Origin of the sequence: Micromonospora cabrerizensis (assembly GCF_022230955.1) — a bacterium.
Taxonomy (GTDB): domain Bacteria; phylum Actinomycetota; class Actinomycetes; order Mycobacteriales; family Micromonosporaceae; genus Micromonospora; species Micromonospora cabrerizensis.
Genome location: NZ_JAKKFI010000054.1, coordinates 1 through 57,671, shown reverse-complemented (window position 1 = coordinate 57,671; position 57,671 = coordinate 1). Strand labels below are relative to the sequence as shown.

The following is a 57,671-nucleotide window of genomic DNA, read 5'->3' as shown; positions in this document are numbered from 1 at the left end:
CTCACACGACCGACCGCACCGCGCGTGAGTAGCCATGCTCAGAGCGGGTCAGTCTCCGCGGGACCCGGCGGTCTCGACGGTCGTGACCGGAGAGCCCAGCTCGACGGTACGGGAGACCGTGCAGAGTCGATCGTGCGACTGTTGCAGCGAGCGGGGCAGCGCCTCGCGTGCCCGGTCGCCGTCCGCGCCCTCCGGGAACGTCACGGTGAACTCGACTCGGATGTTCTGCATCCGGTTGCCTCCGGTCTCGTCCCGGATCTTGTCGCCGGTGACCTCGACGGAGAACTGGGTCGGCTCGGCGCGGCGGCTGGTGATGTAATCCACGTCGACCGCGGTGCAGCCGGCGATGGCGGCCAGCAGCAACTCCACCGGCGTGAAGCTGGTGTCCTCGCCCGTGCCCAACGCCATCGACCCCCCGCGGACGTTGCGCGCGACGTAGTTTCCCACGCTGGTGCGCTCGATCTGCACCGAGCGGAAGCTGTCCTCACTCATGACAGGAAAACTACCCAGGCCTTCCCGGGGGCGTACACCGGATCCGGATCGACGCTGAGACGGCCGCCCGGTCGGTGCGGCGATGCCACCCGGCCGCCAACTGTGCATCGGCTATCGTTCGCAGGTGTCGACGATCGAGCCGTATCGCATCTCCGTCGCAACCGAAGTGCTTGTTGACCTGCGTGAGCGCATCGGTCGCACGCGTTGGCCGCAGGCACCGCTGGAGCCGGGATGGGAGTCCGGCACCGAGCCGGGTTACCTGCGCGAGCTGCTGAGCCAGTGGCAGGATTTCGATTGGCCGGCCTTCGAGAAGACGCTCAACGAGCTGCCGCACTACCGGTTCGAGGGTACGCATTTCGTCCACGTCCGCGGCCGGGGGCCAGACCCGCTACCTATCGTGCTCACCCACGGCTGGCCCGGCAGTTTCCTGGAATACCGCGACCTCATCCCGCTGCTCACCGAGCCCGACGACCCGGCCGACGCTTTCGACGTGGTGGTGCCGTCACTGCCGGGGTTCGGGTTCTCCGACTGGCCGGCATCCCCGGGCGTGGTCAACGCCGTCGTCGCGGACCGCTGGCATCGGCTGATGACCGAGGGGCTCGGCTACCGCACGTTCGCCGCCCACGGCAGCGACCTCGGCGCGGGCGTCACCACGCAGCTCGCCAAGCTGCATCCGAGGAGCGTCACCGGCATCCTCCTGAGCGCCACGGCGATGCCGCGGCCGCAGCAGCCGTGGAGCGACGCGGAGCAGCGGTACCTCGCATGGATGGACGAGTGGCAAGCCGCCGAGGGCGCTTATGCACACCAACACGCGACGAAACCCCAGACCCTGGGGTACGGGTTGACCGACTCCCCGGCCGGGCTGGCCGGCTGGATCGTCGAGAAGTACCGCGACTGGTCGGACAGTCACGGCGACGTCGACGCACGGATCGGCCGTGCGCACCTCCTCGCGACGCTCACGCTCTACTGGGTCACGGGGACCATGACGCCGTCGATCCGGATGTACTACGAGCACCGCCGGCACTCCACGCCGGTGACCGAGCGAATCCCGGTGCCGGCCGGCTTCGCGCTCTTCCCCAACGAGTTCGTACCGCTGCCTACGCCGCCGCGTGAGCTGGCCGAGCGTTTCTACCAGGTCGAACGCTGGACCGAGCTGCCGCGCGGCGGACATTTCCCGGCCATCGAGGAGCCGCGGCTGCTCGCCGAGGAGCTGCGAGCGTTCTTCCGCCCGCTGCGCGCGCGGTAGGGCGCGTTCGTCCCGGTCCCCGAGTGGCCGGATCAGGCGTCGGCTTCGAGGGCGAGGGTGTTGCCGTCCGGATCCTGGAACCAGGCGATGCGGCCACCACCGGCCCGAGGCGTGATCCCCCTGGGGTCGTGTTCCACCCGCTCGTAGCGGATGAAATCGACACCGGAGGCAACGAGTGCGCCTTCGTGGAACCCGACGGCACGCTCGATGTCCGAGACGGCGATCGAGGCTCGGAGGTGATACCTGCTCAGGGGCATGGACCACTGTGGCACGCCGCCGCGTCGCCGGTCATCGCCGACACGACCCGAGGGCTCGGTCAGCCACCCCGTCCGCACACGGCACAGTCCCGACGCACTAGCATTGCCGCCGTCCACGACGGCTCTGCTGAAACGAGGCGACATGCGTTGGCTCCGGCTGTTGCTGGGCGGTAGGCGGGTCCAGCTTGATCCGGGACGACAGCAGGCGCTGCTCCGCGACGTCCAGTCCCGGTACGGCACGCACGCACAGGTCCGGTTCCCCGAGCAGGTCGAGGCGCTGACCGCGGCGCTCGACAGCGACGACGGCCTGGTGGTGGCGGCCCGGATCGTCAGTCAGGTCGCCGACGAGGCCCACGTGGACCTCCAGGCCCAGGCCCAGGAGATCCACCGCCGGACGGGCCGGCGACTGCTGGTGCACCGCCGCAACTACCGTCCGCTGTGGATGGAGGCCGGACACGCCCTGCGGTGGCCGCTGTTCGCCTTGCCGTGCGGGTTCCACCCGTACGCGCAGGTGGCCGCCGCTGTCGCGGTGGTCGGCAGCCGGGCGCCCCGCCTGGACCGGGTGACCGACCCGAACCCGCTGCTGACCCGGGTGTTCGAGGTGCTCGACCTCACCACGGCGGCCTGGGAGTACGGAAGGGTGCGGGTGGACACCGACGCGGCGGCCCTGGCCGACCGACTGATCCTGAGCGCCGGGCAGGTCATCGCGGCCATGGACGACCCGCCCCGGCTGCCGCCCGCGGTCCGTGAGCTGATGCGGCGCAACAACACCGTCAGCGTGCACGACCCGGCCGGTCCCCGCGCGGTGGGTGGCATCAACCTGGGCGCGAGGATGCGAGAGAACTTCCTGGTCTGAACGCCCGTGGACGCTACCGCTCGGTGCGCCGACGCGCGAGGTGCACGACGATGTCGGCGGAGAGCTCGACCGTCCCGGGCAGGATCTGCATGATCTGGCCGAAGACCTGCTCCTGCTCCGAGGTCGGCAGCTCCAGATACGCCGAGATCGTCGACAGGTGCCCGACGTAGTCGCGCGCGCTCATCGTCAGACGACGCTCGAGCACGGTCTGCCGGACGTCGACGAACCACTCGGACCGTTGGAGTTCAGTGCCCGGCCACTGCATCCCACGCCCCGGGGGCGTGCCATCGGGCGACGGCACCTCGTCGCTCTCCAGGAAGGGTGCCCGGGCGGCACGGACCGCATCGGCCACCGCCGGGTCGGCCAGTTGGGTCGGCCCGCCGAACGAGGCGAACACGCCGCCTGGTTCCAGCAGCGCGGCCATGCTCGACCATCGACCCTCCGGTTTCGTCCAGTGCAGTGCCGCCGCCGCGTACACCAGGTCGTAGGTCTCGCCCGGCCGCAGGTCCTCGAATGCGGCCTGCCTGGTGCGGACGTCTGCTGGCACATGCTTGCGCAGCTCGGCGAGCATGGCCCCGTCCGGTTCGGTCGCGGTGACCGTGACCTCCCGCCCGGTGAACAGACGAGTCGCCTTGCCTGTCCCGGCGCCGATCTCCAGGGCTGTTCGAATCGGTCGACCCGAATACGTGAGCACCAGGTCGAGAAGCTCGACGGGGTAACCCGGTCGGTACCGCTCGTATTGTTCCGCCACCATCCCGAAGCTCAGTGCGCGAGCAGACATGCCGACAATCCTGTCACGACTCGCGTCGGCGATGCTCGATCTTCTGCGCCCAAACTGGTCGGCAGCGCGCTGCGGCGCGCCGGGTGACGACAACTGCGCGCAACCGCTTGCCCACCCGCCGCACACCGCTCGACCATGTGCTGATGGGGCCGGAGCGTCGTGTCATCCTCGGGGTCGACGTGGGCACCACTGCCGTGCGGGCGGGCGCGTTCGCGCTGGACGGCACCGCACGGCACGTGCGGGCGCGGGAGTACCCGCTGCTCCAGCCGGTGCCCGGCTGGCAGGTGCAGGACCCGGACGTGCTCGTGGCGGCCACCCTGGCGGTGATGTCCGCGTGTGTCGCCGACACCGCCGGCGCGGAGGTCGTCGCCCTCGCGGTCAGTTCCGCCAGGTACGGCCTGATCGGGCTGGACGCGACGCTGAGGCCGGTGACGCCGCTGCTGACCCGGCGCGACACGCGCTCCGCCGAGGTGGCCCGCGACCTGCGGGTCTCCGGCCAGAGCCGGGAGCTGCACCGCATGAGCGGTACGCCCGTGCACCCGGGAAGCCCGCTCTGCAAGCTCATCTGGTTCGCCCGCCACGAGCCGTACCTCTGCGCCACGACGCGGTGGTGGATCGGCCTCAAGGACTACGTGGTCCATCGGCTGACCGGGACGTTGGTGACCGAGCTGTCCTCGGCGTCCGGCACCGGGATGTTCGACGTGCACCGACGGGTGTGGAGCGCGGGCGTCCTCGACCTCGTCGGGGTGTCCGACGGTCAGCTTCCCCCGGTCCTACCCACGACGGGTGTGTTGCGACTCTCGGCGGCGGCCGGCCGGTCGGTCGGGCTGCCGTCCGGCACGCCGGTCGTCGTGGGCGCGGGCGACGGCCCGTCGAGCAGCCTGGGCATGGCGGCGATCGACGGCACGGTCGGTGGTCTGACGCTCGCGGCCACCGGGGCCCTGCGGACGGTCGTCGCGGCCCCGCTCGTCGACCCGGCGGAGACCTTCTCCTGCGCCGCGTTGACCGAGGACGCGTGGGTTGTCGGCGCGACGGTCGGCAACGGCGGCAACGTGGTGGGGTGGGCCGGTCACGCCCTCGCGCCCGACCTTCGCCCGGCGTCCGGTGACGAGCGGGCCGTACCCGCGTTCCTGGGTCTCGCCGAACGGGTCGCGCCGGGAAGCGACGGCCTGGTGATGCTGCCCTATCTGCTGGCCGAGCGGGCCCCGGAGGGGGAGTCCGGTCCCCCGGGCGCGTACCTGGGCCTGCGCGGCGAGCACTCTCGCGGCCACCTGGTACGGGCCGCCGTGGAGGGTGTCTGCCTCCAGCTCGGCGACGTCCGTGACCGCCTGGCGCGGCTGACACCGGTCAGCAGCGTTCGCCTGGCCGGCGGGGCGTTCCGATCTCCGCTGTGGCGTGCGGTGATGGCCGCCATCCTGGACTGCCCGGTGCGGGTGTCGGATGCGGCCGACGACGACGCCGCCCTCGGCGCGGCCGCGCTCGGGCTCTTCGCGATCGGCCTGGCCCCCGATCTGCGGGGGGCCATCACCCAGCTCGACCCCGGGAGCGCCCGCGCCGAGCCGATCGCGGTCGACCCAGCCCTCGCCGCGGCGTACCGGGGCCTGCGGACGAAGCTGCCCGCACTCGTCGCGGTCGTGGGCCGGATCGGTGAGATCCTCGACGAGGTGGCCGCCGGCCCGCGCGTCCACTGGCCGGCCGACGCGATGCCTCGGGGTGCCGTGGGCCGGTGACCGGACCGGTCGCGACACGGTGGCGGCCTCAGTGCTCCGGCTCGTCCTTGACCCGTGCCACCAACTGGGTCGGGTTGACGTAGCGCAGTGCGACGACGAGCAGGACGAGCATCATCGAGGTGTAGATGACCGCCATGGCGTCGACCGACTGCTGGGCCCTGATCCCGGACGCGGACATCGAGTAGTAGAGCGCCACCACGAGGGTCTGCGAGTCCGGGCCGGCGGTCAGGAAGGTGAGCTCGAACATGCCCACGGTCCGCACCAGGACGAGGATCGCGGAGGCGAGAATGCCCGGCACGAGCAACGGCGTGAGGACCCGGAGGAACACCGTGCGCAGGCCGGCGCCGCACATGCGCGCGGCACTCTCCATCCGCGGGTCGATCTGCTCGATGAACGGGGTCATGGTCAGGATGACGAAGGGCACCGATGGTACGAGGTTGGCGAGCACCACCCCGGACATGTTCCCGGCCAGGCCGAACTTGTAGAGGACGGTCGCCAGCGGGATGCCGTACGTGATCGGGGGCATGAGGATGGGCAGCAGGAACACGAGGAAGATCACCCGTTTGCCGGGAAACGACCGCCGCGCGAGGACGTAGGCCGCCGGCACGCCGATCAGCAACGACAGGCCCACCACGAGTACGGAGACCTGCAGTGTCACGGTGATGACCTGTAGGAGCGCGAACTCGTCCCAGGCCCGCCCGTACCACCTCGTGGTGTAGCCGTCCGGGAGCCAGGTGTCGAACCATCGCTGACCGAACGAGCTGACCAGCACGGACGCCACGACGCCCAGCAGGTTGAGGAAGAAGAAGATGACGACGCCCCACACGATCCAGGCGGCCGGCCGCGCGGTGATGCGCCGCCGCCGCTCGGTGGTGGTGGAGGGCCGGGTCGGTGGTGCCTCGGTGGTCGTTGCCATCAGCCCTTGCCTCCGGTGGAGCCGGTGTAGAAACGGCTGCGAGCGGCCAGCACCACCGCGATGATGACCAGCTCGACGAAACCCATGATCATCGCAATGGCCGAGGCGTACGGGTAGTCGTACTGCTCGTACGCGGCCTGGTACGCGGCGAGGGAGATGACCCGGGTCTCCCCAGCCGGGTTGCCGACCAGGACGGCCGACGGGAACACGCTGAACGCCAGCACGAACGTCAGGCAGAAGGTCGTGGCCAGACCGGGCATCAGCAGCGGGAGGGTGATCTGGGTGAACCGGCGACGCCAGTCCGCCCCCAGCGTCGCGGCCGCCCGCTCCAGGGTGGGGTCGATGCCGGACAGATAGGAGAGCACCAGCAGGAACGCGAACGGGAAACCGGTGATCACCAACGAGAAGAAGACACCCCAGTAGTTGTGGGTCAGCCGCACCGGCTCGTCGACGAGGCTCGTGGCCAGCAGGATCCGGTTGAACCAACCGGTCGGGCCGAGGAAGTTCAGCAGCCCCTGGGCGGTGAGCACCGTGCCGAGCGTGATCGGCACGACCAGCAGTGTGGTGACCAGCCGCTTGCCCCGGAACCGGCCGCGCATCCGGTAGGCGATCGGCACGGCGGCGAGGACGTTCAGCAGGGCCGCGGGCAGGGCGATCCGCAGCGTGATCCAGATCGTGCCGCGCTCGTAGGCGTCGGAGAAGAACCGGGCGTAGTCGCTGAACGGCCCGCCGTTGGTCGGCTGGAACGAGAGCGTCAGCCCGTAGAAGAACGGGTAGAGGAACAGGGCGACGACGAAGATCAGGGCCGGGACCAGCAACCAGAGCTGACGATCGACGCCCCGTTCGGCGAGACGGTGCTGCCAGTGCGCCAGCGGCCGACCGGGCCCGGCGTCGCTCACCGCGCCGCCTCCGACCCGCTGGCAGGGAGGTCGGTCCGCCGCGCCGCGTCGGCGGGATAGACCAGGAGCCGCTGCGGGTCGATGGCGAGCTTGACCTGGTCGCCCGGCGCGATGCGCTGCTCGGTCCGCAGGTGCAGCAGCATCCCGGTGTCGGTACGGGCCTCGGCCGCCAACTCGCGACCCTGGTACTCGACCACCTCGATGATCGCCGACATGGCGTTGGGGGTCTCGCCGGGCCCGTCGACACGGATGTCCTCGGGGCGTACGGCGACCATCGTGTCCGCGCCGGTCCGGAGGTCGCCCACCGCCTCGCCGAGAAGTCGTTGACCGGACGACTCGATGGTGGCCCTGTTGCCGTCGAGCCGGTCGACCCGGCCCCGCCACAGGTTGCGGTAGCCCATGAAGTCGGCGACGTGCCAGTTCGCCGGTCGGTTGTGCAGCTCGCGCGGTGACCCGATCTGCTGCACCCGCCCCTCCCGCAGCACCACCAGCCGGTCGGCCAGGGAGAGCGCCTCCTCCTGGTCGTGGGTGACGTAGACGGTGGTGAGCCCCAGCGACTGGTGCAACCGACGGATCTCGGTACGCATCTCCAGGCGCAGTTTGGCGTCGAGGTTGCTCAGCGGCTCGTCCATCAGGACGAGGGACGGCTCGAACACGACGGCGCGGGCGATGGCCACGCGCTGCTGTTGACCACCCGAGAGCTGGCCGGGCAGCTTGTCGACGTGGTCCTCCAGTCGTACCAGCCGCACCGCCTCCTCCGTACGCCGGCGGGTCTCCTCCCTCGGCAGGCGCCGCATGCGCAGTCCGAAGGCGATGTTCGCCCGGACCGTCAGGTGCGGAAAGAGCGCGTAGCTCTGGAACACCATCCCGAAGCCGCGACGTTCCGGTGGCAGAGTGTCGATCCGGCGCTCGTCCTGCCAGATGCTGCCCTGCGTCAACGGCAGAAGCCCGGCCAGGCAGTTCAACGCCGTGGACTTGCCGCAGCCGGACGGGCCGAGCAGCGCGATGAACTCGCCCGACTCGATCGTCAGGTCCAGCTCGGTGAGCGCGGCCTGCCCGCCGAACCGGCGGGACACCCCGTCCAACCGGAGCCGGGAGAAGGCGCTCATCCCTGCTTGACCTTCCCGCCGCCGATCTCGCGATCCCAGCGGCTGAACGCCGCCACCAGACTCTTCGCGTCCAGTGGGACCTCGGTCGGGTTCCCGGCGATGAGCGCGTCGTACTCGGGGCGGCCGAACTCGCGGATCGCGTCCTGGCTCTTCTGTGGCGCCGAGGCGAGCTGGACGTCCTTCACCGCCGGCCCCGGGTAGAAGTACCCCTCGTCGTACGCCTTCGCCTGCTGTTGCGGGGTGAGCATGAACGCGAGCAGGGCCAGCACGGCGGCCTGGGTGTCCGTGGACACGCCCTTGGGCAGGACGGCGTAGTGCGCGTCGGTGACCCAGTGGAAGCCGTCGATCGTGGCGATCCTGGCCTCCTTGGGCACCGTGCCCAGCACCCGGGGGTTGATGTCCCAGCCGGTGGTGCTGACGATCAGGTGGGCGGTGCCGTTGGCGAGGTTCTTCATCGTCTCGGTGGTGCCGGACGGGTAGTAGTCGACGTACTGGCCCAACTCCTTCAGGAAGGCCCACGTCCGGTCCCACCCCGCGGTGGGGTCCTTGGGGTTCGCGTCGCCCAGGACGTAGGGCAGACCCATCAGGAACGTGCGGCCCGGCCCGGAGTTGGCCGGCCGCGCGTACTGGAATTTCCTGGGGTTGGCCCTGGCCCAGGCGAGCAGGGCCTGCGCGTTGGTCGGCGGCGTCGCAAGCCGGGACGGCAGATATTCGAGCAGCGGCCCGGACGGGTAGTAGGTGACGGTCACGCCCGCGTTGCCGGCGAGCTGCTGCATCGCGGCGGCCGGCTCCAGATAGGTGCGCATACCGCCGAGGCGGTCCTGGAACGTCGGCAGCACGTCGAGCCAGAGCCCCTGCTCGATCCCGGCGGCCAGGCCGTCGACGCCGGTCAACACGAGGCCGATGTCCACCCGGTCAGCGCCCTGCTGGGCCTTGATCTTCCCGGCCAGCTCGGGCGCCGGCGCCTTCGAATAGGTCACCCGGGAGATCACATCGGGGTTCTTCGCGACGAACTCGTCGATCATCGCCTGGGTCAGTTGGAGGTTACCCGCCACGTCGAGGACGTTGAGGGTGACGGGCTTAGCGGGCCGCTGGGGCACCTCACCCGTGGAGTCACCCTTGGTGCCGCCGGGAGCCTCGGGCGCACCACACCCGACCGCGCCCACCAGAAGCGACGATGCCGTGACCATGAGGGCGCCGCGCCGCGTCATACCCATGAGCCGTTCCCTTCGTCGGCTACCCGGCTGCCCAGGTAGGTGCACGCTCTGCTCCGGTGGGGTCGCCCGTGGGGCCGCCCGTGAAGCATTCAGGCAGCCGCCGTGCCGCAACGGCAACGGGTTGCCATGTATTGCCTCGCGCGAATGTGTTCGGGCGAACGGAATGGTGCCGGAGCATTGCCGGGCAGACGCCGGCGTCATAGCATGATCACGGCGCGTAGCCGGGGGGAGCATGCCAATGCCCGACCACACCAGGCCGCCAGACAAGAGGGCCACGATCTACGACGTCGCGGCCGAAGCCGACGTCTCACCGTCCACGGTGTCCCGGGCCTTCTCCCGACCGAGCCGCGTCAACTCGGAGACCGCCGAACGGATCCGGCGGGTCGCCGAGCGGCTGGGCTACCGGACCAACCCGCTCGCCCGTGCCCTCACCACGTCCCGGACGCACATGATCGCGCTGGTCATCGCCGACATCACCAATCCGGTGTACGCCGAGATCGTCCGTGGGGCGCAGGCGACGGCGATGAACGACGAATACACCACACTGCTGATCGACGCGCAGGAGTCCGACCGACTGGAGCGGACGGCGATCGAACGCACGATGCCGACAGTCGACGGCATCGTGCTGGCCAGCAGCCGGATCTCGGACTCGGCCATCCGGATGTTCGCCAAGCAGCGGCCGGTGGTGGTCCTCAACCGCGCCATCGCCGACGTGCCCTGCGTCGTGACGGACAACCCCCGTGGGGTCCGGCGGGCCGCCGAGCACCTCGGGGAGCTGGGGCACGACCACATCACCTACGTCGCGGGTCCGCAGGCGTCCTGGCCCAACGGCATCCGCTGGCGGTCACTGCTCGAGGCGGGCATGGAGCTGGAGATCAAGGTACGTCAGATCGGCCCGTTCAGCCCGACCATCGAGGGCGGTGAGCGGGCCGCCGAGGAGCTGCGGTCCCGTCCCGCGACGGCCGTGCTCGCCTTCAACGACCAGATGGCGATCGGTCTCATCCGCGGCCTCACCCGGATGGGCGTCGACGTACCGGGCGACGTGAGCATCGTCGGCTTCGACAACATCCTCGCCGCCGACATCGTCACACCCGGGCTGACCACGGTCGCGGCGCCGCTCTACGCGGAGGGCTCGGCGGCGACCCGGCACCTGCTCTCGATGATCGAGGGCGCTCCCGGGCACACCGGTCGGCCGATGGTCCTGCCGGTACGGCTCGTGGTCCGCCACTCGACGGCCGTCCGCAACCTGCGCCCTGGTCGGGCCCGACCGCCAGGGGTACGACAGCGGCCCACGACGACGCCGGCGGTCCACCTGTCCTGAGCGGCCCGCGTGGCCCCGCGACAAGAAACGACAACTCGTTGCCGCGGTGCGGAGCGGCCGGACAGGATCGGCGGGTCCCCAGCCATCCACGTCGCTGCGCTCGCCTGCCGAGCCGATCGACGTCTTCAGTGGACGGAGCAGAAGATGGCGACGATCCGAAAGCCGGCTCCCGGGCTACGGCGGGTTCTCCTCGTGCTGGGAACCGCGCTCACCACGGTGGCGGCCACCCTCGCGGTCGCCACGACACCCGTCGCCGCGGCCCAGTCGCCGGACGACTACAGCGGCTCCGACCTGTGGCTGCGGTACGTGCCGGTCAGCGACTCGAAGCTGCTGCGCGACTACCGCCGCACGGCCACGGCGATCGTGGTCGAGAACGCCGACGCCGCGCCGGTGCACCGGCACACGGCCGACCTCGCCATGGCACCGGGCTCCGGCGAGAAGCTGGTCGACACCACGCTCGGCGCCGCCCGGGACGAGCTGGTACGCGGGCTGGGTGGGTTGCTCGGCCGGCCGACACCCGTGACGGCGATCGACGGCGACCAGGTCCCGGACGGCGCGGTCGTGGTCGGCACACCGGCGAGCTCACCCCTGGTGGGCCGGGCCATCCCGAGCCGCGACCTGGCCCGGGTCGGCGACGAGGGCTACCTCGTGCGCTCGGTGTCCACCGGAAAGACGCGGTTCACCGTCATCGCCGGCAACACCGACCTGGGCGCGCTGTACGGGACCTACGCCTTCCTTCGGCTCCTGCAGACGCAGAAGCCCATCGACCACCTCCGCGTCGCCGAGTCGCCGAAGATCAGGCATCGGCTGCTGAACAACTGGGAGACCGAGCGGCTCTACGCCGGCAACAACGCCTCCGGCCTGGGCGGGTTGAACGGTGAGAACGGTGCGATCTTCAACTTTGCCGCGACCGGGGCCAGCGCCGGCCGGAACCTGCCCGTCATCCTCGACCGCTACATCGTGATGGCCCGCGCGCTGGCGTCCCTGGGGATCAACGGCATCACCATCAACAACGTCAACGCCGACAACGCGTACCTGACCAGCGCCCGCATCGCCCAGGAGGCGGCCCTCGCCGACGCGCTGCGCCCGTACGGCATCAAGCTGGGTCTGTCGATCCGCTACACCGCGCCCACGGACAGCCGGTTCGCGCCGGACACGCTGACCAACAGCCAGCTCGACCCGTACGGCGCCGACTTCCGGGGTTGGTGGAACCGGCGCGCCCAGCAGATCCAGGCCGCCATTCCCGACTTCATGGGGCTCACCGTGAAGGCCAACTCGGAGGGCCAGCCGGGGCCACAGGATTTCGGGTACGACCACGGTGACGGTGCCAACGCGATCGCCGCCGCGGTGGCGCCGCTGGGCATGACCGTGCACTGGCGGACGTTCGTCTACAACGCCGAGGTCGACAACGACCGACTCAAGCGGGCCTACCTGGAGTTCGGCCCGATCGACGACGAGGTCCAGCCGGACGGCACCCGGGGGCGTTTCGCCGACAACGTGTTCCTCCAGACCAAGAACGGGCCGCTGGACTTCCAGGCCCGGGAGCCCATCCACCCGATGTTCGGTCGGATGGAGAACACCAACCAGGCCCTGGAGCTCCAGGTCACGCAGGAATACACCGGCCAGAACTGGATGCTGGCCTACCTCGGCCCGATGTACGAGGAGATCCTCAAGACCGACACGTACGCGACCGACGAGAACGGGAAGCTGCTGAGGAAGCGCCTGGTCGGCAACATCGTCGACGGGTCCGCCCAGCACCACCCGGACACCGCCATCGTCGGTGTCGCCAACCTCGGCAACGCCGACAACCTGACCGGGCACCACTTCTCCCAGGCGAACCTGTTCGCCTTCGGCCGCCAGGCCTGGGACTGGACCCTCGACTCCACGGACATCGCGACCGACTGGGTGCGGATGACCTGGAGCAACGACAGGCGCGTCGTCGACACCATCCGGAAGATGATGATGGGCTCCTGGGAGTCCCTGGTCAGCTATCAGACGCCGCTGGGCATCGGCCACCAGTTCGCCGAGGGCGCCCACTACCGTCCCGACCCGGCCGACTGGGCGGGGCGGGACGACTGGAGCCCGGTCTACTACAACAAGGCCGACACCGTCGGGCTCGGCTTCGACCGCTCCCCCACCGGCAGCAACCTGGCCGCCCAGTACTTCCCCCGACTGGAGCAGCGCTACGGGGACATCGACTCGGTCCCGGAGAACCTGATGATGTGGTTCCACCATGTGCCGTGGGGCCATCGCATGGACAGCGGGCGGACGTTCTGGGCCGAGCTGGTCCACCGCTACCAGATGGGCGTCCAGTACGTGACCTGGATGCGGGAGTCCTGGGACGCGCTCCAGCCCGACATCGACGCGCGCCGCTTCACCGAGGTACGCGCCAAGCTGGCCGTCCACGAGGCGGACGCCGCCGACTGGCGGGACACCTCGGTGAACTACTGGAAGGAGTTCAGCGGGCGCGACGTCCCGGTCGACGACGCGCCGCTGTCCGCGAAGATCGTCGTCAACGGCACGGAGTTCGGCGGCTTCAACCTGTCGGACACCTCGTACACCATCCCGCTGCCGGCCGGGGCGTCGCCGACCATCACGAAGGTGCGCACCGCCGACCGGAAGGCTCGCCACGAGATCATCTCCCAGGCGGCCGGCGTACCCGGTCAGGCGGTCGTCAAGGTCACGACGGAGAGCTTCTTCGGCCCCCTGGTGAAGAACTACGTCTTCAACCTCGTCCCCGACACGACGGTGACCAGCCTGCGCGTCGACGGCGAGCGCCTGGCGTCCTTCGCGCCGACGGTGCTCCACTACAACGTCCTCACGCCGGCCGGCACCACGACCGTGCCGACGGTCAGCGCCGGTGCCGCCGACCCTGCCGCCTCGGTCGCCGTCGAGCAGGCGACCAGCGCCACCGGGCAGGCCCGGGTCACCGTCACCAACGGCGGAGCCTCGTCGGTCTACACCGTGGACTTCAACACCACCGTCACCGGCAGCGACGAGTTCGACTCGACCCCGCTCGGCCCGCAGTGGCAGTGGGTCCGGCCGGACGACAGCAGGTGGCGTCTGGCCGACGGCGCGCTGGTCGTCACCGCTCAGCAGGGCGACCTCCAGGGCAACACCAACACGGCGAGGAACCTGGCCCTCCAGGCCGTCGACGGCGACTGGACAGCGGAGTCCCGGATCGTCTTCTCCCGTCCACTCGCCGCGAACAACGAACAGGGTGGTGTGCTCGCGTACGCGGACGACGACAACTATGTGAAGCTCGCCTGGGAGATGGGCAACGCGACCGCGGCCGTCAACAAGGCCCGGATCGTGTTCCTGCGCGAGCAGAACGGCACGGCGTCGACCCTGGAGATCACCGGTGCCGACGCCCAGCGGATCGTCGGGACCGACGGCGCCATCTGGCTGCGACTGACCAAGACCGGCGACCGCTACCGCGCCTACTACTCCAGCGACGGGGGCGTCTACCGCTACCTCGGCTCCCAGACGCTGAACGTCGAGCCGACGAGGGCCGGGCTGCTGGCCTTCAACCGGGCCGGCACCTCCACCGACCTCGACGTCGCCTTCGACCACTTCCGGATCGAGAGCCGCGGCGAGCGCATCCGCTAACGCTCAGGTCCTGGCCCGCCACGTCGATGTGCTGTTGGACGGTATACCTCAGAGTCATATTCATACCTCTGAGGTATACCGATCGACGCCGCGTCTGCCCCGACGGAGGCGGCCGAGGGTCGCCGGCCGGGTGCGCGCCGGCCGGCGTTCGGGGTACACCGCAGCATCGGAAGCCACGACCGGGCCCGTCCCACGGTGGGACGGGCCCGGTCACGCTCCCCCGAGCAGGATCCGTTGCCGTCAGCCGCCGATCGCGATGGCGAAGACGTGCATGGTCGGGACGTTGACCGCCGCTCGGGCGCTGATGTTGGGCAACACGACCGAGGCCACCGCCTTGTTCTGCACCGTCACCCCCACGTAGTAGATGCAGGCCGCCGTGGCTTGGCGGCCGTTGTTGGGCCGGTTCTGGTACGCGGACACGATCGCCGCTGTTCCTCCGGAGTGCGGCCCGCCGTACCAGTCGGGCGTGCTCAGGGTGAACGTCTGACGGGTGCCGTCGGCGTAGACCACCGTGCCGGTCCCCGACACCGCGCCGTACGTGCCGGTCAGCAGGAAGCCGAGGGTGCTGCCGGTGCCGGTCACGCCGATGGTCTGACCCGAGGCGATGGCGTTGTCGGCGGCCCCGGAGCTGACGTTGGGCCAGCGGAAGGTGACCCCGTTGCGGCTCACCGTGCCACCCGGGCTGGCACCGGCCTGCGCCAGGGCCTGCGCGGAGAGCGATGCCCCGCCGCCGTCGAAGTTCCCGACGTTCGTGTTGCTGTCGCTGGTGATGCCGACGTTGCTGAAGCTCTGCTCCAGCGTGGGCGTGGCGACGCCGGAACTGGTGACCCGGTAGGTGCGCCCCGCCTGCACGGTGACCTCGACCAGGTCGGACTCGATCCGGGTGACGCGGGCCGCCGTACCGTCGGCGGTGTCGACCACGGTGACGGTGCCGGTGAGGATCCGGGCGCGCAGTCGGACGGTGCCGGCGCGGTCCGGTCGGACGAGGATCTCGGTTGCCTGACCGCTGCTCCACGTGATGCCGACCGTGTGCCCGCCCCGACCCCGCAGGCCGGAGACCCGCCCGCTCGGCCAGGCCGGCGGCAGTGCGGGCAGGATGTGCAACTCCCCGACGTGGCTCTGCAACAGCATCTCGGCGATGCCGGCGGTGGCGCCGAAGTTGCCGTCGATCTGGAACGGCGGGTGCAGGTCGAACATGTTGGGGGCGAGCCGGGCGGTGGTGGCGAGGTAGCGGATCAGGTCGTGGGCCCGCTTGCCCTCCTCCATCCGCGCCCAGAAGTTGATTTTCCAGGCCAGCGACCAGCCCGTGCCGTCGTCGCCGCGCAGGGCCAGAGTCCGACGGGCCGCCTCGAACAACTGTGGTGTGCCCCGCCTGGTGATCTGGTTGCTGGGGGCCAACCCGTACAGGTGCGAGATGTGCCGGTGGTTGGGCTCGGTCTCCACCCAGTCGTAGAGCCACTCCATGATGTTGCCGCGCGAGCCGACCTTCATTGGTGGGAGCCGGTCGCGGGTGGCCCGGACCTGCGCCCGGAAGGTGCTGTCCACGTTGAGGATCTCGCTGGCCCGCGCGCACCCGTCGAAGAGGTCCCGCAGGATCTGGTTGTCCATGGTGGGGCCGGCGCACACGCTGGCGTTCGCGTGGTGGCTGAGCTCCGGCGAGTTCGACGGGTTGGTCACCAGGTAACCGAGGGTCGGCTCGGTCACCAGGGTGTTGAGGAAGAACTGGGCCGCGCCCTTCATGGCCGGGTAGTTCGCCCGCAGGAACTCGATGTCGCCGTTGAACAGGTAGTGGTCCCAGATCAACGTGGACAGCCACGCGCCGCCGGTCTGCCACATGCCCCAGAACGCGCCGTCCACCACGGCGGTGGCCCGCCACGCGTCGGTGTTGTGGTGGGTGACCCAACCACTGGCGGCTCCGTACTGCACCTGGGCGGTCCGCGCCCCGGCCACGGCGAGATCCCTGACCATGTCGAAGACCGGACCGTGGCACTCGGCCAGGTTGGTGGTGTTGGCCGGCCAGTAGTTCATCGGCAGGTTGGCGTTGATCGTGTACTTCGAGTCCCATGCCGGGGCCAGCGAGTCGTTCCAGATGCCCTGGAGGTTGGCCGGCTGGGTGCCGGGCCGCGACGACGAGATCAGCAGGTAGCGGCCGTACTGGAACAGCAGCGTGGAGAACTGCGGGTCGTTGACGCTGTTGTGCTGGGCGATCCGGACGTCGGTCGTCTGGTCGGCGGCGGACGTGCGCCCCAGGTCCAGGCTGACCCGGTTGAACAGCGCCTGGTAGTCGGCCACGTGCCGGCTGCGCAGCTGGTCGTAGCTGTTGGCCCGCGCGGCGCTGAGGCGCTGCCGTGCGATGCCCCCGTAGTCGCCACCGACGTTGCGGTAGTTGACGTAGCTGGAACCGATGGAGAGCAGCAGGACCACGCTGGTGGCGTTCGTGACCCGCAGGGTGCCGCCGGAGCTGGACACCGAGCCGCCGGTGACGGTGGCGTTGGCCAGGGCGAGGAAGCGGACCGCGCCGGTGATGCCCTCCATGGTGCCGGAGACACCGTCGAGACCGATCGTGGCGCCGTCCGGGCTGGACACCGTCGTGCGCTGCGGGCTGTCGAAGGTGGCGGTGAAGCTGATCGAGCCGCTGCGATCGGCGGTCAGCCGCATCGCGATGACCTGGTCCGGTGCGCTGGCGAAGACCTCGCGCTGGTATCGGATGCCGTTCAGCACGTACGTCGTGGTGACGGTGGCCGTGGTGAGGTCGAGCGTGCGGTCGTACTGCGACGCCCCGGTGGCGGATCCGAAGGCGAGCCGGAGGTTGCCGACGGTCTGGTAGGCCAACTGACCGCCGGGGTTGCCCATCATGGTCTGGTTGATCAGATCCTGGGCCTGGGTCCACTGGTTCGCGTTGACCAGCCGCCGGATCTCCGCCAGCGCCCCCGCGCCCCTGGGGTTGCTGGGGTCGTGGGGCCCACCGGCCCAGACGGTGTCCTCGTTGAGCTGGAGTCGTTCCGTGTCGACGTTGCCGAAGACCATGGCGCCGAGCCGCCCGTTGCCGATCGGCAGCGCCCGGAGCCAGTCGGTGCCGGCACCCTCGTCGTACCAGAGCGCGAGGTCCCCGGCGGCCAGGACCTGCGGCGGCGCGGCCGAGTCTGCTCGGGCCACGGCGGTCCAGGGCAACGGCAGGAGAGCGCCACCCGCGCCGGCTGCGCCGACTTTGAGGGCCTGCCGTCGGGTCAGGTCGGACATCGATCCTCCAAACGGTGACCAGCCCGGCCACCCGAAGCGTGACAACTGTGAGAGCCGACTCGGGATCCGCTCGGTGGCGCCGACCGCGACCCGCTGAGCAGGCCGAAGTCAACCCCTGAGACAGTCAGACATCCGATGTGTTTCGGGAAGGTTACTCCGGGGCAACTGAATAGGCAATGGTCGATCGATAGGTGGAACCGCAGCTTCTGCACCTATCGGAGTGGCGGCCCCGCAGGCCGGGCAGAGCGGCCCGCCCCGCGCGGCAGGGGCGATCCGCCAGGAAAGACCACTTCAGAGACACATACATCAGATGTACGACCAGCGCGCGGCACGAATTCACGATGGGCAGGACGAGCGCCACGCGCTGAGGAGGTCACCCCGACCTCCGGCACCGCGCCCCCACGGAAGTCGCCGGCTACCGCAGGATGTAGACAGTCGAGGACCGGCGGCGGGGGCCGCCGGTCGACGTACACGGGGGCTTCTGGTCATGGGTTTCGACGTCGACGTGGCCGCGCTGCGCGGCCTTCCACCGCTGTTCGACCGTCTCTTGGAGGACGCCCGCTCCGGGCTGACCTACTTCCACGCCAACACCGCACTGGAGTACGGGCCCGGTTTCATCAACCGGATCAACGGCAAGCACGAGGAGGCCATGCTGGCCATCCGCGACCTCGTCGAGGACATCGCCAGGTACACGGCGGCCGGCACCGGGAACGCGTTGCGGCAGTCCCTCGACTACTACGAACGCACCGACGCCGCGGCGGCCGAGAAACTGGACCAGGCGTTCCAGCGCACCTGGATGCTGGACCGTTCCGAGTTCGCGGGCCTCTATCGGGAAACCGGCCTGCCGGCGCCGTTCGCCGACCGGGCCGACCCGCAGCAGCTCCTGCGCCCGGTGCCCGACTACAACAAGGACGACGCGTTCCAGTTCGAGCCGCAGATGTGGGACCTGGCCAGCCCCACGTCGCTGACCCGGGACGCGATCTGGGGTGCCACCTGGCTCGCCGCCCAGCTGGGCATCTGCGAGCGCGCCTACGACCCGTACGAGTCGTTGATCAAACCGGTCGCCGGCGACTGGGCCGGGGTGCGGGGCTGCGCGGACGTCTTCGACAGCCTCGCCACCGCGCTGGCCGGCATGGCCGACAACCTCCGGTGGGGTGCCCTCGGCTCCGAGCAGCACTGGCAGGGCAAGGCCGCCACCGCCTTCCAGTCACACCTGCTCGACTCGGCGAGAAAACTCGACATCGCCGGCGGGCCGCTGCTCGCGCTCGGCGTCGAATACCGCAGGACGGCCGAGGCGATGTTCGAGATCGGCAAGCTGCTCGGCTCGCTGCTGTCCGACCTCGCCGACGCGGCCATGATCTTCACGGTGGCCGCCAGCTCGGCCGCCGCCACCTCACCGACCGTCATCGGTGGCATCGTGATCGGCGCGGCGGCGCTCTACGAGGGCTACAAGATGTGGGACATCCTGAAGGAGGCGCTTGACCTGGTGGGCCGCGCCGACTCGCTGACCAGTGCCTTCACCGCCACCGTCGGCAACTTCGGGATGGCGGCCACCGTGCAGGAGATGCCCGTGCTCGCACCGCCGCCCAACGAGCTGCCCCGCTGAGCCCACGTCGGAAAGGATGGTCCACGTGAACGACACCCCCAGCACCCGCCCGGAGGACGTCCTCGCCGCCGTCGACCGCACCCCGTACGGTGCTGTCGTGCGCGACGAGGCCCGACGACGGCAGATGGTCTACGAATCGTTGATCTCCGGCCCCGACCCGGTCGGCCGGGAGATCGGCCAGCAGTTGCGCGACGGCAACCTCAGCCCGCGCGAGCTGCTCACCGTCGGCGACTACCAGCCCTTCCTCAGCCGGGCCCGCGCCCAGGCCGAGCGCCTCGACCTGGCCGACCTGGCCGCCGCCGCGCGTCGCGCCGCGGCCGACGACCTCCCGTCCGACTCCGACGACGAGCGGCTCGACGTCGACCGAGGTTGGGCCGGCTACGGCGACGAGTCGTCCGGGGAGCGCTCATGGCAGTGAGGTCGCTGTCGAAGCGGGCCAACACCCTGCTGGGCCGAGGGCTCGTCGCACTCGGCTGCGTGGTCGCCACGCTGTGCCTGGCGCTGATGGGCTACGCCCGCACCGGTCCCGTCGAGGCGGGCCACACCTGGGCCGGCACCGGCCCCGCCTACCTCACCAGCGCCGTCCGCGGCGGCACGCACACCTGCACCGTCACTCCGGAGAGCGGCGAGGAGCGGGCTGTCGACGTCCCGTCCTGGCCCAGCCGGGGCCCCCACGTCGACGGACGCCGGCTCGACCCGTGGTTCTCCGGGCCGGCCCAGGTGGCCTGCACCGACGACGTGACGGTGACGCAGGGGTGGGTCGTCCGGCTCTACCCGTTGGTCGAGCAGTGGTTGGTGCTGCTGGCCGGCATCGTCCTGGCCCTGCTGGGTCTGGACCGACTCGGCCTGTTCCGCCACACCTCCCGCTACCCGTGACCATCGGGCCGACCGGGTGCCGGGCACGCCTGCTCGGCACCGCCCGTGCCCACCTCCGCCGCCGCGTCGCCGACCGGCGGCGGTGCGCCGACCGGCAGCGCGTCCCCCGCGACACCCACCGCATCGACCCGAAGCACATCAACTGCGCACGTCGCTGGGCGACGGCCGGAGTGATCGCTGTCTACCCGGCCATGCAGGGCGACGGCGTGCTGGTGTTCGAGTACTCGAACGGTGGGTGGAAGAAGCTGGGCGAGGGCAGCGCCCTCGAATGCAGCCCGTTCGGCATCCCGACCGAGCTCGGCGACCAGCTCGGCTGCCGGGACCGGTGAGCGTCAGGCCGGTCCGACGCGCCGCGCGAACCGGAGATGGCCCGAGGCGGCGCGACTAGACTCGGCACCGGCGTCGATCGGGGGAGCGTGCGCAGGTGAGTTCGTCCCAGCTTCTCGTCGCGTTGGACCGCGACAGTTCGGTGCCGTTGCAGCAGCAGCTCTGCGACCAGATCAGCGGGTCCGTCCGGACCGGTCGGCTGCGTCCCGGCGACCCGGTGCCGCCGAGCCGTGAGCTGGCGCACCAGCTCAGGGTCTCCCGGACCGTGGTGACCCGGGCGTACGAGCTGCTGCGAGCCAACGGAGTGCTCACCTCACGGCGCGGATCCGGCACGCGGGTCAGTGGCGCGCCGACCGACATGCCGCCGCCCGCCCGGCGGGCCGCCCGCGCGCACCTGTGGCCCGAGCCACCGCTGCCCACCGACGCCGGCAGCCCGCTGTGGAAGCCCTGGGAACCAGCGCCGATGCACCGTCCGGACGGCACGTACGACTTCCGGCACGGCACCCCGGCGTTGGCCAGCTTTCCGGTGACCCGGTGGCGACAGTCGCTCACCGAGGCGGTGAGCCGGGCCGACGCGGTGGCGCTGGGCTACGGCCCGGCCGAGGGCTCCCCGTCGCTGCGTACCCAGATCAGCGCGCTGCTGCGGCGCAGCCGGGCACTCGACGCCCCCCGCGAACACACGGTGGTGACCAGCGGCGCCACCCAGGCCATGGACATCCTGGTCCGGTTGCTCGTCGGCCCCGACGACGTGGTGATCATCGAGGATCCGAGCCACACCGTGCTGCGGCAGATCTTCGGCTACTCGCGGGCCGCGGTGGTGCCGGTCGGTGTCGACGAGGAGGGCCTACGGGTCGACGAGATCGACCCCCAGGTCCGCGCACACGGCCTCGACCCGGCCCGGGTACGCCTGATCTACGTCACCCCGTCGCACCAGTTCCCGACCGGGTTCATCATGTCCGAGCGGCGGCGACGAGCGCTGCTGCGCTGGGCCCGCGCACACGGGGCCACGGTGCTGGAGGACGACTACCACAACGAGTTCACCTTCGCCGAGGAGCGGCTTGCGTCGCTGGCCGCCGACCCGCAGGACGCGGACGTGGTCTACGTCGGCAGCTTCAGCAAGACCCTCTTCCCCTCGCTGCGCATCGGGTACGCGGTGCTGCCGCCGCACCTCGTCCGACCCTTCCTCGGCGTCAAGTGGATCACCGACCGGCTGACCCCGACGCTGACCCAGGAGGCACTGGCCGAGTTCATCTCCTCCGGCGCGTACGCCCGGCACATCGGCCGGATGGACCGCCTCTACCGGCAGCGACGCGCCCGGCTGCTGGAGGCGCTCTACGAACACTTCGGCGCGGGGGTGCGGATCTCCGGCACGGCGGCCGGACTGCACGTGCTGGTGACCCTGGGCGGCGCGCCCGACGCCGACGAGGCGGCGATCGTGCGCGCCGCCGCCGCCCGGGACGTCCGGGTCTACCCGGCGTCGGGCTACTTCGTCAGCCGGCCACCAACCGAGCCGACCTTCCTGATCGGGTACGCGGCGTTGCCCACCGCCCGGATCACCGAGGGCGTGGCGCTGCTGGCCGCCGCGGTGCGGGATGTGACGGCTCGGTGAAGCGGGGCCGCTGGAACCGGGCGCTCTGGGCGTACGGCACGGTGCAGTCGAAGACCGCCTTCGCCGTGCGCCCGTCGGCCGAGAGCGACGGGGAGTAGCCGGTGTGCTGGCTCGGGTCGAGGGGAAAACCCTCCCGGTCCGGCAGCACGTGCAGGTCCTGGTCGGCCTGGAAGCGGGTGACCATCGCCCACCACAGGTCCTGGTCGGACTCGATGTCGACGTCGTCGCCCACGCACAGCACCAGCTTGGCCATCCGGAACTGCTCCAGCACCGCCTCGGCGGCGACGCGTACCGCCACGTCGTCCTCCGGGCCGCGCTTCGGCGGCCACTGGAGCACCACCATGAGCTGACCGCCACCCGCGGTGTGACAGTGCGCGGCCAGCGCCGGCGTGCCCCGACGGCGCAGCAGGTCCAGCACCGCGGCCTCCATCCCGAAGCCGAGCAGCACCGACTGCTCGTGCCCGGGGCCGGACACCGACTGCAGGATCGGGCTCTCCCGGGCGGTGATCGCGGTGACCCGGATCAGCGGCAACGAGGGGTGCGCGCGGCCCTGGTAGCCGAGGAACTCGGGTGTGGCGACCGTGCCGTGCCGGCTCTCCGGGGCCCGGTCGGCCAGCAGCTCCCCCTCGATGACGTACTCGGCGTGCGCGATGAACTCGGTGTCCACCGTGCGGCAGGGCAGCAGCTCCACCGGCTGCCCGGCGAGGGCACCGGCCACCGCCAGCTCGTCGACGTCGGGTGGCACCAGCGACGTCGGGCAGCAGGAGGAGAGGAGCACCGCCGGGCACAGGCCGAGGTGGATGGCCACCGGCAACGGGTTCCCCCGACGCAGCGCGGCCTGGTGCGCGAGCTCCAGATCCCGGCCGGGCACCATCCAGATGGTCAGCGTGTCCGGGCCCTGCACGCACATCCGGTGCACGGACAGGTTGCGGACCCCGGTGTCCGGGTCGGTGGCGAGCACCGCGCCGAGGGTCAGGTAGGGGCCGGCGTCCTCGTCGGTGAGCACCGGCACCGGCAGCGCGGTCAGGTCCAGCGGCAGCGTCTCGCGAGGCCAGCGGGCCGGGTCGGGTGCGGGCACCGGCGGGCGGGGCGCGGCCACCGCGTCGAGCAGCCGGTGCGGCAACTCGGCCGGGGTGCAGCCGAGCAGGCCGGCGGCGCGTCGACGGGTGCCGTACAGGCCCATCAGCACCGCTCGGGTCGGGCCGTGGTCGGGGCGTACCCGGTCGAAGAGCACCGCCGGGCCGGCGCCGGTGGGCGGGGCGGCGGGCGCACCGGCCCACCGGGCGTAGTGAGCGGAGACGCCGTAGCGGGCCGGCAGCTCCGTGGCGACCCGGACCAGCTCGCCGGGCAGCGGGTCGAGAGTGGCCAGCGCGTGCCGCAGGTCGACCGGCGGGCGGCTCATCGCTCGTCCACCAGCGGCGCTGCGGCACGGCGGGCGGCCAGCATGTCGAGCTGCATCCGGGTCAGCTCGTCGATGAGGGCGCGGTAGGTGCCGACCGCCACCTCGGGCGGCATGCCGTGTCGGCTGGCCAGGTCGTGCACCCGGCCGAGCACCTGCCGCACCCGGTCGGGTGAGCGGACGGTCGCCTCGTCGGTCTTGTGCGCGGTCAGTTCCTGCACCACCCGGGTGCGCTCGGCCAGCAGGGCGATGATCCGCTGGTCGAGCCCGTCGATGGCACCGCGCAGCTCGGCGATCCGGGCCGGGCCGTCGGCGGCGCCGGCCGGCGGGGAGCCGGCCGGCGCGGGAAGCCGGTGCTGGTCGCTCACGGCTGCGGAACCTGGTCGACCACGAAGACGACGGTGGGCTCGGCGTCGCTGCCCTGCGACCGGTGCTCCTCGTCGTCGGGGATGACGAAACCCATGCCGGGGCGGCACGGCACCGACCGGTCCCGGAAGTGGATGGTGAACTCGCCCCGCAGGACGTAGCCGGTGTGCCCCCGCAGGCACCAGTGATGCTCGTCGAAGCCGGGCGGCAGCTCCAGCAGGCGCAGACGCTGCCCACCGACGTACGAGATCTTGACGCGCCCCTCGGCCCCCGGCTTGTCCCACCTCTCCCACTCGGTGGCCGGGAAGTCGATGCCGACCGGCGCGGCAACCTGCTCAGTGGACATTCTCGATATCTCCTCTGGTCTGGGCGGATTCGGTGCGGCGGGGCCGCGGAACGCGTTCGTTACGGTCCCGGCGCGGAAGCACCGGGTCGCCGTCGACCCGCTGGTGTTGCTTGAGCAGCTGCACCATGTCGAGCATCCGGTGCACCATCCGCTCCAACGCGTCGATGCCCTCGGGGTCGGTCAGGCCGGGCGTGCCGGTGGTGTTGCGCAGCAGGACGGGGAACCCGCTGCCCACCAGGATCATCCGGTTGAGCAGCAGATTGTTGACGATCTGGTTGTGGACGGAGGAGTCGCTGTAGCGCCGCCCGGTGACGATGATGCCGCCCACCTTGTCCGCCAGAGGACGGGTGAACCGCAGGTAGCCGACGCCGGCGCGCTCGATGAAGACCTGCATGAGGTGGGCCAGGCCGAAGCCGTGCACCGGGGCCGCGTAGATCAGCCCGTCGGCGTTGGTCATCTGCTCCACCAGGGCGGGGACGTCGTCGTCCAGCTGGCAGGGCACCGTACGGCTGTTGCAGTCGCCGCACGGGCTGCACGGCGAGATGCGGTGCTCACGTAGTTGGATGGTGCGCAGGACCGCCCCCCGCTCGGCGATCAGCCGACCCGCGTACGCGATGGCGTGGTCGGTGTTGCCACCGACCCGTTCCGATCCGTTGATGGCGAGGATGGTCCCTGCTTCGCTGTGCACTTTCACCCCCGGGTGCGAGGCAGGGGGTGGGCGCCGCACGACGCCCACCCCCTGCGAGGTCAGTCCGTCAGCTTGCCGGCGAAGTAGTCGATGTAGGCCTGCATGTCGAAGTGGCCGTGCCCGGACAGGGAGAAGACGATCGCCTTCGACTCGCCCGTCTCCCGGCAGTGGATCGCCTCGTCCACCGCCACCCGGACCGCGTGGGTGGACTCCGGCGCCGGCACGATCCCCTCGCTGCGGGCGAACAGCACGCCCGCCTCGAAGCAGGCGGTCTGTGGCACCGCCCGTGCCTCGATCAGGTCGATCTCCCGCAGCGCGCTCACGATCGGCGCCATGCCGTGGTAGCGCAGCCCGCCGGCGTGGATCGCCGGCGGGTGGAAGTCGTGGCCCAGGGTGTGCATCTTGGTCAGTGGGGTCAGCCCGGCGGTGTCGCCGAAGTCGTAGTCGTAACTGCCCTGGGTCAGCGACGGGCAGGAGGCCGGCTCCGCCGCGATGAACCGCACCGTCGGGCCGCCGCCCCACTGTCGGCGCAGGATCGGCAGGGCCAGCCCGGCGAAGTTGGACCCGCCGCCGGCCGCGCCGATGACGATGTCCGGGTAGTCGTCGGCCATCGCCAACTGGAGCAGCGCCTCCTGGCCGATGATCGTCTGGTGCATCAGCACCAGGTTGAGCACCGAACCGAGGGCGTACTTGGCGGCGCCGCCGCTGTGCATGGCCGCCTCCACCGCCTCGGAGATGGCCAGGCCGAGGCTGCCGCTGGACTCCGGGTCGGCGGCGAGGGCCGCCCGTCCCGCCCCGGTGCGGTCGCTCGGGCTCGCGGTGACCGACGCCCCGAACGTCTCCATCAGACCCCGCCGGTACGGCTTCTGGTCGTAGCTGACCCGCACCATGAAGACCTCACAGTCGAGGCCGAAGTATGCGCAGGCCATCGACAGCGAGCTGCCCCACTGGCCGGCGCCGGTCTCCGTGGTCAGCCGCCGCACGCCGTCCTGCTTGCTGTAGTACGCCTGCGGAACGGCGGTGTTCGGTTTGTGGCTGCCGGCCGGGCTGACCCCCTCGTACTTGAAGTAGATCCGGGCCGGCGTGCCGAGGGCCTGCTCCAGGCGGCGGGCCCGCACGAGCGGGCTGGGCCGCCACTGCCGGTAGATGTCGAGCACCGGCCCGGGGATGTCCACCTCCCGCTCGGTGGAGAACTCCTGCTCGATCATGCCGCTGGCGAAGAGCGGTTCGAGGTCGGCTGGCGTGATCGGTTCGCGGGTGCCGGGGTGGAGCATCGGGGGCAGGCCCTTGGGCAGATCGGGGACCACGTTGTACCAGGTCGTCGGGATCTCACTGTCGGGCAGCACGAACTTCGTGGCGGTCATGGCCTCTTCCAGGGGTGGGTGTCAGGGACTGGCGGTGGCCGGCTCGGCGGGTGTCGGCACGGGCCGGGCAGCCGGTCGGATCCGCAACACTGCGAACGCGACCACGCCGACCACCGGGGTCAGAAGGAGCAGGAGGAGGACGGGGCGGTGCCCACCGGCCTGCCAGACGAAGCCGAGACCCATCGGCACGACCAGGCGGGCGGAGCTGAGCACGAAACCGTTCAGCGCCATGAAGCTGCCGACCCGGTGCTCCTGGACGTGGTCGGCGATGTAGGTCGGAATCACCACCGAGGCGATGATCTCCCCGAGGGTCCAGACCACTGTGGAGAGCAGCACGGCGGGCAGCGAGAACGCGAACACCAGGATGGCCATCCCGGTCGACCAGAGCAGGCCCGCCGTGATCAGCAGGGCCCGGGTCGAGTACGCCTTCATCCGCTTCTCGATCAGCAGGCTGGCACTGACCACGACCACGCTGTTGATGGTGTAGACGGCACCGACCACCGCCACCGACGAGTGCAGCACCGTGGTGACCGCGAGGGGCAGCGTGTATTCCAGGCCGATCAGCGGCGCGACGAAACAGATCGAGACCACCACCAGCACCGCCACGTCGAGGTCCCGCAGCAGGCTGGCCCGACGGGTGGTGCCGGCCGGCCGGGCCGCCGGCACCCGCCGGGTGTCCGCCGGCACGAAGAGCCAGATGGTGGCCGCCGCCAGCAGACCGAGCAGGATGTTGCCGGCGAACATCAGCTGGTAGGAGTAGGCCGCCGCGAACCCGCCGAGCAGCGGGCCGACGCCCATGCCGAGATTGTTGGCGAGGTAGCTGACCGTGTACGCGAAGGGGCGCTGCTCGGGTTGGGTCAGGTCGGCGATCAGCGTGTTCGCCGCCGGGGCGAACATCCCCATCCCGACCAGCGCGACGAAGAGCAGCACCGCGTACGTCCAGGTCGGGCCGTTGAGCAGGGCGAGGCCCAGGTAGCCGACCGCGTTGAGCAGCAGGCTCGTCACCAGCGCGGCGCGCCGGCCGGCCCGGGCGCAGACCGGGCCGCTGAGCAGGCTGCCGGCCAGCAGGCCGGTGCTGCCCACCGAGATCAGCACACCCGCCTCGCCGGTGCTGAGGTGCCGGCTCTGCACCAGGTAGACCGCGAGCAGCGGGAAGACGAACATCCCGGCCCGGTTGATGAAGGAGGCGTAGACCAGCATCCGCAGGGGTCGCGGCAGGGCCCGGAACCGGCTCAGCCACATGACGGGTCACCGGCTGGCTCGGTGAGCACCTCGAAGGCGTCCCGGATGACCTTGAACCGGGCGCGGACGTCGTCGAAGTCGCGGCCCTCGCAGACGTACCAGCCGAGCACGTCGTTGGAGGCGGTCGGCTCGGCGAGCACGTCCCCCACGGTCTTCCACACGTCCGCGTCGAGCACCGAGTCGAGCGCCCGCAGCTCCTGGGCGGTGGTGATCGCGGTGATCCGGCCGTACCGGTCGGAGCACAGGTACTCGGTGCCGATTTCCGGGCCGAGGCTGGCCGCCGGGACGTGCCCCGGGTCCAGCTCCAGCCGGCACCACTCCCCCGCCAGGTTGATGCCCCGCCCGGCCTGGATGGCGGGGACGATCGAGCCGCCGCCGGCCCGGGCGGCCGCCTCGCCGAAGATCAGCTCGCCGTCGTCGCGGAGGAAGAACTCCACGTGCGCCACCCCGGTACGCATCCCGAAGCCGCGCAGCACGGTGGCGCTGGCGGTCAGGATGCGCCGCTCCGCCGGGGTCAGGTCGTGCTTGCGGGAGACCGTCCCGCCGGGCTCGTCGCGGAACTCCAGCACCGAGTACGTGTAGCGGGACAGCTGCTCGAAGACCACCTCGCCGTCGCGCAGCAGCGAGTCGACGTGGTACTCGGCGCCCCGGACGTACTCCTCCACCCGGTAGTCGTGCCGGTCGTCGGCGATCAGCGGCCAGACCCGGGTCAGGTCCTCGGCGGAGTCCACCCGGTGGGTGTCGCCGCAGGCCCAGCCGGCGTACGGCTTGACGACCACCGGCCAGCCCACCTCGGCGGCGAACTCGGCGACCGCGCCCACCGTCTCGGGGCGGCACGAGCGGGCCACCGGCACGCCCAGCTCGACGGCCCGGCGGTGCATCACGTTCTTGTCCCGGAAGGCCAGCGCCTCCTCCGGGTCCAGCCCTGCGATGCCGTGGTCGCGGCGGCAGCGCGCGGCGGTGAGCACGTCGCCCTCGAAGAGCGGGAAGATGCGCTGCACCGGGTGCGCGGCGAGGATCGTCGTGACCGCCGAGCGGACGGCCTCGGAGTCGTCGAGGTCGGCGTGGTAGCAGGGCAGACCGGCGGCTTCGGCGGCCGGTTGCCCGGTCGGCAGCAGCACGACGGTGGCCACGCCCAGCTCGGTGGCGGCGGCGAGCACGCTGCGGAACTGGGCCGCGTACCGGCCGGCCGCCGGTCGGTAGATCACCAGGATCGCGCGGTTCACGAGCGGCTCCCATGGTCGCTGCCGACCGGGCCCGCAACACGCAGGACGGCGCTGGTCGTCGTGGCGTCGAGCACCGCCTCCTGCCGCGGGGCGGCGGACAGCTCGTCGAGGGCGGCGGCGAGCCGGGCCAGCGCGGCCGTCACGTCGACCCGGCCGCCGGGGTGGGCCGACTCGACGGTGAGCAGCAGGCGGTGCCGGCCCAAATCGGTGCGGACCAGGTGGCCCTGCCGCCAGTTCCAGCGCCGCGAGTGGGCCCGCCCGTCGGCGTCGGCGTAGACGACCTCGCCCGGCTCGGGCTGTTCCGGCGCCTCGGGCGCGCCGAGCGGCAGGTAGATCTCGGTGCCGTCGGCCGGCCGGACGACGAGGTCGGCGAGGCCGTCGACCGCGCACGAGGCCACCGGCAGCGCCGCACCGAGCGACACCGCGTTGCAGAGGTCCACCAGGGCGTTGATCCGGGGCAGTCGGTCACCCTTGGCGACCCGCCGGGCGATGGACTCGGCGGCGCACGGGAACCGGTTGGGGTTGACCCCCACCGCGCGGTACGCCTCCCGCCACGCGGCGATGCCCGGCAGTTCCGCCACCGCTGCCTTGTCCAGGGCTGCCTCGTGCAGCGCGTCCTCGGCGGCGGTCAGCAGCGCCGACACGGCGGGCGGCGCCGGGGCGACCTCGACCGCCGGTATGGCGATCACGCCGAGCACGTAGTTCGGCACTGCGGTCAGCACCCGGTCGTCGATGCGTACGGTGAGGGTGTCCACACCGTCGCTGAGCTGGGTCATCGTGATCCTCGCGTGGTTCGGGTCCGATTGTCGGACCGACCGTACGCAGCCTCACGACCACCGGGTGTGGCCAATCCGGGGTGATCCGGTGAGGCCAATCCGGCGCTCGGTGCCTGGTCGGCGCGACGCTCGGCACGATCCCGGGCACCGAGCAGCGTGGTGCCCAGGGCCAGCAGGCAGAGTGCCGCGCCGACCGGCCCGAGCAGGTCGAGGGCGTCCGTGCCGCCGTGTCGCAGCAGCCGGTTGCCGAGGAAGCCGCCGAGGGCGATGCCCACGAACGTGGCCGACGAGTTGAGGGAGAGCAGCAACGGCCCGGAACTGGGCGCGACCGTGAAGAGCCGGTGCTGCTGGGCGGGCTGGGTGGCCATCGCGGTGACGCCCCAGGCGGCCATGGCCAGCGCGGCCGGCAGCAGCGCCTGCCGGGTCAGCGGCAGCGTGACCAGCACCAGGGCCAGCCCGGTGACCGAGACCAGCAGCACCGGCACGCCGCCCCACCGGTCGGTGGCCCGTCCGCCGAGCACGGTGCCGGCGACCGCCGGCACACCGAAGACCAGCAACAGCACCGCCAGCAGGGTTCCGTCGCCCTCGGTGGCCGGGGCGAGCAGCGCCCCGACGTACGTCAGCGCGAGGTAGCCGCCGGTCATGAAGAGCGCGGTGGTGAGCACGGCCAACCCGACCCGGCGGTCACGTGCCGGGGCGAGCCGGATGGCCAGCGACGGGCCGGGCGGCAGGGCCAGCCTCGGCAGGCCGACGGTCACCGCGACCGCGCAGGCGGCGCCGATGGCGGCCAGCAGCCAGAAGGTGGCGCGCCACTGGAGGTCGGCGGCGAGCCAGGTGCCGAACGGCACCCCGGCCACGGTGGCCGCGGAGAGGCCGCCGAGCACGACCGCCATGGCCCGGCCGCGTCGTTCCGGCGGGGCCATGGCGGCCGCCGAGGCGGTGGCGGCGGGGATGTAGAGCGCGGCGCTGACCGCCGTGAGGACACGGGCCGCCAGCAGCAGCGGCAGGTCGGGCGCCAGCGCGGAGGCGACGTTGCCCACGGTGAACCCAACCAGCGAGACCACCAGCACGGTACGCCGCTCCAGCCGGCCGGTCAGGGCGCCGAGCACCGGGGCGGCCACCGCGTACGCCAGGGCGAAGACGGCGCTCACCCAGCCGGCGGAGGCGACGCTGACGCGCAGCGTACGGGCCACCTCGGGGAGCACACCGGCAACGACGAAGGTGTCGGTGCCGATGGCGAAGGCGCCCACGGCCAGCAGCGGGACGACCGGCACGCTGCGGCGCATCACGCCACTCCCGCCGGCTGCCCGGCACGGTAACGGCTGGCGTCCCCGGCGACCACCCGACCGCCGAGCAGCACCAGCTCGATCGCCTCCGGTCGGCCCAGCACGGTGATGTCCTCGGCCGGGTCCCCGTCGGTGACCACCAGGTCGGCCAGCCGCCCCGGCTGCACCGTGCCCGCGTCGTCGCCCCGACCGGCCAACCGCGCGCCGTTGGCGGTGGCCCAGGTCAGCACCACCGGGGCGGGAATGCCGGCCATGGTCACGTACGTCTCCAGCTCCTCGGCGTAGCGGCCGTGCGGGGTCCACGCGAAGCCGAAGTCGTCGCCGGCAACGATCGGGATGCCCATCTGCACCATCAGCGGCAGGATGCGCAGGGTGTTCTCGACCTCGGCCTGGAATTCGAGGGTCTCCAGGTATTCCGGGGTCTTGCCGTACCGGGTGCCGGTGGTCAGCAGCCGGTGCGGCTGGTGCAGGCTCGGCACCACGAAGATGCCCCGCTCGGCGATCGCCTCCAGGGCCGCGTCGTCGGCGTACGTGGCGTGGTCGATCACGTCGACGCCGGCGGCGATGGCGTTGCGGATGCCGCCCAGCCCCCGCGAGTGCGCCCGGATCCGGACGCCCCGCTCGTGCGCCGCCCGGGCCGCGATCACCAGCTCCTCGGCGGTGAAGAGCAGCTCGTGCGATCGACCGTTGGGGAAGGTGTCATCGCCGGTGGAGAAGACCTTGATGATCTCCGCGCCCTGCGCGACCTCGGTGTCGACGTACTCGATCAGCTCTTCCGGGGTGTCGGCCAGCCGCATCAGGTCGCTCGGGATGCGTTGCTTGACGGCCGGGTTGCGGCGCTCCGGCGGGCCGGACACCATCAGGTCCCGGCTGCACGGGGTGATCCGGGGGCCGGGCAGCCGACCGGCGTCGATCGCCCGGCGCAGGGCCATGTCGATGCCGGAGACCGAGCCGGCCCCGACGAAGGCGGTGTAGCCCAGCCGGAGCATGTCGGCGGCGTTGGCGGCGGCGCCGAGGGTGACCTCCGGGATCGTGTACTTGAAGAGCATCTCCCGACCGTCGAGCACGTTCAGGTACGCGATGTGGGTGTGGCCCAGCGTCATGCCCGGCATGACCGTCCGGCCGTCGAGGTCGAGGACGTCCACGTCCGGGTCGTGCAGCGGGGCCTGCGCCTCGGGCAGGACCGCGACGATCCGCTCGCCGTCGAGCAGGACGCTGTGGCGCGCTCGGGAGGCCACCCCCAGTCCTTCCTGGACCGTGGCGCGGTGCAGCAACGTTCGTCGGGACACGACGATCACTCCGGTTCTCTCGGTGTCGGGGCAGGAGAGCCGACGGTGGCTCAGCGGCGGCCGAACAGGGTCCACACGATCTCGGCGCCCGGGCGGCGGGCCACCCACCGCAACGCGTGGCGGTGGACCCCGGGCGCGTTGGTCACCGCCAGGTCGGCGCCGCCGGCGGCGACGATCTCGGCGGCGTGCTGGGTGGAGTCGGCGTCGACCCACCGCATCGGGCGGTCCCGCAGGGCGGGTGGCGCCAGGTCGGCGAAGAGCCGCCGGACCTCCCAGAGCGCGGCCACCGCGAGCTGACCGGCGGCCGGCTCGCGGTCCGGGTCGGCCGCGATGCCGTACTCCGGGGTGGCCTGCGCGAAGTACGCGTCCAGCCGCAGGTCGCGGTGCCAGTGGAAGCGCGTGAGCCCCTGGTAGGCGCTCGGCACGAGGGCCTGGTCGACCCGGCGGTCCACCAACGCCGCGAGCACCGCGTCGAAGGTGTCGGACAGCTCCACGCGCAGCCCGTGCCGCTCGGCGAGGAAGGCCGCCGTCAGGTGGCTGGACGTCCCGGCCGGGCCGAGGGTGGCCAACGTGGTGCCGGGCCGGCTCGCCCACCGGTCCACCACGGCGCGCCACCGCTGCCCGTACGCCTCGGCGAGCGGGCCGGGCAGCGCCGGCACCCACTCGTCGGCGGCCGTCTCAGGTGGTGTAGCCACGGTTGCCCGCCATCCGCTGCGCCACCCGGGTCTCGTGGTCGACCTCGACCCGCCGGTCGACGATCCGGGCGGCCTTCCAACTCACGAAGGCGCCGGTGCTCACGATCGGGTCGAGCCCGTCGGTCAGCTCCACCTCGACCGGTACGCCGAGCGCGGCGGCGGCCCGTTGCCGGACCCCGTCGGCAACCCCGGCGGGGTCGTCGACGAGGTCCTTGAGCAGTTCCAGGCGGACCGTCAGCCGGTCGCCGCCGCTGCCCGGGTCGTGGTCGATCACCACCTGGTACCCGCCCGAGCCGACGACCCCGGCCAGGACGGCCATCTCGATCTGCCCGGCGGTGAGGCGTCGACCGCCCAGCTCGATCCGGTCCAGGGTGCGGCCGACGATCTGCACCAGGTCGCCGGGCATCTCGCAGTCGCAGTCCGACGACTCGATGATCACCGCGTCGCCCGTGCGGTAACGGACCAGCGGCTTCACCCCGTCGACCAGCATGGTGACGGTGAGTTCCCCGCTGCCGCGCGAGCCGTGTGACACCCCGGTCTCCGGGTCCACCACCTCGACGAGGTAGTTGGTCTGGGAGAGGTGCATCCGCTTGTTGCGGCAGGCGGTGGCGATGACGAACGCCTCCTGCGAGCCGTACAGGATGTTGTAGACGTCCGCGCCCCAGACGGACTCCAGGTTTCGGGCCAGCGCCGGGGTGCACATCTCGCCGGTGACGAAGAGCAGCTTGACGGCGAAGTCCTCGCGCAGCCGGTAGCCGTAGTGCTCGGCCGCCTTGGCGAGCATCATGGCCACGCCCGGCGTGCAGCAGACGACCTCCAGCTCAAGGTCCTTCATGAGTTGCAACGCCTTGGCGAACCCGATCACCGGCGAGTACGGCCAGATCTTCGCGTTCAGCGAGCCGACGTTGCGCGCGACGTCACCGAGGGTGTCGCCGAAGGAGTGCACCTCGGTCGGCCCCATCAGACCGATCCGGGGCGCGTGGTCGCCGAAGTGGTGCCGGAAGATCGACGCCCAGGACTCGGTGACGTGGGCGTTGCTGGCCACCACCTCCCGGCCGTCGCGGGGGCACGGGGTCGCCCGGCCGGTCGTGCCGGTCGTCTCGTAGAAGAAGACCCCCTCGGTCAGCGGCCGGCTCAGCACGTCGAGCATCTCCTGGCGCAGGTGCGTCTTCGTGGTGAAGGGCAGCCGGTCGAGGGTCGCCGGGGTGATCGTGGCGAGGTCGACGTCGGCCAGGTGACGGGCGTAGAACGGCGAGCCGGTGGACACCTGGTCGAGCACCGTGCGCAACTGTCGTGCCCGCCAGGCCTCCAGGTCGGCGTGATCGAGGGTGCGGTCGTAGAAGGCCTGGTGCAGGGCCAGGTAGTCGGCGGCGAAGTCCGCCGCCGGGCCGGTGGTCGGAAGCCACATGGTCGGATCCTCTCCAGGGGTGAGCCGGCTGCGGTGCTGTCGCGGTCGGCCGTGGCGCAGGTCAGTGCAGGCCACCGTTGACGTCCAGTACCGAGGCGGTGACGTAGCTGCTCTCCGGGCCCGCCAACCAGGCGACGGCCGCGGCGATCTCGGCCGGCGAGCCGAACCGGCCGACCGGGATCCGGGCCCGGTAGTCGTCCCGGCGCTCGACCGGGATCCGGGCGGCCATCGGGGTGTCGACCAGGCCGGGAGCGACCGCGTTGACCCGGATGCGGTGCTCGGCGAGCGCCCGGCCGAGGCTGCGGGTGAGCGCGATGCACGCACCCTTCGACGCCCCGTACGCCGCGTCCGGGCTGCCGGACTGCCCGCTGATCGAGGCCACGTTGACCACCGTGCCGGGCCGGCCGGCGTCGACCAGGGCACGGGCGAACGCCTGGGTGCAGAAGAACGCGGCGCCCAGGTTGACGTCGAGCACCTGCGCGTACGTCTTCGGGTCGTAGTCGAGGAAGTCCCGGGCGTGGTAGACGCCGGCGTTGTTCACCAGCACCGTGGGCAGCCCGTGTCGCTCGTGGATCCGCGCGAAGAGCTGCTCCACCTGCTCCGGCACGGCCACGTCGGCGACCAGCGAGGCGTACGCCGCCGGGTCGCCGGCCGGGTCGACGTCGACGCCGAGCACCCGGTGCCCGGACGCGGTCAGCGCGACGGTCACGGCCCGGCCGATGCCGCCCGCCGCGCCGGTGACCACGGCGAGCGGGATGGACTGGTCGGTCATGGCGATCCCACCGCCCCGGCACCGGCGGTCGGCAGTGCCACCGACGCGCGGCCCAGGAAGTTGTCGAACAGGCGCAGCCCGTCCTCGGTGAGGACGCTCTCCGGGTGGAACTGCACCCCCTCCACCGGCAGGGTGAGGTGTCGTACCCCCATCACGTAGCCGTCGTCGGACGAGCGCGCGGTGATCTCCAGAGCCGGCGGGGCCGGCTCGGCGACGATGAGCGAGTGGTAGCGGGTGACGGTGAGCGGGGCGGGCGCGCCGGCGAAGACACCTCGGCCGTCGTGGGTGACCACGCTGGTCTTGCCGTGCATCAGGTGCCGGGCGACGGCGATCGTGCCGCCGTAGGCGAGGCCGATCGCCTGGTGGCCGAGGCAGACGCCGAGCAGCGGCACCTGGCCGGCGAAGGCGTGCACCAGCTCCACGTGCCCGGACTCGGCGGGGTGCCCCGGCCCGGGGCCGAGCACCACCGCGTCGGGCCGCAGGGCGGCGAGCTGCTGGCTGGACCGCGACCGGGAACGGACCACCACGGTCCGCGCGCCGAGGGTCCGCAGGTACTGGTCGATGATGTGGGTGAAACTGTCGTACGCGTCGACGAGCAGGACCTTCACGGCAGCAGCTCCGTACCGGTCAGGGCCCAGAAGGTGGCGCTCATCTTGGCCAGCGTCTCCCGCCACTCGGCGCCGGGTGTGGAGTCGGCCACGACCCCGGCGGAGGCCTGGGTGCGGTAGCGGCGACCGTCGTGCACGGCGGTGCGGATGCAGAGCGCCAGCACCGCGTACCCGCGGACGTCGACCAGGCCGATCGAGCCGGCGTAGACGCCCCGGGGCTCGTCCTCCAACCCGTCGATGATCTCCATGGACCGCAGCTTCGGCGCGCCGGTCATGGTGCCGGCCGGGAAGGCGGCGCAGATCGCCGCCCAGACGTCGGCGTCGTCGGCGAGCTGCCCGGAGACGGTGGACACCAGGTGGTGCACGTACGCGAACGGCTCGACGTCGAACATCGCGTCCACGCTGAGCGTGCCCGGCACGCAGACCCGACCGATGTCGTTGCGGCAGAGGTCGACCAGCATGACGTGCTCGGCCCGTTCCTTCTCGCTGGCCGTCAGCTCGGCCACCAGCCGGCGGTCGGTCTCCGGGTCGGCGCTGCGGGCGGCGGTGCCCGCGATGGGGCGCATGGACAGCCGGCCCTGCTCGACGCGGAGGAACAGCTCGGGGCTCGCCCCGATGACGGTGCCGCCGGCCCAGGGCGTCAGGTACATGTACGGCGACGGGTTGCGGTGCCGCAGCCGCCGGTAGACCTCCAGCGGGGTGAGAGCCGTCTCCACGTCGATCCGGTGGCCGATCTGGATCTGGTAGCTGTCCCCCACCTCGATGTGCCGCAGGCACTGCTTGACCCGGGCGGCGAACGTCTCCTCGTCGACGTTGTCCCGCACCAGGCTGGGCGGTGGGGCGACCGGCACCGCGGCGTGGTCGTCGGGCAGGCCGGCGAGAAGCTCCGGCAGCCGGGGCGCGCCGCTGTCCGGAGGCAGGTGCGGGCCGCCGGCGGTCAGCTGCCGCACGGTGCCGGCGCGCAGGTCCCACCAGACGGTGTGCCGGAACAGCACGAGGGTGCAGCGCGGGATGTCGTCGACCACCCGGTCGACGGAGAGCTCGTCCATGTCCCGCGCGGCCTCGTACGCCAGGGTGGTGAGGAAGCCGAAGGCGAAGCTGTCGGCGGGGGCGGTGGTCCGCACCGCGAACGCCCGCTGCACGGCCCGGACCGCCGACCACACCTCGGGTGGCCCGGAGACCGTCCAGACCCGCTCCGGCGCGCGGTGCCGGACCGGTTCGCCCAGGACCGCGGTGAGCACGGCCGCCAGGGCGTCGCCCAGCGGACCGTCGCAGATCACCTCAAGCCGGTCGGCGATGAACCGCAACTCGGCGAGGGCGTCCCAGCCGACTGCCGCCGCATAGCGGTCCTGAGCCGGGCCGTCTAGGCTTTCGAAGAGATACAGATCGTCGTGCGGACGACATTCGGAGAGTGCCGTGTAGAGCGACAACGGATCGATTGCCGACAGTGTGACGGACGTCACTTCTATTGGAATTGAGTTGGCCAGTGGCGTAGGTCGCATCGCCACAGAATGCGACCGAATGGGCCACGTGGCGGTCTTGGTTGACAATGAGGACACTGCGAAACCCCCTCTGAGCAGCCCGATTTCCGCGCCACCGTTGGCGCTGACCCCACCGCGTGACACGGCAGATCGGACTTTCCCCCCCGCACAAAAGGACTCACACGACCGCCCTCGCGCCGGCACCAGGGACGTTAGTGAGGTCCATATTGGACAACTCGGAACGTACACCCTGATTTGCCGACCGCTGGGCGGTTGCGCGCCCGGCCAACACTTTCCTCAAGCACAGATCGCGCTGTCCATACCACTTCGACTACGCCGGAGCGGACCACTTGTTGTTGAATCTAAACCTGTCAATAGATGGTGAGTCGCGGGAAACGCTGGCGGTGCAGCTCCGTAACGCATTTCGTACGCAGATCGAGGAGGGCGCACTGCGTCCCGGCACCCGGCTGCCGTCGAGCCGGCAGCTCGCCGCCGACCTCGGCGTGTCCCGCAGTGTGGTCGTCGAGGCGTACGAGCAGCTCTGCGCCGAGGGCTACTTCGTCTCCCAGCACGGCTCGGGCACCTCGGTGGCGGCGGCGGCACGCGACGACATCGGCTCGGCGCTCACGCCGGGCGACCGCGCACCGACGGCGGCGCTCTGGGACCTGCGCACCGGCGGCCTGCACGCCTCCACCTTTCCCGGCCAGGACTGGATCCGGGCGGTCAGCGCGGTGGTCACCTCGGCCGGCCTCCGCGAGCTGGGCTACGCCCCGCCGTCCGGCCTGCCGGTCGTCCGGCACACCCTCGCCGGCTACCTCGGCCGGGTGCGCGGCGTGCGCACCCGACCCGACCACCTCATGATCACGTCCGGCTTCGCCCAGGGGCTCGCGCTGCTCTGCCGGGAGCTGCGCGACCGGGGCCACGACACGGTCGGCGTGGAGGACCCGGGTCACCCGGGCGAGTGGGAGTTCATCGCGGACGCCGGCCTGCGTCCGGTGGGCCTCCCGGTCGACGCCGACGGCATCCGGGTCGACGCGCTGGCCGCGAGCGGGGTCCGTGCCGTGCTCGTCACCCCGGCCAGCCAGTTCCCGACCGGGGCCCCACTCAGCGCGCAACGCCGGGAGCAGCTCGTCGCCTGGGCCGAGTCGGTCGACGGCTACATCGTCGAGGACGACTTCGACGCCGCCTTCGTCGCCCCGGCGCAGCGGATGCCGGCGTTGCAGAGCCTCGCCCCGAACCGGGTGATCTACGCCGGCAGCGCCAGCAAGGTGCTCGCCCCGGCGCTCCGCCTCGGGTGGCTGGCCACCCCGCCCACACTGACCGCGCCGATCGAGCGCCTGCGCGCCGGCTGGGACCTCGGCTGCTCCGGCCTGGAGCAGCTCGCCTTCGCCCGGCTCATCGACACCGGGGCGTTCGACCGGCACCTGCGGCGACTCACCGCCGACATCCAGAAACGCCGTCAGGTGGTCCACCAGTTCGCCGCCCGCGAGCTGCCCGGCGCCACCCTGCTGAGCGGGCACGGCGGGTTGCAGGCGTACCTGGAACTACCCGCGCGGTGCGCCGAGGAGGCGCTGGTGCAGGCCGCCCGACGCCGCTCGGTCCTGGTCCGGGGTGGCCGCTTCTACGCCCTGCGAGCCGACGACCGACCGCCGGCACTGGTCGTCGGCTACGCCGGGTTGCGCGGCACCGAGCTGGGCCGCGCACTGGCCGGGATCGCCGGGGCGTACCGGGAGACGATGGGCCGCACCGGGCCCAGAGCCCTCCGGGTGACTCCGACGGCCGAACCGAGCGGCACGGGGGTCCGCGGTGGACGGTGAGCGCGTCCGGTGACCCCTGTCGTGCCGGCGGCGTCACCCTGGGCGGGCTCGCGTCCCAGGCCAAGCTAGGGGTGTCGGCTGCTCCCACGGGCGCGTTACGGTCCGGCCGTGCCCGTACCGCGATGCGCGCGCGGGTCACTTGAGAATCGTCGTCTGTCGAAGCGTCAGGCGTCGGGGGAGGGGTCGACCGGTGTTCAGGCGTATCGCGATCATCAATCGGGGAGAAGCCGCGATGCGGCTGATCCATGCCGTACGGGATCTGTCGGCGGAGTCGGGTGACCACGTCGAGACGGTCGCCCTGTTCACCGACGAGGACCGGACGGCGACATTCGTCCGGGCGGCCGACCTGACGTATCCACTGGGCGCCGCGGCCACCCGCCCCTACCTCAACCACGAGCTGCTGGAACGCGCCCTTGTCGAGACCGGCGCCGACGCGGCCTGGGTCGGCTGGGGATTCGTCGCCGAGGATCCGGCGTTCGCCGAGCTGTGCGAGCGGATCGGGGTCGCGTTCGTGGGGCCGAGCGCGGAGGCCATGCGCCAGCTCGGCGACAAGATCGGCTCGAAGCTGATCGCCGAGGAGGTCGGTGTCCCGGTCGCCCCGTGGAGCCGGGGCGAGGTGGCAACCCTTCCGGACGCTCTCCGCGCCGGCGACCAGATCGGCTACCCGCTGATGCTCAAGGCGACCGCCGGCGGTGGTGGGCGTGGCATCCGGCGGGTCGACTCGCCGGCGGACCTCACCGACGCCTACGAGCGCACCAGCCAGGAGGCGCTGCGCGCCTTCGGCTCCGGCGTCGTCTTCCTGGAACGCCTGGTGACCGGCGCCCGGCACGTCGAGGTGCAGATGATCGCCGACGGGCAGGGTGGCGCCTGGGCGCTCGGGGTGCGGGACTGCTCGGTCCAGCGCCGCAACCAGAAGATCATCGAGGAGTCCGCGTCGCCGGTGCTGACGGCGGAACAGGTCGCCGAGGTGAAGGGCGCCGCGGTGCGACTCGCACTGGCGGTCGGTTACCGGGGCGCCGGCACTGTCGAGTTCCTGTACCACCCGGCCCAGAAGCTGTTCGCGTTCCTGGAGGTCAACACGCGGCTCCAGGTCGAGCACCCGATCACCGAGATCACCACCGGCACCGACCTGGTCAAACTCCAACTGCACGTGGCCGGCGGTGGCCGCCTCGACGGCCCCGCGCCGGTGGAGGCGGGTCACGCGGTGGAGGCCCGACTCAACGCCGAGGACCCGGACCGCGACTTCGCGCCCTCCCCCGGCCGGATCGTCCGGCTCGCGCTGCCGGCCGGCCCGGGCATCCGGGTCGACACCGGTGTCAGTGAGGGCGACAGCATCCCGGCGGCCTTCGACTCGATGATCGCCAAGATCATCGCCTACGGTCGGGACCGCGACGAGGCGCTCGGTCGCCTGCGTCGGGCCATGGCCGAGACCACGGTCATCATCGAGGGTGGCACCACCAACAAGAGCTTCGTGCTGGACCTGCTCGACCAGTCCGAGGTGATCGACGGCTCCGCCGACACCGGCTGGATCGACCGGGTTCGCTCCGAGGGTCGCCTCGTCACCCACCGGCACTCCGCGATCGCCCTCGCCGCGGCCGCCATCGAGGCCTACCAGGACGAGGAGGAGATCAGCCGGCAGCGCCTGTTCACCACCGCGCACGGCGGCCGCCCCCAGGTGCGCCACGAGACCGGCCGCCCGCTCGACCTGAAACTGCGCGGCGTCTCCTACCGGGTGGCCGTGTCCCGCGTGAGCCGCCGGTGTTTCCGGATCGGCCTGTCGGCCGGTGGCGACGTCCACCGCGTGGACGTGGAGATGGAACGGTTCGACGCGCACCGCGGGCAGATGCTGGTCAACGGGCACCGCTTCCGGTTGGTGACCGCGACCCACGGTCCGATCCACACGATCGAGGTCGACGGCGTCACCCACCGGGTCAGCCGGGACGAGGGCGGCGTGGTCCGCTCCCCCGCGCCGGCCCTCGTCGTCGCGACTCCCCTCGCCGTCGGCGACGAGGTCGAGGCCGGCGCGCCGATCCTGGTGCTGGAGAGCATGAAGATGGAGAACGTGCTCCGGGCCCCGTTCCGAGCCCGCGTGCGCGAGTGCCCCGTCGCGGTCGGCAGCCAGGTCGAGACCGGCAGCCCCCTGATGCGCCTCGAGCCCCTGGCCGACACCACCGCCGAGGAGACGCCGAGTTCGACCGAGGGCGTCGAGATCGACCTGCCGGTGGCACCGGCCGGGCCGTCGGCGGAGCAGGCCCTGGACGATCTGCGCGCGCTGCTGCTCGGCTACGACGTCGCCCCGGGCGAAGTCGGGCGCTGCCCAGCCGTGCGTACCGGGTCGCCCGCCGGTCACCTCGACCTTCTGACGATCTTCGCGAACCTGGCGGAGCTGGCCCGCAACAAGCCGCGTCGGACCGCCGACGCCCAGCCGGGCAGCGCCGTGCACACACCGCGCGAGTTCCTCCACAGCTACCTGCAGAGCCTCGACGCCGAACGGGCCGGCGTCTCCCCCGGGTTCGTGGCACGCCTGGAACGGGTCCTCGCCCACTACGGCGTGACCGGGCTCGACCGCACACCGCACCTGGAGGACGCCGTCTTCCGGATCTTCCTGGCCCAGCAACGGATGGCCGCCGCGACGCCGGTCGTCTCCGAGGTGCTGCGCCAACTGCTCGCCGGGCCGGCACCCGTCGGCGACCTGCGCGAACCCGCCGGTGTCGTCCTGGAGCGCCTGATCGAGGCGACCCAGGTCCGCTTCCCGGTGATCGCCGATCTGGCGCGCGGCCTGGTCTTCCGCTGGTACGCCCAACCCCTGCTGCGCCGCACCCGCGCCGAGGTCTACGCCGAGGTCCGCGCCGACCTGCGCCACCTCGATGCGCACCCGGACGCCCCGGACCGGGCCGACCGCATCCAGCGCATGGTCTCCTGCCGACAACCCCTCGTGCGGATCATCGGCCAGCGCATCCGACGCCCCGGCCACACCGAGCACGGGCCCCTGCTGGAGGTGCTCACCCGCCGCTACTACGGCAACCGGGGCCTGACCGCGGTGACCGCACGGGACGGGTTCGTCACCGCCGAGCACGGCACGACCCACATCGTGGCGGGCGCCACCGACATCGTCCGACTCGCCGGCACCCTCACCGCGCTCGCGGAGCTGGCCGCCGACGCCCCGGCCCCGCTGGTCGCCGACCTCTACGTCGCCGTGCAGGACCAGCCCGACGACGACGCCGTCGCGGAACGGCTCGGTGAGCTGTTCGCGGCACACCCGCTGCCGTCGACCGTCCAGCGGGTCACCGCGACCGTCGCCAGCTCCAGCGGCGGGGTCATGCACCACTACTTCACCTTCCGGCCCGGCGAGGCGGGCTTCACCGAGGACCGGCTGATCCGTGGGCTGCACCCGCAGATCGCCCAGCGCCTGCAACTGGAACGCCTACGCGAGTTCGACCTGACCCGGCTGGCCTCGGCCGACGAGGAGATCTACCTCTTCAAGGCCGTGGCGCGCAGCAACCCCGCCGACGAGCGGCTCATCGCCATGGGCCAGATCCGCGACCTGACCCCGCTGCGGGAGACCGACGGGCGACTGGTCGCGCTGCCCGCCCTGGAGGAGGCCACCACCCTGGCCCTGGACGCGATCCGCGACATCCAGGCCCGGCGACCGCAGGACAAGCGGTTCGACACCAACCGGATCCTGATGTACGTCTGGCCGCCCACCAACCTGTCGCTCGACGAGCTGAACGCGCTGGTCCAGAGGATCCTGCCCACCTCGGCCGGCGCGGGCCTGGAAGAGGTGCAGTTCATCGCCCGGCAGCCGCACTCGGCCGGGGACGTGGCGGTGACGATCAGCCTGGACCCGGGCAACGACGCCCGCCTGAACGTGGGCGCGCCGTCCACCGAGCTGGTACGACCACTCGACGACTACCGGCAGAAGGTGCTGCGTGCCGCGCGTCGGGGCACCACCTACCCGTACGAGCTGACCGGGCTGCTGGGCCGCTTCACCGAGTACGACCTCGACCCGTCCGGGACGCTCGTGCCAGTCGAACGGCCGAAGGGGCAGAACTCGGCGGCCATCGTGGCCGGCGTGGTGACCATGCCGACCGAGCGTTACCCGGAGGGCGTCACCCGGGTGGTGCTGCTCGGCGACCCGACCAAGGCGCTGGGCGCGCTCTCCGAACCCGAGTGCGCGCGCGTCATCGCCGCCCTCGACCTGGCCGAGACCATGCGGGTGCCGCTGGAGTGGTTCGCGCTGTCGGCGGGCGCCCGCATCTCGATGAGTTCCGGGACCGAGAACATGGACTGGGTCGCCGCGGCCCTCAAGCGCGTCGTGACGTTCACCCAGGCCGGCGGTGAGATCAACATCGTGGTGGCCGGCATCAACGTGGGCGCGCAGCCGTACTGGAACGCCGAGGCCACGATGCTCATGCACACCAGGGGCATCCTGGTGATGACGCCGGACTCGGCGATGGTGCTCACCGGCAAGCACTCGTTGGACTTCTCCGGTGGCGTGTCGGCCGAGGACAACTTCGGCATCGGCGGCTACGACCGGGTCATGGGGCCCAACGGGCAGGCACAGTACTGGGCACCCAGCCTGCCGGCGGCACGGGACGTGCTGATGGCCCACTACGACCACACCTACGTCGTACCCGGGGAGACCGGACCTCGGCGGGCCGACACCGACGACCCGGTCGACCGGGACGTCTCCGACTACCCGCACCTGGTCGACGGCAGCGACTTCACGACCGTCGGGCAGATCTTCTCGGCGAGCCACAACCCGGACCGCAAGAAGGCCTTCGACATCCGTACGGTCATGCGCGCCCTGTCCGACCAGGACCACCCGGTGCTCGAACGCTGGGCCGGGATGGCCGACGCCGACACGTCGGTGGTCCAGGACGCCCACGTCGGCGGCTATCCGGTCTGCCTGATCGGCATCGAGTCGCGCCCGGTCCCCCGGCGCGGGTTCCCACCCACCGACGGGCCGGACACCTACACGGCGGGCACCCTGTTCCCCCGCTCGTCGAAGAAGACGGCACGGGCGATCAACGCGGCCTCCGGCAACCGGCCGCTCGTCGTCCTGGCGAACCTGTCCGGCTTCGACGGCTCCCCCGAGTCGATGCGCCACCTCCAGCTGGAGTACGGCGCCGAGATCGGCCGGGCGATCGTCAACTTCGAGGGTCCGATCGTCTTCACGGTGATCTCCCGCTATCACGGCGGCGCGTTCGTGGTCTTCTCCAAGGCCCTCAACCCGAACATGTCCGTGCTCGCGCTGGAGGGGTCGTTCGCCTCGGTGCTCGGGGGTGCCCCGGCCGCGGCCGTCGTCTTCTCCGGTGAGGTCACCAACCGCACCGCGAAGGACCCCCGCGTCGCGGAGCTGCACGCGCAGGTCGCGGGCGCGACCGGCGCGGAGCGCGCGGCCCTCACCGTCCTGCTTGCCGAGGTGCGCTCGTCGGTCCGCGCGGAGAAGCTGGGCGAGGTGGCCGCGGAGTTCGACCGGGTGCACAGCATCCAGCGAGCCGTCCAGGTCGGCTCGGTCGACGCCATCGTCAGCACGGCCGAGCTGCGGCCCCGCATCATCGAGGCGATCGAGCACGGCCTGAAGAGGTGACGCCCTCCCCACCCCGGCGTCGGGGTGCTAGGGGTCTGTGTCGGCGCCGGAGACGCCCTCATGCTGAATTCGGAGCGACGAGGCTCCGCGGCAGAGAGGACCGATCCGATGCCTCAGTACCTGACGCTCGACCCGCCGGCCCTGGCACCGTCCGAGCCCGTCCTGGTCTTCCTCCAGGGCGGACCGGCCGACATCCCGCGCACGATGGTGGCCAGCGTCGAGCAGCTGGTCTACGGGAAGATCAAAGTTCCCTACCTGGCCGGTTACGAGCACTTCGAGCGCCACTTCGGCGACGGCTCCCCGCTGTTGTTCACGTGGACCGCCCGGACCAAGATCGCGGAATGACCCGGGCCGGATCGCGGGTCGCACCCTGGGCACCGGCCCGAGGCCGCGGCCCGCGATCGAACGCCCACCGACCTCCCGGGCCCCTAGCCGGGAAGGGCACTCCCTTAGCTGCGCGGGCGCGGCCCGTGAAAGCCGCAGCGTCCGTTCCCTACGGCTACCAGCGTCGATACTGTTGAAGCGTGACCAATGCCAGCCGTGCCCGTGCACTGCCGCCCGAGGGCGTCAGGTCGGCCACCGCTGACTCCGGAACCGTTTCTCCGGCGCGGAGGAAGCCATGATCGAGTCCATCCTTCCCGGCGCCGTGACGGCCGTCGACACCTTCGTGGACCCGCCCGGCGCCGACCTCTTCCCCGAGGAGGAGGCCGTCGTCCGCAAGGCCGTGGACAAACGCCGCCGCGAGTTCACCACCGCCCGCTGGTGCGCACGTCAGGCGATGCGCCAGATCGGGATCGCTCCCGCGCCGGTCCTGCCCGGCACCCGCGGTGAGCCCCAGTGGCCCTTCGGGATGGTCGGCAGCATCACCCACTGCGCCGGCTACCGCGCCGCCGTCCTCGCCGAGCAGGAGAAGGTCACCACCGTCGGCATCGACGCCGAGCCCAACGATGCTCTCGCCAACGGCGTGCTCGAAGCCGTCTCCCTGGCCGAGGAACGGGACCGCATCGCCGTCCTGCGTCGCGACCACCCCGGTGTCGCCTGGGACCGGATGCTGTTCAGCGCGAAGGAATCGGTCTACAAGGCCTGGTTCCCGCTGACCGCACGGTGGCTCGACTTCGAGGACGCGAACATCGTCATCGACCCGCTGAACGGCACCTTCAACGCCACGCTGCTGGTGACCGGGCCGTGGGTGCACGGGCGACGCCTGAGCGGCTTCAGCGGCCGCTGGCTCGTCCAGCAGGGCCTCATCGTCACCGCCATCACCGTCCTCGCGCCGGTGGTCCCGAAGACCCGGCCCACCGGCCGCCTCGCCGCGCACCGCTGAGCCCCCGCACACAGCACGATGGCCGCCCCCCGAATGGGAGGCGGCCACCGTGTCGTCCAGGGTCAGCCCGCGACCGCCGTACTCATCGCAGGAGCCGTTCCAACAGGTCCACCGCGGCCTCGGCGAGGACCGTGCCGGGCGGGAACACCGCCGAGGCGCCGGCGCGGCGCAGCGCGGCGATGTCACCGGGCGGCACCACCCCACCGACCACGATCATGATGTCCGCGCGGCCCAGGGCGGTCAGCGCCTCACGCAGCGCGGGCACCAGGGTGAGGTGGCCGGCGGCGAGCGAGTTGACGCCGACGACGTGGACGTCCGCGTCGGCCGCCTGCCGGGCGACCTCGTCCGGGGTCTGGAACAGCGGACCCACCTCGACGTCGAACCCCAGGTCGGCGAACGCCGTGGCGACCACCTTCTGACCGCGGTCGTGACCGTCCTGGCCCATCTTGGCGACCAGGATGCGGGGACGGGCCCCGCGTCGGTCGGCGAACGCGTCGGCGGCGGCGCGGGCCCGTGCGACCCCCGGGTCGGTGCCCGCCTCGTCGCGGTACACCCCCCTGGTCGTCCGGATCTGCGCGACGTGCCGGCCGAACGCCGTCTCCAGGGCCGCGGAGATCTCCCCGACGGTGGCGTGCGCCCGGGCGGCGGTGACGGCCAGGTCGAGCAGGTTGGCCGCCGGGTCGGTGGCGCCCCGGGTGAGCGCGGCCAGAGCCGCGTCGCAGGCCGCCTGGTCGCGTTCGGCCCGCAGCCGGCGCAGCTTGGCGACCTGCTCGGCGCGTACCGCCGTGTTGTCCACCTTGCGTACCTCGATCGGGTCCTCGACCACCGGTCGGTGCCGGTTCACACCGATCACCGGCTGCCGGCCGGAGTCGATCCGCGCCTGGGTACGCGCCGCGGCCTCCTCGATCCGCAACTTGGGCAGCCCCTGCTCGATGGCGCGGGCCATGCCGCCGGCCTGCTCGACCTCCCGGATGTGGCCCCACGCGCGCTGGGCCAGGTCGTGGGTGAGCCGCTCCAGGTAGGCGCTGCCGCCCCACGGGTCGATCACCTGCGTGGTGCCCGACTCCTGCTGGAGCAGCAGTTGGGTGTTGCGGGCGATCCGGGCGGAGAAGTCGGTCGGCAGCGCCAACGCCTCGTCCAGCGCGTTCGTGTGCAGCGACTGCGTGTGGCCCTGGGTCGCCGCCATCGCCTCGACGCAGGTGCGCACCACGTTGTTGTACGGGTCCTGCGCGGTCAACGACCAGCCGGACGTCTGGCAGTGGGTGCGCAGCGACAGCGACTTCGGGTCGGTCGCGCCGGCGTCGCGCAGCAGCCGTGCCCACAGCAGGCGGCCGGCCCGCAGCTTCGCCACCTCCATGAAGAAGTGCATACCGACCGCCCAGAAGAACGACAGCCGGGGCGCGAACGCGTCGACGTCGAGCCCGGCGGTCTTGCCGGCACGCACGTACTCGGCGCCGTCCGCCAGGGTGTACGCCAACTCCAGGTCGGCGGTCGCCCCGGCCTCGTGCATGTGGTAGCCGGAGATCGAGATCGAGTTGAACCGCGGCATCCGCTGCGAGATGTAGGCGAAGATGTCCGCCACGATCCGCATCGACGGGTCCGGCGGATAGATGTACGTGTTGCGGACCATGAACTCCTTGAGGATGTCGTTCTGGATGGTGCCCGCCAGTTGCTCGGGCGTGACCCCCTGCTCCTCGGCGGCGACGATGTAGAGGGCGAGGATCGGCAGCACCGCGCCGTTCATGGTCATCGACACGCTGATCCGGTCGAGCGGGATGCCGGCGAACAGCTCCCGCATGTCGAGGATCGAGTCGATCGCCACGCCGGCCATGCCCACGTCACCGGCCACCCGGGGGTGGTCGGAGTCGTACCCACGGTGGGTGGCCAGGTCGAACGCGACCGACAGGCCCTTCTGCCCGCCGGCCAGGTTGCGCCGGTAGAAGGCGTTGGACTCCTGCGCGGTGGAGAAGCCCGCGTACTGGCGGACCGTCCACGGGCGGGTCGCGTACATGGTCGGGTAGGGGCCACGGACGAACGGGGCGATGCCCGGCAACGAGTCGAGGAAGTCCACACCGGCCAGGTCGTCGGCGGTGTAGAACCGTTTGACGCCGATGCCCTCCGGGGTCTGCCACACGTCGGTCGGCAGCGGGGCGTCGCCGCTGGGCGCGGGTGGGGTGCCGAGCTCGACGTCGGCGTACGAGGGGATCATCGGGGGACTCCGAGGTCGTCGAGGGTGGTCTCCAGCACGCGGGCGGCGTCGCACCCGGCGTACAGGTGGTCGTCGACGCCCGCCTGGCCGCCCGACCGTCCGGCCAGCCAGATCTTCGTGGCGCCGGTCTGTCGGAGCGCGGCCGCGACCGGCGCGGCCTGCTCGGCGTAGACGCGGTCGGACGAGCAGACGCACACCACGGCACCGGGCGGGACCGGCTCGCCGGCGGCGGTCGTCACGGTACGGATGCCGCCGGCGGCGAACAGGTTCGCGGCGAAGGTGACCCGAGCGCTGTGCTCGGACACCCGTCCGATCGTGACCAGGTGCACCACCGGCGTCGTCTCCGCACCGTCGGCCCGTCGACGCAGCTCCTCGAAACGCTCCGCGTAACGGTGGCGGGGCAGACCGCCCACCGGGGCGGGTGGCGCGGCATGGCGGGCCGGGACCTGCTCGTCCAGATCGGGGAACTCGCTGACCCCGGTGATGGCGTCCTGGCGGCGGGCCACCCGCGTCGCCCGGCGCTCCCAGGTGGCGGCCAGCCGGTCGGCGACCAGCCCGCTGCGCAGCGCCGTCCCGATGCCGCCCGCCCGTTCGATCGTGGTGAACCAGTCCCACGCCGCCCGGGCCAGCTCGTCGGTACGCGACTCGACGTACCAGGACCCGCCGGCCGGATCGGTGACCCGGTGCAGGTGCGCCTCGTCCAGCAGGATCAGCTGGGTGTTGCGCGCGATCCGTTGGGCCGTCTCGTCGGGCCGGCCCAGCGCCACGTCGAACGGCTGCACGGTGATCGCCCCGGCGCCGCCGACGCCCGCGCCGAAGCAGGCGAGCGTGGTCCGCAGCAGGTTGCTCCACGGGTCCCGGGCGGTCATCATCGCGCCCGAGGTCACGGCGTGCTGCCGCTGCGCCGACGGCCGGTGCGCGCCGGCCACCTCGGTGACCCGGTGCCAGAGTCGGCGGGCCGCCCGGAGCTTGGCGATCGTGGCGAACTGGTCGGCGGTCGCGGCGTACCGGAACTCGAGTTGGCCGAGCGACCTGGTGAGCGGAATGCCCCGGTCGCTCATCGCCCGCAGGTACGCGACACCGGTGGCCAGCGCGCAGCCCAACTCCTCGGCGTCACTGCCGCCCGCGTCGTGATACATGGTCACGTCGACGGTCAGCGCCCGCAGCTCGGGGTGCGCCGTCACCGACTGGGCCGCCAGATCCGCGGCAACACCGAGTTCCGGCTCGACGCCGGTCGCCGCGAACGCGCCGTACGGGTCGGCGCCGAGGTTTCCCCGCAGGACGCGAGGCGCGATGTTCTGCCGCGCGGCCACGTCCAGCAGGGCGGCGGTGGCCTTGTCGGTCTCGGTGCCGGCGTCGAGCACGATGCCGGTGCGCTCCAGCGGGATTCCGGTGAGCAGCTCGCCCAACTGCTCGGGGGCGGCCGCCCGCAGCCACAGCGAGGTCGCCCCGCCGTGCAGGTCGGCACGGGCAGCCGCAGCGGTGCGTACCGGGTCGGGGTCGGTGTGCACGGTCCGCACGTCCCACCGGCCGCCGACACCGCCGCCCCGGGTGAACGGCGCCTGTCCGGGCAGCCCGTCCGGCACCGGGGTGTCGCGCGAGGTGTAGAGCGGCGCCAGTGGGAATCCGTCGTACGTGGTGGTGGCCAGCAGGTCCGCGGCGTCACCCGCGGTGGTGTTCTCGTCCGCTCTTCCGGATCTGCGCAGCACGCCGAGGGTGAGCCGCTGCCAGTCCTCGATGGCGGGCACCGGGAAGTCGCGTGTCATGAGTGTGTTCCTCCTTGTCCCGGCGCGTTCAGGCGCGGCCGAGCTCACTGCGGATGAAGGCGAACAGTTCCTCGTCGCTGGCTTCTTCGATCGGTGGTGCCTCCTCGGTGACCGGCTCGACGACGTCGTTGAGGCGGTTGATGAAGGCCTGGAGTCGCAGGACCGTCCGGCTGCGGGTGGTGCTGTCCGGTGTGGACACCGCGAGGCCCGCTTCGAGACGGTCCAGTTCGGCGAAGAGCCCACCGGTCAGGTCCAGGTCGTCGCCGATGACGGTGTGCCGGATGTGCCCGGCGAGGGCCAGCGCGGTGGGGTGGTCGAACGCGGCCGTGGGCGGCAGGTTGAGGCCGGTGACCCGGCCGAGCCGGTTGCGCAGCTCGACCGCGGTGAGCGAGTCGAAGCCGAGTTCGGTGAAGGCCCGGGTGGGCGGGACGGCGTCCAGGGTGCCGTGCCCCAGGACGGCGGCGACGGTGCCGCGTACCAGGTCGAGGGCCGCCCGATCCTGTTCCGGTTCGGTCAGGGCGCGCCACTGGTCACGTAGCGCGGCGGTGGCTCCGGCGTCCCCGGCCGGGGCCTGCTCCTCCGCCGAGACGGGCACCTCGGGCAGGTCGGTGAGCAGCCGGCTGGGTCGGGTGCCGGTGAAGGCGAGCGCGAACCGGGGCCAGTCGACGTCGGCGAGGACGACGTGGCCGGCCGTGGCTGCCGCGGCCGCCATCGCGTCGAGGGCGACGGCCGGTGCGAGGGCGGTCAGGCCGCGACGGCGCAGGCGTTCGTCGCTCCCGGTCCACGGTCCCCAGGCGATCGCGGTGCCGCCGGCCCGGTGGGCGAGCGCCTCCAGGGTGGTGGCGGCCACGGCCGCGGCGGCCTGGAGACCGCCGCCCCAGGTGCCGACGACCGAGGTGAAGACGACGAACGCGTCCAGGTCCTCGTGGATCAGGTCGGTCAGGTGCCGGGCCCGACGTACCGCCGGGGTGTCCCAGGCCTCGGCGTCGGTGTCGGTCAGGGGCGCGGGTGCGGGCTCGGAGCGGTCGGCGAGAACGACAGCCGTCGGCGCGACCCCGGCGGCCCGGACGCGGGTCAGCAGGTCGGCCAGGTCGTCCCGGTCGTCTCCGGCGCAGGTCTCCAGGATGACGACGCCGTCGTCCACCTCCGGGATGCTCTCGGTGACGATCACCCGGTCGGCGCCCTCGGCCGCCGCCCAGCGGGCGATCTCGCCGCTGGTGTCACCGACGACCAGGACCGTGCCGCGCGGACGCCAGCGACCGACGGGCGCGGGAGCGTGCCGCAGTCGCCGGGCGAGAACCCGGTCGCCGCGAACGGCGAGCTGGTCCTCGCCGCTGCCGAGCGCGGCGGCGAGGTGGCCGCCGGTCCAGTCGACGGGAACGTCCAGGAGACCACCCCAGCGGTGCGGCAGTTCCAGGGCGGCGACCCGGCCCAGGCCCCACACCGCCGCGGCGGACGGGTCGACCGGGTCACCGGGGTCGGCGGCGACGGCCGCGGTGGTCACCATCCAGAGCGGCGCGTCGACAGCGGCGTCGGCGTACGCCTGGACGAGGGCGAGCGCCGCCTCGGGGGTGCCGGCGGACGCGACGGCCCCGGCGATCGGGCCCCCGGTGGCGGCCAGGCGGAGCTGGTCGGCCACGGCGGCCCTGTCCAGGCCGAGGACCGGGACGCCGCGCACCTCGGCACCGGACGCGGTGAGGGCCTCGTTGGCGGCAGTCGGGTACGCATCGTCGCCGAGCACCAGCCACGTCCCGCTGACCGTCGTGGCGGTCGGGGTGGTCGAGGTCCACGCCTCCTCGTAGCGCCAGGAGTCGCGGGCTCGGGTGGCCCGCCGTTCCTGACGCCAGGCGGTCAGGGCGGGCAGCAGGTCGGTGCCGTCTCCGGTGATACCCAGTGGGCTCAGGTCGCCGTCCTCGACGGCCTGCCAGAACTCGACGTCCAGCGGGTCGACGGTGACCCGCTCGACCGGGGACGGCCAGAAGCGGACACGCTGGAAGGGGTAGGTGGGCAGGTCGACACGCCGACCGCCGGGCCGGCACCGGTCCCAGTCGACGGCCACCCCGCGGACGAAGGCACCGGCCAGAGCTGTCAGGAAGGTGGTCGGCTGGTCCCGGTCGGCGCGCTGCACCGGCACGAAGACGGCACCGGTCACGCAGTCCGCGCCCATGGCCGACAGGACCCCGTCCGGGCCGATCTCCAGGAACGTGGCGACACCGAGGCTCTCCAGGGTGGCGATGCCGTCGGCGAAGCGCACCGCCTCCCGGACGTGCCGCACCCAGTACGCGGCGTCCTGCGACTCGGCGATCTGCCCGGTCACGTTGGAGACCACCGGAATCCGCGGAGACGCGTAGGTCAACGTCTGCGCGACCTGCGCGAACTCCGCCAGCATCGGCTCCATCAGCACCGAGTGGAACGCGTGGCTCACCGTGAGCCGCTTGGACTTCTCGAACCGCGCGGCGACGGCCGCCACCTCGTCCGCCACACCGGACAGCACCACCGAGCGCGGACCGTTGACCGCCGCGACCGACACCCCGTCGACCAGCAGCGGCAGCACCTCGGCCTCCGTGGCCCGCACCGCCACCATGACCCCACCGGTCGGCAGCGCCTGCATCAACCGACCCCGGGCCGCGACCAACGCAGCCGCGTCGGGCAGGGACAGCACCCCCGCGACGTGGGCGGCAGCGATCTCACCGATCGAGTGCCCGACCAGGAAATCCGGGGTGACGCCGAACGACTCGACGAGGCGGAACAGCGCGACCTCGACGGCGAACAGCGCGCTCTGCGTGTAGACGGTCTGGTCCAGCTCACCGCCGTCGGCGATCACCGCCCGCAGTGGACGGTCGAGATGACGATCCAGCTCGGCGCAGGCGGCGTCGAACGCCTCGGCGAACACCGGGTACGCGGCCGTCAGCTCCAGACCCATGCCCCGTCGCTGCGACCCCTGCCCGGAGAAGACGAAGGCCGTCCGCCCCCGCACCGCCGATCCGGTGACCAGCGCAGGGTGGTCGCCGCCGCCGGCCAGGGTGTCGAGCGCCGCGACCAGGGCCTCGGTGTCGGCGCCGACCACCACCGCCCGCTCCTCCAGGACACTGCGGGTGGTGGCGAGGGAGTGGATCAGGTCCTTCGGATCAGCGCCCGCCGAGAGCCGCTGCCGCAGTCGCGCACCCTGCTCCCGCAGCGCGGGCTCGGTACGCGCCGACAGCGGCAGCGCCATCACCGACGCCTGCTGCGGCTCGGGCTCGGCGCCCACCGACGGCTGCGGTGCCGGCGGCTCCTCCAGCACGGCGTGCGCGTTCGTGCCGCTGAACCCGAACGACGAGATCGCCGCCCGACGCGGCCGGTCGCCGGTCCGCGCCCACGGCTGCTCCTCGGTGAGCAGGGCCACCGCCCCCGCGGTCCAGTCCACGTGAGGGCTGGGCTGGTCGGCGTGCAGCGTTCGCGGCAGGGTCTCGTGCCGCATCGCCTCGACCATCTTGATGATGCCGGCGACACCGGCCGCCGCCTGGGTGTGACCGATGTTCGACTTCACCGATCCCAGCCACAGCGGCTGGTCGGCGGGCCGACCCTGCCCGTACGTCGCCAGCAGCGCCTGCGCCTCGATCGGGTCGCCCAGTTTCGTGCCGGTCCCGTGGGCCTCCACCACGTCGACGTCGGCGGCCGACACACCCGCGTTGGCCAGTGCCGCCCGGATCACCCGTTGCTGCGACGGCCCGTTCGGGGCGGTCAGCCCGTTCGACGCGCCGTCCTGGTTGACCGCGCTGCCCCGGACCACCGCGAGCACCGGGTGACCGTTGGCGACGGCGTCGCTGAGCCGTTCCAGCAGGAGCATGCCGACGCCCTCGCCCCAGATCGTCCCGTCCGCGCCGGCGGAGAAGGCCCGGCACCGGGCCGTGGCGGACAGGCCCCGCTGGCGGCTGAACTCGATGAACGCGCCCGGGGTGGACATCACGGTGACACCGCCGGCCAGGGCGAGGTCGCACTCGCCCTGCCGCAGGGCCTGGCTGGCCCAGTGCAGGGCGACCAGCGACGACGAGCAGGCGGTGTCCACAGTGACCGCGGGGCCCTCCAGCCCGAAGGTGTAGGAGATCCGCCCGGAGACGACGCTCGCGGCGTTGCCGGTGCTGACGTAGCCCTCGGCGGCCTCCTGCTCACCGCTGAGCAGCGGACCGTAGTCGAGGTTGTTGGTGCCGACGAAGACCCCGGTCTGGCTTCCGCGCAGGCCGTCGGTCGGCACACCGCCGCGCTCGAACGCCTCCCACGCCGTCTCCAGCAGCAGGCGCTGTTGCGGGTCCATGGCCAGCGCCTCCCGGGGCGAGATGCCGAAGAACCCGGCGTCGAACTCGGTGGCCCCGGCCAGGAAGCCGCCCTCGCGTACGTAGGTGGTGCCGACGGCGTCCGGGTCCGGGTCGTAGAGGGCGTCCAGGTCCCAACCCCGGTCGGTGGGGAAGGCGCCGATGGCGTCGCCGCCGTCGGCCAGCAACCGCCACAGGTCCTCGGGTGAGCCGATGCCGCCGGGGAAGCGGCAGGACATCGCGACGATCGCGATCGGCTCGTCGGTGCGGCCCGCGACGGCGACGGTCGGCGTCGGGTCGGTCGCCCCGGCGACCTCGTTCTCGAGGTACGCGGCGAGCGCCTCCGGCGTCGGGTGGTCGAAGACCAGTGTGGTGGGCAGCCGCAGCCCGGTGGTGGCTCCGAGCCGGTTGCGCAGCTCGACGCCGGTCAGCGAGTCGAAGCCGATCTCGGTGAACGAACGGCCGGGGTCCACCGCGTGCGCCGACGGCAGCCGGAGCACCTCCGCGACGTGCGTCCGGACGGTCTCCAGCACCGCGTGCGCGCGCTCGGTCCCAGCAAGGTCCAGCAGCTCGGCCCGCCAGCCGTCGTCCGTCTCGGGTTCCGGCGCGGTGGTGAGGGCGTGCACCTCCGGAACGCCGTCGAGCAGCGGGCTCGGACGGGCGGCGGTGAACGCCGGTGCGAACGTCGCCCAGTCGACGTCGGCGACGACGACGCTCGTACGGTGGTCGCCGACCGCGGAGCGCAGCCCGCGCAGGGCCCGTTCGGGAGCCATCGGGCGCAGGCCGCGTCGGCGCAGTTGCTCGTCCACGGCGCTGTCGGCGGCCATGCCGCCGTCCGCCCACGGGCCCCAGCCGATCGAGGTCGCGGTGAGCCCTCGGGAGCGGCGCTGGTCGGCGATCGCGTCCAGGGCCGCGTTGGCGGCCGCGTAGGCGGCCTGGTCGCCGCTGCCCCAGACGCCAGCGATGGACGAGAACAGCACGAAGGCGTCCAGCGGTGTGTCGCGGAACAGCTCGTCCAGGTGCGTCGCGCCGAGCACCTTGGCGGCCATGACGTCGGCGATGGCGTCGGCGGTCAGGTCCGCAAGCGGGGCGTGGGTGGCGACGCCGGCGGTGTGCAGCACCGCGGTGACGGTGTCACCGGCCGCGGTCAGATCTGCGATGACCGCGCCGAGGGCGTCGCGGTCGGCCAGGTCGACGGCGCTGATCGTGACTCGCGCCCCGGCGGCGGCCAGTTCGTCGCGCAGGTCGAGGGCACCGGGTGCCGCCTCTCCCCGGCGGCTGAGCAGGACCAGGTGGTCGGCGCCGTGGCCGGCGGCCCACCGGGCGGCGTGTGCGCCCAGTGCGCCGGTGCCGCCGGTGATCAGGACAGTGCCGCGCGGCTGCCAGGGCCGACCCGTGCCGGCCGACGGGACGAGTCGCCGGCCGAGCAGCCCGGCGCGGACGGCGATCTGGTCCTCGCCCCCGGCGCCGGTCAGCGCGGCGGCCAGCAACCGTCCGTCGACCGGGCCGCTGGGCAGGTCGACGACGCCGCCCCAACCGTTGCGGAGTTCCAGGGCGGCGACCCGGCCGAGGCCCCAGACGGCCGCGGCGGGCGGGTTGGGCGCGGGGTCGTTCGGGCCGGCGGCCACGGCGCCACCGGTGATCAGCCAGAGCGGGATGTCGGTGCCCAGGGACTGGTGGGTCTGTACGGCCTGCAGAGCCTGCGCGGGGTCGTCCACCACGGCGGCCACGCCGGTGACGTCCCGCATCGTGGCCTCGTCCGGGGTGCCGCGTCGCAGGTCCAGGTCGGCGGCGGCCAGGGCGGCCGAGACGCGGGTGTCACCGGCCGGTTCGACGATCAGCCAGGTCCCGGCGGGTGCGGCGGCCGACGGCAGGGGAGCCCAGTCGATGCCGTAGCGCCCGAGCGGCCCGGCGGCGTGGTCCCGTCGCCAGGAGGCCAGGGCCGGCAGCAGTGGGGTGAGGGCGGCGCTGTCGTCCAGTTTCAGGGTCTGGGTGAGGGCGTCGAGGTCCGCACGTTCGACGGCGTCCCAGAAGGCGGCGTCGGTGGGGTTCGTCGCCCGGGAGCCGGGCCTCGGCCAGTAGCGCTGGTGCTGGAAGGCGTAGGTGGGCAGGTCGATGAGGCGTCCGCCGGTCAGGCACGGCGTCCAGTCGACCGCGACGCCGCGCACGAAGACCTGGGCGAGGGCGGTGAGCAGCGTGGTCGGCTGGTCGCGGTCAGAGCGTTGCACGGGTACGAACACCGCGTCCGCGACGCAGTCGGCACCCATCGCGGAGAGCACCCCGTCGGGGCCGATCTCCACGAACGTGCTGACGCCCGCGGCTTCCAGGGTGGCGATGCCGTCGGCGAAGCGCACGGCCTCCCGCACGTGCCGCACCCAGTAACCGGCGTCCTGCGTCTCGGCGACCTGCCCACTCACGTTGGACACAATCGGGATCCGCGGTTCGGCGTAGGTCAACGTCTGCGCGACCTGCGCGAACTCGGCCAGCATCGGCTCCATCAGCACCGAGTGGAACGCGTGGCTGACCCGCAGTCGCTTGGACTTCTTGAAGTGGGCGGCGACGGCCGTGACCTCGCCTTTCATGCCGGACAGCACCACCGAGCGGGGGCCGTTGACCGCTGCGACGGACACGCCGTCGGTCAGCAGCGGCAGCACCTCCGCTTCCATGGCCGGTACCGCCACCATGACCCCACCGGTCGGCAACGCCTGCATCAGGCGGCCTCGGGCCGCGACCAGCTTCGCCGCGTCGGGCAGGGACAGCACCCCGGAAACGTGCGCGGCGGCGATCTCACCGATCGAGTGTCCGACCAGGTAGTCCGGCATGACACCGAACGACTCGACCAGCCGGAACAGGGCCACCTCGACCGCGAACAACGCCGTCTGCGTGTAGACCGTCTGGTCCAGGTCGTCGCCGTCGGCGATCACCTCGCGCAACGGGCGGTCCAGGTGGAGGTCCAGCTCCGCGCACGCCGCGTCGAACGCCTCGGCGAACACCGGGAACGACGACGCCAACCCCAGACCCATGCCCGGCCGCTGCGACCCCTGACCGGAGAACACGAACGCCGTCTTCCCGCGTACCACCGACCCGGTGACCGGACCCGGCTCACCAGCGGCCAACGCCGCCAGCTCCTCCGGACCGAACACCACCGCCCGGTGCGCGTGCAACGACCGCGCCGACACCAGCGAGAACCCGACATCCACCCGGTCCGCCTCGACCGGGACCAGCCGGGCTGCCTGCCCACGCAACGCCTCCGGCGACCGCGCCGACAACACCCACGGCACCAGCTCGCCGACCGGGGGCCTCTCCTGGGCCGGTACCGCCGCCGAGGGGGGTTCCTCCAGGATGACGTGGGCGTTGGTGCCGGAGATCCCGAACGACGACACCCCGGCCCGACGCGGACGCCCACCAACCGACCACGGCCGGGCCTCGGTCAACAGCTGAACCGCACCCGCCGACCAGTCCACCTGCGACGTCGGCGCATCCACATGCAACGTACGCGGCAACACCTGATGCCGCATCGCCTCAACCATCTTGATGATCCCAGCAACACCAGCACCCCCACCCGCGTCCCCCATCTTCGCCTTCACCCCCCCCCACCACCACCCCCCACCATCCCCACCACCCCCACCCAAC

40 protein-coding genes are annotated in these 57,671 nt (G+C 72.1%); 14 read left to right on the top strand and 26 right to left on the bottom strand.

Annotated elements, in window-relative coordinates:
- Positions 1-48: 48 nt before the first annotated feature.
- Entirely contained in the window at positions 49-492 is a 444-nt protein-coding gene (locus LADH09A_RS11105) for an OsmC family protein (protein ID WP_238644801.1), read from the bottom strand.
- Positions 493-616: 124 nt separating this feature from the next.
- Here LADH09A_RS11105 and LADH09A_RS11100 point away from each other — a divergent pair, with 124 nt between their 5' ends.
- Entirely contained in the window at positions 617-1,738 is a 1,122-nt protein-coding gene (locus LADH09A_RS11100; protein ID WP_238644800.1) for an epoxide hydrolase family protein, read from the top strand.
- A 32-nt stretch (positions 1,739-1,770) separates the two neighbouring features.
- On the opposite strand, the gene LADH09A_RS11095 is transcribed toward LADH09A_RS11100, so the two are convergent.
- Positions 1,771-1,995 carry a VOC family protein gene (locus LADH09A_RS11095; RefSeq protein ID WP_238644799.1) on the bottom strand — a complete coding sequence of 75 codons (225 nt, stop codon included), beginning with the start codon at positions 1,993-1,995 and terminating at the stop codon, positions 1,771-1,773.
- Positions 1,996-2,137: 142 nt separating this feature from the next.
- Here LADH09A_RS11095 and LADH09A_RS11090 point away from each other — a divergent pair, with 142 nt between their 5' ends.
- On the top strand, positions 2,138-2,851 hold the full coding sequence (locus LADH09A_RS11090; protein ID WP_238644798.1) for a hypothetical protein: 714 nt from the start codon (positions 2,138-2,140) through the stop codon (positions 2,849-2,851).
- A 13-nt stretch (positions 2,852-2,864) separates the two neighbouring features.
- On the opposite strand, the gene LADH09A_RS11085 is transcribed toward LADH09A_RS11090, so the two are convergent.
- The gene (locus LADH09A_RS11085; RefSeq protein ID WP_238644797.1) at positions 2,865-3,632 is read right to left on the bottom strand and encodes a class I SAM-dependent methyltransferase; all 768 of its coding nucleotides are present in this window, start codon (positions 3,630-3,632) and stop codon (positions 2,865-2,867) included.
- A 143-nt stretch (positions 3,633-3,775) separates the two neighbouring features.
- Between LADH09A_RS11085 and LADH09A_RS11080 the strand changes: the two genes are divergently transcribed.
- On the top strand, positions 3,776-5,362 hold the full coding sequence (locus LADH09A_RS11080; RefSeq protein ID WP_238644796.1) for a gluconokinase: 1,587 nt from the start codon (positions 3,776-3,778) through the stop codon (positions 5,360-5,362).
- A 28-nt stretch (positions 5,363-5,390) separates the two neighbouring features.
- Here LADH09A_RS11080 and LADH09A_RS11075 read toward each other — a convergent pair whose 3' ends face one another.
- The 4 genes from LADH09A_RS11075 to LADH09A_RS11060 are packed head-to-tail and all read right to left on the bottom strand — an operon-like array spanning position 5,391 to position 9,503.
- Positions 5,391-6,278, bottom strand: coding sequence for an ABC transporter permease (locus LADH09A_RS11075; RefSeq protein ID WP_238644795.1), 888 nt, complete (start codon positions 6,276-6,278; stop codon positions 5,391-5,393).
- The gene (locus LADH09A_RS11070) at positions 6,278-7,177 is read right to left on the bottom strand and encodes an ABC transporter permease (protein ID WP_238644794.1); all 900 of its coding nucleotides are present in this window, start codon (positions 7,175-7,177) and stop codon (positions 6,278-6,280) included. Before LADH09A_RS11070 ends, LADH09A_RS11075 begins: the two co-directional genes overlap by 1 nt.
- Positions 7,174-8,286: an ABC transporter ATP-binding protein gene (locus tag LADH09A_RS11065; RefSeq protein WP_238644793.1), complete on the bottom strand. Its 1,113-nt coding sequence runs from the start codon at positions 8,284-8,286 to the stop codon at positions 7,174-7,176. The genes LADH09A_RS11070 and LADH09A_RS11065 overlap by 4 nt, the downstream gene beginning before the upstream one ends.
- Complete coding sequence (locus tag LADH09A_RS11060) at positions 8,283-9,503, bottom strand: extracellular solute-binding protein (RefSeq protein WP_238644792.1); 1,221 nt, start codon at positions 9,501-9,503, stop codon at positions 8,283-8,285. The genes LADH09A_RS11065 and LADH09A_RS11060 overlap by 4 nt, the downstream gene beginning before the upstream one ends.
- Before the next feature lie 238 nt (positions 9,504-9,741).
- Between LADH09A_RS11060 and LADH09A_RS11055 the strand changes: the two genes are divergently transcribed.
- Both LADH09A_RS11055 and LADH09A_RS11050 read left to right on the top strand, forming a co-directional pair.
- Positions 9,742-10,824 (top strand): LacI family DNA-binding transcriptional regulator, encoded by a 1,083-nt coding sequence (locus tag LADH09A_RS11055; protein ID WP_238644791.1) that lies wholly within the window; start codon positions 9,742-9,744, stop codon positions 10,822-10,824.
- A gap of 144 nt (positions 10,825-10,968) precedes the next feature.
- Positions 10,969-14,433 carry an alpha-glucuronidase family glycosyl hydrolase gene (locus LADH09A_RS11050; protein WP_238644790.1) on the top strand — a complete coding sequence of 1,155 codons (3,465 nt, stop codon included), beginning with the start codon at positions 10,969-10,971 and terminating at the stop codon, positions 14,431-14,433.
- 240 nt (positions 14,434-14,673) lie between these two features.
- On the opposite strand, the gene LADH09A_RS11045 is transcribed toward LADH09A_RS11050, so the two are convergent.
- Positions 14,674-17,673 (bottom strand): glycoside hydrolase family 95 protein, encoded by a 3,000-nt coding sequence (locus LADH09A_RS11045; protein ID WP_238644789.1) that lies wholly within the window; start codon positions 17,671-17,673, stop codon positions 14,674-14,676.
- A gap of 487 nt (positions 17,674-18,160) precedes the next feature.
- Here LADH09A_RS11045 and LADH09A_RS11040 point away from each other — a divergent pair, with 487 nt between their 5' ends.
- The 5 genes from LADH09A_RS11040 to pdxR (LADH09A_RS11020) all read left to right on the top strand — a co-directional run bounded on the left by LADH09A_RS11040 (position 18,161) and on the right by pdxR (LADH09A_RS11020) (position 22,091).
- Positions 18,161-19,279, top strand: a complete 1,119-nt coding sequence (locus LADH09A_RS11040; protein WP_238644788.1) for a hypothetical protein — start codon at positions 18,161-18,163, stop codon at positions 19,277-19,279.
- A 25-nt stretch (positions 19,280-19,304) separates the two neighbouring features.
- Entirely contained in the window at positions 19,305-19,697 is a 393-nt protein-coding gene (locus LADH09A_RS11035) for a hypothetical protein (RefSeq protein WP_238644787.1), read from the top strand.
- Positions 19,688-20,155 (top strand): hypothetical protein, encoded by a 468-nt coding sequence (locus tag LADH09A_RS11030; RefSeq protein WP_238644786.1) that lies wholly within the window; start codon positions 19,688-19,690, stop codon positions 20,153-20,155. The genes LADH09A_RS11035 and LADH09A_RS11030 overlap by 10 nt, the downstream gene beginning before the upstream one ends.
- Positions 20,152-20,484 (top strand): hypothetical protein, encoded by a 333-nt coding sequence (locus LADH09A_RS11025; RefSeq protein WP_238644785.1) that lies wholly within the window; start codon positions 20,152-20,154, stop codon positions 20,482-20,484. Before LADH09A_RS11030 ends, LADH09A_RS11025 begins: the two co-directional genes overlap by 4 nt.
- A gap of 95 nt (positions 20,485-20,579) precedes the next feature.
- Positions 20,580-22,091, top strand: a complete 1,512-nt coding sequence (pdxR, locus tag LADH09A_RS11020; RefSeq protein WP_238644784.1) for a MocR-like pyridoxine biosynthesis transcription factor PdxR — start codon at positions 20,580-20,582, stop codon at positions 22,089-22,091.
- Here the strand turns inward: pdxR (LADH09A_RS11020) and LADH09A_RS11015 are convergent.
- The 15 genes from LADH09A_RS11015 to LADH09A_RS10945 form a co-directional block, all read right to left on the bottom strand.
- Positions 22,036-23,493, bottom strand: coding sequence for a UbiD family decarboxylase (locus LADH09A_RS11015; RefSeq protein ID WP_238644783.1), 1,458 nt, complete (start codon positions 23,491-23,493; stop codon positions 22,036-22,038). The genes pdxR (LADH09A_RS11020) and LADH09A_RS11015 overlap by 56 nt on opposite strands.
- Positions 23,490-23,858, bottom strand: a complete 369-nt coding sequence (locus LADH09A_RS11010) for a chorismate mutase (RefSeq protein WP_238644782.1) — start codon at positions 23,856-23,858, stop codon at positions 23,490-23,492. The genes LADH09A_RS11015 and LADH09A_RS11010 overlap by 4 nt, the downstream gene beginning before the upstream one ends.
- On the bottom strand, positions 23,855-24,202 hold the full coding sequence (locus LADH09A_RS11005; RefSeq protein ID WP_238644781.1) for a cupin domain-containing protein: 348 nt from the start codon (positions 24,200-24,202) through the stop codon (positions 23,855-23,857). The genes LADH09A_RS11010 and LADH09A_RS11005 overlap by 4 nt, the downstream gene beginning before the upstream one ends.
- Complete coding sequence (locus LADH09A_RS11000) at positions 24,192-24,890, bottom strand: flavodoxin family protein (RefSeq protein WP_238644780.1); 699 nt, start codon at positions 24,888-24,890, stop codon at positions 24,192-24,194. Before LADH09A_RS11000 ends, LADH09A_RS11005 begins: the two co-directional genes overlap by 11 nt.
- A gap of 59 nt (positions 24,891-24,949) precedes the next feature.
- Positions 24,950-26,254, bottom strand: a complete 1,305-nt coding sequence (locus tag LADH09A_RS10995) for a TrpB-like pyridoxal phosphate-dependent enzyme (RefSeq protein ID WP_238644779.1) — start codon at positions 26,252-26,254, stop codon at positions 24,950-24,952.
- A gap of 21 nt (positions 26,255-26,275) precedes the next feature.
- Positions 26,276-27,496: an MFS transporter gene (locus tag LADH09A_RS10990; protein WP_238644778.1), complete on the bottom strand. Its 1,221-nt coding sequence runs from the start codon at positions 27,494-27,496 to the stop codon at positions 26,276-26,278.
- Positions 27,487-28,722: an ATP-grasp domain-containing protein gene (locus tag LADH09A_RS10985; protein ID WP_238644777.1), complete on the bottom strand. Its 1,236-nt coding sequence runs from the start codon at positions 28,720-28,722 to the stop codon at positions 27,487-27,489. The genes LADH09A_RS10990 and LADH09A_RS10985 overlap by 10 nt, the downstream gene beginning before the upstream one ends.
- Positions 28,719-29,498, bottom strand: a complete 780-nt coding sequence (locus tag LADH09A_RS10980; RefSeq protein ID WP_238644776.1) for a B3/B4 domain-containing protein — start codon at positions 29,496-29,498, stop codon at positions 28,719-28,721. Before LADH09A_RS10980 ends, LADH09A_RS10985 begins: the two co-directional genes overlap by 4 nt.
- Positions 29,495-30,784 (bottom strand): MFS transporter, encoded by a 1,290-nt coding sequence (locus LADH09A_RS10975; protein WP_238644775.1) that lies wholly within the window; start codon positions 30,782-30,784, stop codon positions 29,495-29,497. Before LADH09A_RS10975 ends, LADH09A_RS10980 begins: the two co-directional genes overlap by 4 nt.
- Positions 30,784-32,073, bottom strand: a complete 1,290-nt coding sequence (locus LADH09A_RS10970) for an amidohydrolase family protein (RefSeq protein ID WP_238644774.1) — start codon at positions 32,071-32,073, stop codon at positions 30,784-30,786. Before LADH09A_RS10970 ends, LADH09A_RS10975 begins: the two co-directional genes overlap by 1 nt.
- A 50-nt stretch (positions 32,074-32,123) precedes the next feature.
- Positions 32,124-32,768 carry a type 2 periplasmic-binding domain-containing protein gene (locus LADH09A_RS10965; protein ID WP_238644773.1) on the bottom strand — a complete coding sequence of 215 codons (645 nt, stop codon included), beginning with the start codon at positions 32,766-32,768 and terminating at the stop codon, positions 32,124-32,126.
- Positions 32,752-34,176, bottom strand: coding sequence for a phenylacetate--CoA ligase family protein (locus LADH09A_RS10960; protein ID WP_238644772.1), 1,425 nt, complete (start codon positions 34,174-34,176; stop codon positions 32,752-32,754). The genes LADH09A_RS10965 and LADH09A_RS10960 overlap by 17 nt, the downstream gene beginning before the upstream one ends.
- A gap of 61 nt (positions 34,177-34,237) precedes the next feature.
- Positions 34,238-34,948 carry an SDR family NAD(P)-dependent oxidoreductase gene (locus LADH09A_RS10955; protein ID WP_238644771.1) on the bottom strand — a complete coding sequence of 237 codons (711 nt, stop codon included), beginning with the start codon at positions 34,946-34,948 and terminating at the stop codon, positions 34,238-34,240.
- Positions 34,945-35,556, bottom strand: coding sequence for an anthranilate synthase component II (locus LADH09A_RS10950; protein ID WP_238644770.1), 612 nt, complete (start codon positions 35,554-35,556; stop codon positions 34,945-34,947). The genes LADH09A_RS10955 and LADH09A_RS10950 overlap by 4 nt, the downstream gene beginning before the upstream one ends.
- The gene (locus LADH09A_RS10945; RefSeq protein WP_238644769.1) at positions 35,553-37,019 is read right to left on the bottom strand and encodes an anthranilate synthase component I family protein; all 1,467 of its coding nucleotides are present in this window, start codon (positions 37,017-37,019) and stop codon (positions 35,553-35,555) included. Before LADH09A_RS10945 ends, LADH09A_RS10950 begins: the two co-directional genes overlap by 4 nt.
- Before the next feature lie 368 nt (positions 37,020-37,387).
- Here LADH09A_RS10945 and pdxR (LADH09A_RS10940) point away from each other — a divergent pair, with 368 nt between their 5' ends.
- The 4 genes from pdxR (LADH09A_RS10940) (at position 37,388) to LADH09A_RS10925 (ending at position 45,771) form a co-directional block, all read left to right on the top strand.
- Positions 37,388-38,854, top strand: a complete 1,467-nt coding sequence (gene pdxR / locus LADH09A_RS10940) for a MocR-like pyridoxine biosynthesis transcription factor PdxR (RefSeq protein ID WP_238644768.1) — start codon at positions 37,388-37,390, stop codon at positions 38,852-38,854.
- Between the two features lie 190 nt (positions 38,855-39,044).
- Entirely contained in the window at positions 39,045-44,447 is a 5,403-nt protein-coding gene (locus LADH09A_RS10935; protein ID WP_308194530.1) for an ATP-binding protein, read from the top strand.
- A gap of 108 nt (positions 44,448-44,555) precedes the next feature.
- Entirely contained in the window at positions 44,556-44,792 is a 237-nt protein-coding gene (locus tag LADH09A_RS10930; RefSeq protein WP_238644766.1) for a DUF5988 family protein, read from the top strand.
- A gap of 274 nt (positions 44,793-45,066) precedes the next feature.
- On the top strand, positions 45,067-45,771 hold the full coding sequence (locus LADH09A_RS10925; RefSeq protein ID WP_238644765.1) for a 4'-phosphopantetheinyl transferase family protein: 705 nt from the start codon (positions 45,067-45,069) through the stop codon (positions 45,769-45,771).
- 82 nt (positions 45,772-45,853) lie between these two features.
- Here LADH09A_RS10925 and scpA read toward each other — a convergent pair whose 3' ends face one another.
- From scpA to LADH09A_RS10910, 3 genes are all read right to left on the bottom strand, one after another.
- Positions 45,854-47,905, bottom strand: a complete 2,052-nt coding sequence (gene scpA, locus LADH09A_RS10920) for a methylmalonyl-CoA mutase (RefSeq protein WP_443677156.1) — start codon at positions 47,903-47,905, stop codon at positions 45,854-45,856.
- A 71-nt stretch (positions 47,906-47,976) separates the two neighbouring features.
- A complete protein-coding gene (locus LADH09A_RS10915; RefSeq protein ID WP_238644763.1) occupies positions 47,977-49,746 on the bottom strand; it encodes a methylmalonyl-CoA mutase subunit beta in 1,770 nt (589 codons plus the stop codon).
- Positions 49,747-49,774: 28 nt separating this feature from the next.
- The coding region (locus LADH09A_RS10910) for a type I polyketide synthase (RefSeq protein WP_443677155.1) at positions 49,775-57,671 on the bottom strand (7,897 nt) is incomplete at its 5' end.

Bases quoted from the DNA above. Each gene is read 5' to 3' on its own strand.
- LADH09A_RS11105 (WP_238644801.1), bottom strand. From the start codon at position 492: ATGAGTGAGGACAGCTTCCGCTCGGTGCAGATCGAGCGCACCAGCGTG.
- LADH09A_RS11095 (WP_238644799.1), bottom strand. From the start codon at position 1,995: ATGCCCCTGAGCAGGTATCACCTCCGAGCCTCGATCGCCGTCTCGGAC.
- LADH09A_RS11090 (WP_238644798.1), top strand. From the start codon at position 2,138: ATGCGTTGGCTCCGGCTGTTGCTGGGCGGTAGGCGGGTCCAGCTTGAT.
- LADH09A_RS11085 (WP_238644797.1), bottom strand. From the start codon at position 3,632: ATGTCTGCTCGCGCACTGAGCTTCGGGATGGTGGCGGAACAATACGAG.
- LADH09A_RS11080 (WP_238644796.1), top strand. From the start codon at position 3,776: ATGGGGCCGGAGCGTCGTGTCATCCTCGGGGTCGACGTGGGCACCACT.
- LADH09A_RS11075 (WP_238644795.1), bottom strand. From the start codon at position 6,278: ATGGCAACGACCACCGAGGCACCACCGACCCGGCCCTCCACCACCACC.
- LADH09A_RS11065 (WP_238644793.1), bottom strand. From the start codon at position 8,286: ATGAGCGCCTTCTCCCGGCTCCGGTTGGACGGGGTGTCCCGCCGGTTC.
- LADH09A_RS11060 (WP_238644792.1), bottom strand. From the start codon at position 9,503: ATGGGTATGACGCGGCGCGGCGCCCTCATGGTCACGGCATCGTCGCTT.
- LADH09A_RS11055 (WP_238644791.1), top strand. From the start codon at position 9,742: ATGCCCGACCACACCAGGCCGCCAGACAAGAGGGCCACGATCTACGAC.
- LADH09A_RS11050 (WP_238644790.1), top strand. From the start codon at position 10,969: ATGGCGACGATCCGAAAGCCGGCTCCCGGGCTACGGCGGGTTCTCCTC.
- LADH09A_RS11045 (WP_238644789.1), bottom strand. From the start codon at position 17,673: ATGTCCGACCTGACCCGACGGCAGGCCCTCAAAGTCGGCGCAGCCGGC.
- LADH09A_RS11040 (WP_238644788.1), top strand. From the start codon at position 18,161: ATGGGTTTCGACGTCGACGTGGCCGCGCTGCGCGGCCTTCCACCGCTG.
- LADH09A_RS11030 (WP_238644786.1), top strand. From the start codon at position 19,688: ATGGCAGTGAGGTCGCTGTCGAAGCGGGCCAACACCCTGCTGGGCCGA.
- LADH09A_RS11015 (WP_238644783.1), bottom strand. From the start codon at position 23,493: ATGAGCCGCCCGCCGGTCGACCTGCGGCACGCGCTGGCCACTCTCGAC.
- LADH09A_RS11005 (WP_238644781.1), bottom strand. From the start codon at position 24,202: ATGTCCACTGAGCAGGTTGCCGCGCCGGTCGGCATCGACTTCCCGGCC.
- LADH09A_RS10995 (WP_238644779.1), bottom strand. From the start codon at position 26,254: ATGACCGCCACGAAGTTCGTGCTGCCCGACAGTGAGATCCCGACGACC.
- LADH09A_RS10990 (WP_238644778.1), bottom strand. From the start codon at position 27,496: ATGTGGCTGAGCCGGTTCCGGGCCCTGCCGCGACCCCTGCGGATGCTG.
- LADH09A_RS10980 (WP_238644776.1), bottom strand. From the start codon at position 29,498: ATGACCCAGCTCAGCGACGGTGTGGACACCCTCACCGTACGCATCGAC.
- LADH09A_RS10975 (WP_238644775.1), bottom strand. From the start codon at position 30,784: ATGCGCCGCAGCGTGCCGGTCGTCCCGCTGCTGGCCGTGGGCGCCTTC.
- LADH09A_RS10960 (WP_238644772.1), bottom strand. From the start codon at position 34,176: ATGTGGCTTCCGACCACCGGCCCGGCGGCGGACTTCGCCGCCGACTAC.
- LADH09A_RS10955 (WP_238644771.1), bottom strand. From the start codon at position 34,948: ATGACCGACCAGTCCATCCCGCTCGCCGTGGTCACCGGCGCGGCGGGC.
- LADH09A_RS10930 (WP_238644766.1), top strand. From the start codon at position 44,556: ATGCCTCAGTACCTGACGCTCGACCCGCCGGCCCTGGCACCGTCCGAG.
- LADH09A_RS10925 (WP_238644765.1), top strand. From the start codon at position 45,067: ATGATCGAGTCCATCCTTCCCGGCGCCGTGACGGCCGTCGACACCTTC.
- LADH09A_RS10915 (WP_238644763.1), bottom strand. From the start codon at position 49,746: ATGACACGCGACTTCCCGGTGCCCGCCATCGAGGACTGGCAGCGGCTC.